At 73.3% G+C, this 57671-nt stretch carries 43 protein-coding genes and 1 pseudogene (1 of these 44 running past the window's edge); 23 read left to right on the top strand and 21 right to left on the bottom strand.

The features are described 5' to 3' along the window. Nucleotides 1–13, bottom strand: partial view of a hypothetical protein gene (locus AB0D01_RS28955; protein ID WP_363060298.1) — the beginning only. The gene continues 542 nt to the left of window position 1, outside the view; 13 of the gene's 555 nt are visible here — the first part of the coding sequence; it begins with the start codon at nucleotides 11–13; its stop codon lies beyond the left edge, outside the window. 274 nt (nucleotides 14–287) lie between these two features. Here AB0D01_RS28955 and AB0D01_RS28950 point away from each other — a divergent pair, with 274 nt between their 5' ends. The 3 genes from AB0D01_RS28950 to AB0D01_RS28940 all read left to right on the top strand — a co-directional run bounded on the left by AB0D01_RS28950 (nucleotide 288) and on the right by AB0D01_RS28940 (nucleotide 2833). Continuing rightward, entirely contained in the window at nucleotides 288–866 is a 579-nt protein-coding gene (locus AB0D01_RS28950; protein ID WP_363060296.1) for an HPP family protein, read from the top strand. A gap of 104 nt (nucleotides 867–970) precedes the next feature. After that, a complete protein-coding gene (locus tag AB0D01_RS28945; protein ID WP_363060392.1) occupies nucleotides 971–1720 on the top strand; it encodes a VOC family protein in 750 nt (249 codons plus the stop codon). A 69-nt stretch (nucleotides 1721–1789) separates the two neighbouring features. Further along, nucleotides 1790–2833, top strand: a complete 1044-nt coding sequence (locus AB0D01_RS28940; RefSeq protein WP_363060294.1) for a PHP domain-containing protein — start codon at nucleotides 1790–1792, stop codon at nucleotides 2831–2833. Between the two features lie 52 nt (nucleotides 2834–2885). Here AB0D01_RS28940 and AB0D01_RS28935 read toward each other — a convergent pair whose 3' ends face one another. Beyond that, on the bottom strand, nucleotides 2886–3776 hold the full coding sequence (locus tag AB0D01_RS28935; protein WP_363060292.1) for a UbiA family prenyltransferase: 891 nt from the start codon (nucleotides 3774–3776) through the stop codon (nucleotides 2886–2888). Between the two features lie 88 nt (nucleotides 3777–3864). Between AB0D01_RS28935 and AB0D01_RS28930 the strand changes: the two genes are divergently transcribed. The 3 genes from AB0D01_RS28930 to AB0D01_RS28920 are packed head-to-tail and all read left to right on the top strand — an operon-like array spanning nucleotide 3865 to nucleotide 6562. Next, nucleotides 3865–4926 (top strand): 3-oxoacyl-[acyl-carrier-protein] synthase III C-terminal domain-containing protein, encoded by a 1062-nt coding sequence (locus AB0D01_RS28930; protein WP_363060290.1) that lies wholly within the window; start codon nucleotides 3865–3867, stop codon nucleotides 4924–4926. Nucleotides 4927–4982: 56 nt separating this feature from the next. Further along, on the top strand, nucleotides 4983–5534 hold the full coding sequence (locus AB0D01_RS28925) for an isoprenylcysteine carboxyl methyltransferase family protein (protein WP_363060390.1): 552 nt from the start codon (nucleotides 4983–4985) through the stop codon (nucleotides 5532–5534). Then, nucleotides 5531–6562, top strand: a complete 1032-nt coding sequence (locus AB0D01_RS28920) for an NAD(P)/FAD-dependent oxidoreductase (protein WP_363060288.1) — start codon at nucleotides 5531–5533, stop codon at nucleotides 6560–6562. Before AB0D01_RS28925 ends, AB0D01_RS28920 begins: the two co-directional genes overlap by 4 nt. Nucleotides 6563–6643: 81 nt before the next feature. Here AB0D01_RS28920 and AB0D01_RS28915 read toward each other — a convergent pair whose 3' ends face one another. Then, entirely contained in the window at nucleotides 6644–8083 is a 1440-nt protein-coding gene (locus tag AB0D01_RS28915; protein WP_363060286.1) for a hypothetical protein, read from the bottom strand. 243 nt (nucleotides 8084–8326) lie between these two features. Between AB0D01_RS28915 and AB0D01_RS28910 the strand changes: the two genes are divergently transcribed. Continuing rightward, nucleotides 8327–10033 carry a carboxylesterase family protein gene (locus AB0D01_RS28910; RefSeq protein ID WP_363060284.1) on the top strand — a complete coding sequence of 569 codons (1707 nt, stop codon included), beginning with the start codon at nucleotides 8327–8329 and terminating at the stop codon, nucleotides 10031–10033. A 37-nt stretch (nucleotides 10034–10070) separates the two neighbouring features. Here the strand turns inward: AB0D01_RS28910 and AB0D01_RS28905 are convergent, their stop codons facing one another. After that, on the bottom strand, nucleotides 10071–11444 hold the full coding sequence (locus AB0D01_RS28905; RefSeq protein WP_363060282.1) for a M64 family metallopeptidase: 1374 nt from the start codon (nucleotides 11442–11444) through the stop codon (nucleotides 10071–10073). 151 nt (nucleotides 11445–11595) lie between these two features. On the opposite strand from AB0D01_RS28905, the gene AB0D01_RS28900 reads away from it, so the two are divergent. Then, nucleotides 11596–12984: a tetratricopeptide repeat protein gene (locus AB0D01_RS28900; protein ID WP_363060280.1), complete on the top strand. Its 1389-nt coding sequence runs from the start codon at nucleotides 11596–11598 to the stop codon at nucleotides 12982–12984. A 244-nt stretch (nucleotides 12985–13228) separates the two neighbouring features. Here AB0D01_RS28900 and AB0D01_RS28895 read toward each other — a convergent pair whose 3' ends face one another. The 4 genes from AB0D01_RS28895 to AB0D01_RS28880 form a co-directional block, all read right to left on the bottom strand. Then, nucleotides 13229–14755, bottom strand: a complete 1527-nt coding sequence (locus AB0D01_RS28895; protein ID WP_363060278.1) for an MFS transporter — start codon at nucleotides 14753–14755, stop codon at nucleotides 13229–13231. Between the two features lie 47 nt (nucleotides 14756–14802). Beyond that, on the bottom strand, nucleotides 14803–15384 hold the full coding sequence (locus tag AB0D01_RS28890) for a TetR family transcriptional regulator (protein ID WP_363060388.1): 582 nt from the start codon (nucleotides 15382–15384) through the stop codon (nucleotides 14803–14805). Nucleotides 15385–15555: 171 nt separating this feature from the next. After that, a complete protein-coding gene (locus AB0D01_RS28885; RefSeq protein ID WP_363060276.1) occupies nucleotides 15556–15801 on the bottom strand; it encodes a DUF6158 family protein in 246 nt (81 codons plus the stop codon). Nucleotides 15802–15928: 127 nt separating this feature from the next. Continuing rightward, nucleotides 15929–17014, bottom strand: a complete 1086-nt coding sequence (locus AB0D01_RS28880) for an AI-2E family transporter (RefSeq protein ID WP_363060274.1) — start codon at nucleotides 17012–17014, stop codon at nucleotides 15929–15931. A 114-nt stretch (nucleotides 17015–17128) separates the two neighbouring features. Here AB0D01_RS28880 and AB0D01_RS28875 point away from each other — a divergent pair, with 114 nt between their 5' ends. After that, a complete protein-coding gene (locus tag AB0D01_RS28875) occupies nucleotides 17129–18433 on the top strand; it encodes an MFS transporter (protein ID WP_363060273.1) in 1305 nt (434 codons plus the stop codon). 90 nt (nucleotides 18434–18523) lie between these two features. Then, the gene (locus tag AB0D01_RS28870) at nucleotides 18524–19261 is read left to right on the top strand and encodes a hypothetical protein (RefSeq protein WP_363060271.1); all 738 of its coding nucleotides are present in this window, start codon (nucleotides 18524–18526) and stop codon (nucleotides 19259–19261) included. Between the two features lie 41 nt (nucleotides 19262–19302). On the opposite strand, the gene AB0D01_RS28865 is transcribed toward AB0D01_RS28870, so the two are convergent. The 4 genes from AB0D01_RS28865 to AB0D01_RS28850 form a co-directional block, all read right to left on the bottom strand. Continuing rightward, on the bottom strand, nucleotides 19303–19650 hold the full coding sequence (locus AB0D01_RS28865) for a hypothetical protein (protein ID WP_363060269.1): 348 nt from the start codon (nucleotides 19648–19650) through the stop codon (nucleotides 19303–19305). A gap of 135 nt (nucleotides 19651–19785) precedes the next feature. Continuing rightward, complete coding sequence (locus tag AB0D01_RS28860; RefSeq protein WP_363060267.1) at nucleotides 19786–20013, bottom strand: hypothetical protein; 228 nt, start codon at nucleotides 20011–20013, stop codon at nucleotides 19786–19788. A 141-nt stretch (nucleotides 20014–20154) separates the two neighbouring features. Then, nucleotides 20155–20826 (bottom strand): response regulator transcription factor, encoded by a 672-nt coding sequence (locus AB0D01_RS28855; protein ID WP_363060265.1) that lies wholly within the window; start codon nucleotides 20824–20826, stop codon nucleotides 20155–20157. Continuing rightward, on the bottom strand, nucleotides 20823–22007 hold the full coding sequence (locus AB0D01_RS28850) for a histidine kinase (RefSeq protein WP_363060263.1): 1185 nt from the start codon (nucleotides 22005–22007) through the stop codon (nucleotides 20823–20825). Before AB0D01_RS28850 ends, AB0D01_RS28855 begins: the two co-directional genes overlap by 4 nt. 248 nt (nucleotides 22008–22255) lie before the next feature. Here AB0D01_RS28850 and AB0D01_RS28845 point away from each other — a divergent pair, with 248 nt between their 5' ends. Further along, nucleotides 22256–24532: an MMPL family transporter gene (locus tag AB0D01_RS28845; RefSeq protein ID WP_363060261.1), complete on the top strand. Its 2277-nt coding sequence runs from the start codon at nucleotides 22256–22258 to the stop codon at nucleotides 24530–24532. 103 nt (nucleotides 24533–24635) lie between these two features. Here the strand turns inward: AB0D01_RS28845 and AB0D01_RS28840 are convergent, their stop codons facing one another. The 3 genes from AB0D01_RS28840 to AB0D01_RS28830 form a co-directional block, all read right to left on the bottom strand. After that, entirely contained in the window at nucleotides 24636–26432 is a 1797-nt protein-coding gene (locus tag AB0D01_RS28840) for an ABC transporter permease/substrate binding protein (RefSeq protein WP_363060259.1), read from the bottom strand. Then, nucleotides 26432–27589, bottom strand: a complete 1158-nt coding sequence (locus AB0D01_RS28835; RefSeq protein WP_363060386.1) for a betaine/proline/choline family ABC transporter ATP-binding protein — start codon at nucleotides 27587–27589, stop codon at nucleotides 26432–26434. The genes AB0D01_RS28840 and AB0D01_RS28835 overlap by 1 nt, the downstream gene beginning before the upstream one ends. Before the next feature lie 176 nt (nucleotides 27590–27765). Beyond that, nucleotides 27766–28725, bottom strand: coding sequence for a SigB/SigF/SigG family RNA polymerase sigma factor (locus AB0D01_RS28830; protein ID WP_363060257.1), 960 nt, complete (start codon nucleotides 28723–28725; stop codon nucleotides 27766–27768). Nucleotides 28726–28870: 145 nt separating this feature from the next. On the opposite strand from AB0D01_RS28830, the gene AB0D01_RS28825 reads away from it, so the two are divergent. Beyond that, nucleotides 28871–29302: a helix-turn-helix domain-containing protein gene (locus AB0D01_RS28825; RefSeq protein ID WP_363060255.1), complete on the top strand. Its 432-nt coding sequence runs from the start codon at nucleotides 28871–28873 to the stop codon at nucleotides 29300–29302. Nucleotides 29303–29320: 18 nt separating this feature from the next. Here AB0D01_RS28825 and AB0D01_RS28820 read toward each other — a convergent pair whose 3' ends face one another. Together AB0D01_RS28820 and AB0D01_RS28815 are read right to left on the bottom strand one after the other, a co-directional pair. Then, the gene (locus AB0D01_RS28820; protein ID WP_363060253.1) at nucleotides 29321–30088 is read right to left on the bottom strand and encodes a GntR family transcriptional regulator; all 768 of its coding nucleotides are present in this window, start codon (nucleotides 30086–30088) and stop codon (nucleotides 29321–29323) included. A gap of 177 nt (nucleotides 30089–30265) precedes the next feature. Continuing rightward, nucleotides 30266–31825: an IucA/IucC family protein gene (locus AB0D01_RS28815; RefSeq protein ID WP_363060251.1), complete on the bottom strand. Its 1560-nt coding sequence runs from the start codon at nucleotides 31823–31825 to the stop codon at nucleotides 30266–30268. A 110-nt stretch (nucleotides 31826–31935) separates the two neighbouring features. On the opposite strand from AB0D01_RS28815, the gene AB0D01_RS28810 reads away from it, so the two are divergent. The 4 genes from AB0D01_RS28810 (at nucleotide 31936) to AB0D01_RS28795 (ending at nucleotide 37542) form a co-directional block, all read left to right on the top strand. Then, complete coding sequence (locus tag AB0D01_RS28810) at nucleotides 31936–33522, top strand: IucA/IucC family protein (RefSeq protein WP_363060384.1); 1587 nt, start codon at nucleotides 31936–31938, stop codon at nucleotides 33520–33522. A gap of 33 nt (nucleotides 33523–33555) precedes the next feature. Beyond that, nucleotides 33556–34209: a class I SAM-dependent methyltransferase gene (locus tag AB0D01_RS28805; RefSeq protein ID WP_363060249.1), complete on the top strand. Its 654-nt coding sequence runs from the start codon at nucleotides 33556–33558 to the stop codon at nucleotides 34207–34209. A 190-nt stretch (nucleotides 34210–34399) separates the two neighbouring features. Next, nucleotides 34400–35959: an FAD-binding oxidoreductase gene (locus tag AB0D01_RS28800; protein WP_363060247.1), complete on the top strand. Its 1560-nt coding sequence runs from the start codon at nucleotides 34400–34402 to the stop codon at nucleotides 35957–35959. Between the two features lie 191 nt (nucleotides 35960–36150). Further along, on the top strand, nucleotides 36151–37542 hold the full coding sequence (locus AB0D01_RS28795) for a hypothetical protein (protein ID WP_363060245.1): 1392 nt from the start codon (nucleotides 36151–36153) through the stop codon (nucleotides 37540–37542). On the opposite strand, the gene AB0D01_RS28790 is transcribed toward AB0D01_RS28795, so the two are convergent. After that, nucleotides 37496–37891 (bottom strand): hypothetical protein, encoded by a 396-nt coding sequence (locus AB0D01_RS28790; protein WP_363060243.1) that lies wholly within the window; start codon nucleotides 37889–37891, stop codon nucleotides 37496–37498. The genes AB0D01_RS28795 and AB0D01_RS28790 overlap by 47 nt on opposite strands. 84 nt (nucleotides 37892–37975) lie before the next feature. Further along, nucleotides 37976–38923 (bottom strand): AEC family transporter, encoded by a 948-nt coding sequence (locus AB0D01_RS28785; RefSeq protein WP_363060241.1) that lies wholly within the window; start codon nucleotides 38921–38923, stop codon nucleotides 37976–37978. 82 nt (nucleotides 38924–39005) lie between these two features. Here AB0D01_RS28785 and AB0D01_RS28780 point away from each other — a divergent pair, with 82 nt between their 5' ends. From AB0D01_RS28780 to AB0D01_RS28770, 3 genes are all read left to right on the top strand, one after another. Continuing rightward, nucleotides 39006–40508 carry a sensor histidine kinase gene (locus AB0D01_RS28780; protein ID WP_363060239.1) on the top strand — a complete coding sequence of 501 codons (1503 nt, stop codon included), beginning with the start codon at nucleotides 39006–39008 and terminating at the stop codon, nucleotides 40506–40508. Beyond that, nucleotides 40505–41185, top strand: a complete 681-nt coding sequence (locus AB0D01_RS28775) for a response regulator transcription factor (protein WP_363060237.1) — start codon at nucleotides 40505–40507, stop codon at nucleotides 41183–41185. The genes AB0D01_RS28780 and AB0D01_RS28775 overlap by 4 nt, the downstream gene beginning before the upstream one ends. Before the next feature lie 103 nt (nucleotides 41186–41288). Continuing rightward, a complete protein-coding gene (locus tag AB0D01_RS28770) occupies nucleotides 41289–42029 on the top strand; it encodes a class I SAM-dependent methyltransferase (protein ID WP_363060235.1) in 741 nt (246 codons plus the stop codon). Nucleotides 42030–42139: 110 nt separating this feature from the next. Here AB0D01_RS28770 and AB0D01_RS28765 read toward each other — a convergent pair whose 3' ends face one another. Further along, nucleotides 42140–45268 (bottom strand): FG-GAP-like repeat-containing protein, encoded by a 3129-nt coding sequence (locus AB0D01_RS28765; RefSeq protein WP_363060233.1) that lies wholly within the window; start codon nucleotides 45266–45268, stop codon nucleotides 42140–42142. Nucleotides 45269–45747: 479 nt separating this feature from the next. On the opposite strand from AB0D01_RS28765, the gene AB0D01_RS28760 reads away from it, so the two are divergent. Beyond that, nucleotides 45748–53199: a polymorphic toxin-type HINT domain-containing protein gene (locus tag AB0D01_RS28760; protein WP_363060231.1), complete on the top strand. Its 7452-nt coding sequence runs from the start codon at nucleotides 45748–45750 to the stop codon at nucleotides 53197–53199. A gap of 8 nt (nucleotides 53200–53207) precedes the next feature. After that, nucleotides 53208–53882, top strand: coding sequence for a hypothetical protein (locus AB0D01_RS28755; protein WP_363060229.1), 675 nt, complete (start codon nucleotides 53208–53210; stop codon nucleotides 53880–53882). A gap of 114 nt (nucleotides 53883–53996) precedes the next feature. Here the strand turns inward: AB0D01_RS28755 and AB0D01_RS28750 are convergent. Continuing rightward, nucleotides 53997–54237, bottom strand: a pseudogene (locus AB0D01_RS28750) (tyrosine-type recombinase/integrase); the annotation flags it as partial. Between the two features lie 1030 nt (nucleotides 54238–55267). Between AB0D01_RS28750 and AB0D01_RS28745 the strand changes: the two are divergent. After that, entirely contained in the window at nucleotides 55268–56320 is a 1053-nt protein-coding gene (locus tag AB0D01_RS28745) for an alpha/beta hydrolase (RefSeq protein WP_363060227.1), read from the top strand. Continuing rightward, complete coding sequence (locus AB0D01_RS28740; RefSeq protein WP_363060225.1) at nucleotides 56317–57537, top strand: acyltransferase; 1221 nt, start codon at nucleotides 56317–56319, stop codon at nucleotides 57535–57537. Before AB0D01_RS28745 ends, AB0D01_RS28740 begins: the two co-directional genes overlap by 4 nt. Nucleotides 57538–57671 lie beyond the last annotated feature (134 nt).

The raw sequence follows: 57671 nt of genomic DNA, 5'->3' as shown, positions 1-57671 counted from the left end.
GGTGCGTCGTCATGCTGGTCCTTCCCTGCCTTCAGCGCGTGCCCTGGCAGTCATACACGATCACCGGGGGTCCTTCGGGGGCGATCCGGTCATCGCGTGGTCTTTCCGTCCCACCCCCATCATGGGCCTCGTACGCGTGACCGATAGGCTCGTGGCCGGATCGCGTCGGCCCACCCCTGCCGCCGACGCGCGGGCCGCCCGGGGGTCGATCACCGTCACGGCGCGGCCACCCTCCTGCCCTGCCCCGCGCGGTCCCGCCCGCCACCCGCACCGAAACCCCTGCCCGCATGAACAGCGCCGCCCCCACGTCCGCCCCCGCCTCCCCCGCCTCCCTCGACGGCGCCACCCCGCCCGCGTCCGACGCACCGACCCCCGCGCCCGGTCGGCGCGGCGCCCCGGCCCGGCCGAGCGCCGTGGCCGCGTTCCACAGCGTCAGCGCCGCGACCACCGTCCTGCTGGGCCTCGTGGCGATCGGCGCGGCGCTCCACGAGCCGGTGCTGATCCCGCCCCTGGCCGCGAGCGCCGCCCTCGTGCACAGCGCGCCGACGCTGCCGCTGGCCCAACCCCGCGGGGTGATCCTCGGTCACCTGATGGGGGCCGCGGTCGGCTTCGGGGTGCTGGCCGCCGCCGGCGGCAGCGCCTGGGCCGCCGCAGTGGGGGCCGGTGTGACCCTGCTCCTGCTGACGCTCACCCGTACCCCGCATTCGCCGGCGGTGGCCACCTCCGTCGTGATCGTGCTCCAGGGCCCGGATCCGGCCCGCTTCGTCCCCCTGCTGTTCGGGGCCACCGTGCTGCTGGTGCTGACCGGCTACGCGGGCTCGCGGATCCGCCGCGGAGCGCCGAGGTACCCCGCCTACTGGTGGTGACCTGCGGCGAGCCTGCCGCGCGGCGGGGGGCGCCGGGGCGTAAGTCTTGTGCCGTGGCAATTTCTACGAAGGACGTCTTCGGGGCGCCGTGCTGGGTGAGTCTGATGGCCCGCGACCTGGAGGCGTCGCAGCGTTTCTACGGCGCCGTGGTGGGGTGGAGCTTCCGTCCGGCGCCGCTCGGGGACGCGTTCTCGATCGCGGTGATGGACGGCGTGCCGGTGGCAGGCATCGGGGCGCTCGCCACGGACCTGGCCATCGCGGTGGCCTGGACCCCGTACTTCGCGGTGGACGACGTCGACGTGGCGGCGAGCCGGATCCGCGAGCGCAGCGGCACCGTGGCGGTGGGCCCGGTCTCCTTCCCCTCCGGCGGTCGGGCGGCCCTCGTCGCCGATCTGGACGGCGCGGTCTTCGGGGTCTGGGACGGCCCCGTCTCCTCCGGCTGGCGGGTCGGGCTGGGCCCCGCCCCGGCCTGGCTGGAACTGCGCACCCGCAACGCCTTCGACGCGGCGCTGTTCTACGGGGAGGTCCTGGAGTGGGCCACGGGCCGCGCCGGCTGCTGCGAGGTCTCCTACGAACAGGAGCGGGTCGTGCTGCGGCAGGGCGGCGAGCCGGTGGCCCGCATCGACAGCGGCCCGGTCGAGCCGGGCGCGTACACCCCGCACACCCGCCCCCGCTGGCACGTGCACTTCCGCGTCGCCGATCTGGAGCCCGCGATCGAGGCGGCGCTCGACCTCGGCGGCCGCGTCGTCTCGGTGGTGACCGAGGACGGCGCCGAACGGTCGGTGGCGCTGCGCGACCCCGACGGCGCCCTGTTCACCCTCACCATGCGGATCCCGAAGGCCGCCGCCGACTGAGGCGGGGCGGGCCGGCGCGGTCGCACGCCGGCGCGGCCGTGGGGACACTGGGTCGGGAGGAGGTGGGCCATGGACCCGGTGGCCGCACTGGACCGGATCGCCTTCCTGCTGGAGCGCGCGCAGGCGCCCACGTACCGGGTACGGGCCTTCCGTACGGCGTCCGCCGCGCTGGAGGCGCTGGGCCCCGAGGACACCGCGCGGCGGGCCCGGTCCGGATCGCTGGAGGCGGTCAGGGGCATCGGGCCCAAGACGGCGCAGGTGGTGCGGGAGGCGCTGGGCGGGGCGATCCCGGCGTACCTGCTGGCCCTGGAGGACGAGGCGGCGGCCCTGCCGACCGACCGGCCCCCGTCGCCGCCCGCCGCCCTCGCCCTGCGCGCGGCCCTGCGCGGGGACTGTCACGTGCACTCGGACTGGTCGGACGGCGGGAGCCCGATCGAGGCCATGGGGCGGGCCGCCGCCGCTCTGGGGCACGCATGGGCGGTGCTCACGGACCATTCGCCGAGCCTGCGGGTGGCGCGGGGGCTGTCGCCGGAGCGGCTGCGCGAACAGCTGGCCGCGGTGGCGGAGCTGAACGCGGGCTGGGCGCCGTTCCGGCTGCTCACCGGGATCGAGTGCGACATCCTGCCGGACGGTTCCCTCGACCAGGAGCCGGAGCTGTTGGACGGACTGGACCTGGTCGTGGGGTCGGTGCACTCGAAGCTGCGGATGGAGTCCCCGGCGATGACGCGGCGGTTGCTGACGGCGGTGGCGAATCCGCTGATGGACGTCCTCGGGCACTGCACGGGGCGGTTGGTGACGGGCCGGACGCGCCCGGAATCCACCTTCGACGCGGAGGCCGTCTTCGCGGCCTGCGCCGAGTCCGGCACCGCGGTGGAGATCAACAGTCGGCCCGAGCGGCTGGACCCGCCCCGCCGGCTGCTGCGCACGGCCGTGGCGGCCGGGGTGTTCTTCGCCGTCGACACCGACGCCCACGCCCCGGGCCAGCTGGACTGGCAGATCGTGGGCTGCGAACGGGCGGTGGAGTGCGGGGTGCCCCCGGAACGGGTGATCAACACCTGGTCGGCGCGGGACCTCCGCGCCTGGACCCGTACCCGCCGCCCGCCCGCTCCCTGACCCCGAGGACACGGCCTGACCGCGAGGGCAGGCCCTGGCCCGCGGACACCTCCTAACCCACCCCCGCTCCCCGCATCAGCAGGAGGGCCACGTCGGCGAGCGCGACGCCGAGGACCGCCAGGAACGGGATCCGGCCGGGTGCACGGACCGTCGCGAGGAGCAGGGCGAAGGTCAGCGCGAGCAGGGACAGGCCGTACGGGGAGACCGGCCCCGGCGGCCCGGCGACCAGGGCCACCGCCGAGGCGAACACCAGCAGCCCGGCGAGGGGGGCCGCCCGGCGGGCGCCCAGCCGCTGCGGCAGGCCCCGTACCCCGGCGGCGAGGTCGTCGTCGATGTCGGGCAGGACGTTCGCGAGGTGCGCGCCCACGCCGAGCAGGGCGGCGGCGCCGGTCAGCCAGGGAGGCGGCCACGGCGCGCCGGGCAGGCCGAGCGTGACGAAGGCCGGGAGCAGCCCGAAGGCGAGGGCGTACGGGATCCAGGAGCCGGGCGTCTTCTTGAGCCACAGGTCGTACGCCCAGGCCGCCGCCACCCCCACCATGTGCGCGAGACCGGCCGCCGTCCCGCAGGCGAGCGACAGCGGCACGCACAGCAGCAGCGCCGTCAGCGCGGCGGCGGTCACGTCGGCGGGCCGGACCGTGCCCGTCACCAGGGGTTTGTCCCGGCGGCCGGCGGCCCGGTCGCGGGCCAGGTCGACCCGGTCGTTGCACCAGCCGACCGAGAGCTGGCCCGCCGCGACCGCGCCGGCCGTGACGGCCGTGCCCGCGACCCCTCGACCGACGGCCGCGGCCAGGACGGCGGAGCACAGGGTCACGGCCGCCGCGGGCGCCGGATGGCAGGCGCGCAGCAGGCCGCCCGCCCGGGTGAGGGCCGAGCGGCGGGTCGGTGGGGTGGGGGGCGGCGGCCGGCGTCCGGCGTGCGGGGCGGGGTGGGTCGCGGCGGGCACGCCGTCACGCTACGCCGTGTCGGCACGTCCTTCGCGGACCCCTCGCGTCCTTCGCGGCGCGGCGGCGCTTCTTCCCTATGTTGGCCCGATGACACGTGTCCTTGCAGTGAGCAGCGTGTTCCCTCCCCACCGCTATCCGCAGGCGCTGATCACGCGGGCGCTCGCCGGGTGTCTGCCCCCAGGGGTCGACCCGGCGCTGCTCAGCCGGGTGCACGCGGCGGCCGGGGTCGAGGCCCGGTACCTGGCCCGCCCGTTGGAGGAGTACGGGCCCGGCGAGGACTTCGGCACGACCAACGCCCGGTTCGTCGAGGTGGCCTCGGACCTCGGGGCCGACGCCGTGGGCGCGGCCCTCGCCGACGCGGGCCTGGAGCCCGGCGCGGTGGACACGGTGGTGTCCACGACGGTGACCGGGCTCGCCACCCCGTCCCTGGAGGCCCGCCTCGCCGAGCGGTGCGGACTGCGTCCCGACGTGCGGCGGCTGCCGCTGTTCGGCCTGGGCTGCGCGGCGGGGGCAGCGGGGCTCGCCCGGGTGCACGACCTGTTGGAGGGCCGTCCGGCGGACGCGGCCCTGCTGCTGTCCACGGAGTTGTGTTCGCTCACGCTCCAGCCGTCGGACGCCTCCATGGCCGGTCTGGTCGCCGGAGCCCTCTTCGGGGACGGCGCGGGGGCGCTGGTCGCGGTGGGGGCGAGGCACCCGCTGCACGACGCCGGCGCCGGGCCGTTCGTGGTGGACGCGCGCAGCCGGCTGTATCCGGGTACGGGGCACCTGCTGGGCTGGGACATCGGCCACTGGGGCTTCCGCATGCTGCTGGGCCGTGAACTGCCCGAGCTGGTGCGGTTGCACGTCGTGGAGGAGGTCGAGTCCTTCCTCGCCGGCCATGACCTCAAGCCGGCCGACGTCGACGTCTGGGTGTGCCATCCGGGCGGTCCGAGGATCCTTGACGTGCTGGCCGGGGGGTTGGGGCTGCCCGGGGAGGCCTTCGCGGCGAGCCGTCGCTCGCTGGCCGAGGTCGGCAACCTGTCCTCGGCGTCCGTGTTGCACATCCTGGGCTCCGCCCGGGCGGCGGGGCCGCCGGCGCCGGGTGCGGTCGGGCTGATGGTGGCCTTCGGACCGGGCTTCGCCTCCGAACTCGTCCTGCTGCGGTGGTGAGCGCGGTGTCGACGACGCTCGCCGCCGCCCCGCCGTCGTTTCCCGAGGTGAACTCCGTGGCCCCCTCCGCCGCCTGGTACCTGCTGTTGCTCGCGCTGGTGGCCGTCGAGCGGCTGGCCGAGCTCGTCACCGCCCGCCGGCACGCCGCCTGGAGCCTCGCGCGGGGCGGACGCGAGTACGGTCGGGGCCACTACCCGACCATGGTGGCCCTGCACACGGCGCTGTTGGTGGGCTGCGCGGTGGAGGCGACGTACCGGCCGTTCCTGCCGGCACCGGGCTGGACGGCGCTGGCCCTGGTGCTCGCGGCGCAGGGGCTGCGGTGGTGGTGCGTCGTGTCGTTGGGGCCGCGGTGGAACACGCGGGTGATCGTCGTCCCGGATCTGCCGCTGGTGGTGGCGGGCCCCTACCGGTGGTTGCGGCATCCCAACTACGTGGCGGTGGTGGTGGAGGGGGTGGCGCTGCCCCTGGTGCACTCGGCGTGGGTGACGGCCCTGGTCTTCACGGCGGCCAACGCCTGGCTGCTGCGGGTGCGGATCCGGTGTGAGGACGCGGCGCTGGACTCGTTGTCGGGGCCGCGGCCGTCGGTGCCGGCGGGGGTCGCCCCGTGATCGACCTGGTCGTGGCGGGCGGCGGTCCGGCCGGTCTGGCCACCGCGATCCACGGCGCCCTCGCCGGGCTGGAGGTGGTGGTGGTCGAGCCCCGGCCGACCCCGATCGACAAGGCCTGCGGCGAGGGGCTGATGCCGGGGGCGGTACGCCGTCTGACCGGGCTGGGCGTGTCGGTGCCGGGCCGTCCGCTGCGCGGGATCGGCTACGTGGACGGGGCGACGGGCCTGCGGGCGGAGGCGCTGTTCCGCTCCGGCCCCGGGCGCGGCACGCGGCGTACGGACCTCCAGGCGGCGCTGGCCGGGCGGGCGGCGGAGCTCGGGGTGCGGGTCGTGCGGGGGCGGGTCGGCGAGGTGGTCCAGGACGAACGGCGGGTGGTGGCGGCCGGGTTGACGGCCCGCTACCTGGTGGCGGCGGACGGCCTCCACTCGCCGCTGCGCCGCTCCCTCGGGGTGGGCCTGCCGGCCGTGCCGGGGCGGCCCGCCCGGTACGGGTTGCGCCGGCACTACGCGGTCGCGCCGTGGAGCGACCTGGTGGAGGTCCACTGGTCGCCGGGGTCCGAGGCCTACGTGACGCCGATCGGCCCGGACCGGATCGGCGTGGCCGTGCTCACCTCGCGGCAGGCGCCCTTCGACGCGCAGTTGGCCCGGTTCCCGCTGCTGGCCGACCGGCTGCCGGCGCCCGGGCCGGACGCGGCGGTGCGCGGCGCCGGGCCGCTGCTCCAGCGGGCGCGGACGCGGGTGGCGGGGCGGGTGCTGTTCGTGGGGGACGCGGCGGGGTACGTGGACGCGCTGACCGGGGAGGGGCTGACGCTGGCGCTCTCGGCGGCCGGGGAGCTCGTACGGTGCGTGCGGGCGGGCCGGCCGCAGGAGTACGAGCGGGCCTGGCGGGAGGTGTCGCGGGGGTACCGGGCCCTGACGTCCTCGCTGTTGTGGGCCCGTCGCCGGCCCGCGCTGGCGCGGCGCGTCGTCCCGCTGGCGGTGCGGTTGCCCCGGGTGTTCGCCGGGGCCGTGGACCTGCTGGCGCGGTGAGGCCCCGCGCGGGCGCGGGGCGGTGGTACGGGGGAACCCCGGCCGCGGGGCGCGCGGCCGGGGTCCGGTCCTGCGGGTGGGTCAGGCCTCGCCGCCCCTCCGGGCGCGGGGCGCCCGGTACCTGAGGGCCACGCCGGCGAGGACGGCCGCGGTCCCCGCGCCGAGGACGACGGTGACGCCGGCCCATCCGTGGGGGCCGCCGAGCGAGCCGTCGAGGGGGTCGAAGAACACGATGCCGCCGACGACGTGCAGGGTGACGACCGCGAGGGCGGTCACCGCCGCGGCCCGCCACACCAGCGGGGTGTCCCGTACCGCCAGCAGGGCCCCGAGGGCGAGGCACAGCAGCGACGCGGCCAGGGGCAGCAGGTCGGCGGGGACGGGCGCCGGGGCCTCGGCCAGGTTCCCGGGGAGGTGGAGCACCCCGCAGAGCAGCAGCGCGGCGGCCGTCGGCCAGCGCAGGAGGTGGCGCAGCGCGGCCTGGAGGCCGACGGGCGTCGGGGGGCGTTCCGGGGTCGACGGGGGGACGCCCCCCGGGGCCGCGGGCGGGGATCCGGTCCGGCCGCGCGCCGCCGGCTGCGGTGCGGGGCGGTCCGGCGCGGGGCGGTGGCGTACCGCGGGCGGGGGTCCTCCGGCCCGGCGGTCGTTCGCCCGGGCGGCGCCGGGCGCGGGGGCTCGGACGGCCGTGGGCGCGGGGGCGGTCTCGGGGGCGGCCTCGGCCTCGGCGGCGAGGATGCCGGCGAGCAGGGCCACGTCCTCGATGGGCCGTCCGACGGCGGCCGCGCGCAGGGTCACGTCGGCCTCGACCTCCTCGTGCGGTGCCGCGCCCAGCAGCGACACCATGTGCCGGACCTCGTGGACGGGCCGGGAGACGGCGGCGGCGCGGAGCGCGTCGTGTCCCGGGTCGGGGTGTTGGCCGCTCTGCTTGAGGAGGCCGACGAGCGCCGTGACCTCCTCGACGGGCCGGCAGGTGGCCGCCGTCTCCAGCAACGTCCGTATGGGCGCGGTGGACTGGTCGGCGTCGGGGACGGGCGGCAGGGCCGGCTCCGACGCCGGGACGGGTGCGGGCCACGGCTCGGCCCGCGAGAGCCGCTCGGGCGCCGGCTCGGGCGCCGGCTCGGGCTCGGGCCGGCGCGCGGTCGGGCCCGCGGGGGTCACGGGAGCCGGGGCGACGGGCGCCGGAGCCGTCGGCGTCGTCGGCGCGGACACGTCCGGGACGGCCGGCACCACGGGTGCGGTGGGGACGACGGGGGTGTGGGGGACGGTGGGTGCGGCGGCCGGGAGGCCGTGGGAGGCGGGGAGGTCGGGGATGGCGGGGGCGTCGGGTGCGGCCGGAAGGCCCTGGGCGACGGGGTGATCGGGGACCGCGACGTGGCCGGCGACGTGGCCGGCGACGATCGGGTGAGGGGGGACGACCGGGACGACATGCGGGTCGGGGAGGTGACCGACGGTCGGGTCCGGGGTGGCGGAAGGTCCTTCACGGTCGTCGTGTTGCGTCGCCGCGAGGGTGCTGGGGTCGTTCATGGAAAGCTCCGTTCGCCGACGCGCGGGTCTACACATCGCGCGCCGGTCATCGTGCGTCATGGGAATCGCACGCTCTGTTACATTCAGCGGCATATGTCGGTACTGCGCCATTCGGGGCGGGCAAACGGGGGTCTCCCCGGTCGTACGGGCGGCCCGCGCGGACACGCCGCGATCAACGGGGGCCGGGGTCGGGCCCGCGCGGCACAGTGGCGGGATCCACCCGCCGATCAGGGGAGTCGCCCCGTGCCGGACCCCCGTCCGCCCCGCCCCCGTACCGTCGGCCTCCGCCCCGGCCCCCTCTCTCCCGGCCCCCTCCCGCCCGGTCGCCGCCGACGGCTCGGGCGCGGACTGTCGGCGGCCCTGGCGCCCGCGCTGTTCCTGCTCTGCGCTGCCGGCTCCGGCCCGCCCTCGACCGTGTCCGGCGGCGGCACCTCGGCCCGCCCCCTGGTGATGACCTCCGAGGGGCCCGTACGGGGCCGCGCGCACGGCGGCCACGACACCTTCGACGGGATCCCCTACGCGGCCCCGCCCACCGGCGCGCTGCGCTGGCGGCCGCCCCGGCCCGCCCCGCGCCGTACGGGCGTCCTCGACGCCGGGACCCCGCGCGCGCACTGCCCGCAGCTGCCGGCCCTGGGGCCGGGCGGGCCGAGCGGGTCGGAGGACTGCCTGTTCCTCAACGTCACCGCCCCGGCGGGGACGGGCGGGGGCCGCCCGGTGATGGTGTGGTTCCACGGGGGCGGCTTCCGGCTGGGCGCGGGGGACCTCTACCGACCGGACCCGCTGAGCCTGCGCGGTGACGCGGTGGTCGTCACGGTCAACTACCGGCTCGGGGTCCTCGGGTTCTTCGGCCACCCCGAGCTGGGCGGCGCGCCCGACTTCGGCCTCGCCGACCAGCAGGCCGCCCTGCGCTGGGTGCGGGCCAACGCGACCCGCTTCGGCGGCGATCCGGGGCGGGTCACGGTGTTCGGGGAGTCGGCGGGCGGGCTGAGCGTCTGCGCCCACCTGGCCGCCCCCGGCTCGGCCGGCCTGTTCGCCCGGGCGATCGTCCAGAGCGGCTCCTGCTCGACCACGATGCCCCCGTACGCGCTGCTGCCGACGGGCGGGAGCTACCGGCCGTTCGTGCCGGCGGCCCGTACGGTCGCCGAAGGGGTGGCGGCGGCGAAGGAACTGGGCTGCGGCGACCGGCCGGCCGGGGCCGTCCTCGACTGCCTTCGCGCCCTGGGCACGGACCGGCTGGTGACGCCCGCGCTGATGGAACGCTTCTCCGCACTGGCGTACGGCGGTTCCGTGCTGCCCGTCGAGCCCGTCCGGGCACTCGCCGAGGGACGCTTCCACCGGGTTCCGGTGATGCAGGGCTCCACGACGGACGAGATGCGGGTGTTCGTCGCCCTGACCCTGGGCGCCCGTCCCGTGAAGGACGCGCGGGCCTACCGCGAACGGCTGCGGGCCTCCTTCGGCGCCGCCGCCCCGGCCGTGGAGGCGTCCTATCCGCCCACCGCGTACCCGACGCCCGCGCTCGCCTGGGCCGCCGTGCTCTCCGACGTCTCCTTCGTCTGCCCGACGCTGCGCGACAGCAGGGCCCTGGCGCGCCACGTCCCCACGTACGGCTACCTCTTCAGCGACGGCGGCGCCCCGAACTTCGCGGGGGTCCCGAAAGTCGCGGGCTTCCCGTTGGGGGCTTCGCACGGCTCCGAGCTGCCCTCCCTGTTCACCGCCGGTGCGCTGACGGACCGCCAGCGCACCCTGTCGGAGCGGATGAGGGACTACTGGACGCGCTTCGCGCGCACCGGCTCTCCGAACGCGCCGGGCGACCCCGTCTGGCCCCGGTTCGCCTCCTCCCCCGCCTCGGTGCTGAACCTGGACCCTCGGGCCGGCGCGATCCGCGCGGTCGACCCGGCGCCCGCGCACCACTGCGCCCTGTGGGACGCACTGCCCCCACCGGCGGGGTGACGGCGCGGCCGGGGCCCGGGAAGGGCCCCGGACCGTGTCACAGCCGGACGTTCCAGGTGAGGGTGGAGGTGAGGGTGCGGGCGATCTCGAGGTCGCGGACGGCCGGCGTCCGGTCCTCGACGGTCACCGACAGGCGGTGGGAGCGCAGGTCGAACAGCCACAGCTCCGCCACGCGCACCTGCTCGCGCCCCGCGAAGCGCCGCAGTTCGCGTCCGTCGAGGTACCAACGGACGACGGGCTGCGCACTGCCGGCCGGGCCGGCCAGGCGCGGTACGGCGATCTTCGCGGTGTGGCGCGCGCGCAGCGTCCGGTCCGTCGGGGTGAGCGCGGTGGCCGGGTTCGCGTGCCGGTGGAAGCCCGCGATCATCGCCTCGACGCCGGGCAGGTTGAAGGGTTTGCCGAGGATCCGCATCAGCGATTCGCCGGTGGGTCGGCGCAGCCCGGTGACGTAGTAGCCGCCGCCCTCGTACGCACCGACGGTGCCGCCGTCGGGGGAGGTCTCGCCCAGCCAGCGGTGCCACTTGACCCGGCGGTCGGCCAGGGCGGCGGCGTCCAGGGTGGTGATGTTGGTGTCGGCGGGCTCGGGGCCGGTGTAGCGCTCGTAGTCGGGGACGCCGGGGTAGTCGTACTCGTCGGCGAGCTTGCCGAGGGAGTGTCCGGTCTCGTGGATGGCGACCTGGCCGGACTTGGGGTGTCCGGCGGAGGCGGTGGAGATGCCCTCGTAGCCGAGGGTCGCGCTGGGCTCGTTGTAGCCGGCGCCGCCGTACTTGGCGCTGTTGGCGAGGACGAGGACGAGGTCGGCCTCGGGGGCCCGGGCGACGTACGCGTCCACCTTGTCCTGGTCGACGCACAGCAGCCGTTCGATCCGCTCGCACCAGAAGTACGTGCCGAGGGCGGTGTCGCGGACCGTGTCGGGGCCGGGGTCGCCGGAGACCCCGGACTGGGCGGAGACGGCGTCGACGGTCCAGACGTTGAAGTATTCGCGGTAGGTGGTGTACGGCTCCACGGCGGTGACCTCGGCCCACTTGGCGCGGGCGTCGGCGTGGAACTTCCCCAGTTCCTCGGCGGTGTAGCCGTCGCCGACGACCACGACGTCCAGGCGGTCGGCGCTGGGGCCGGTCTCGACCAGGGCGGTGACGGCGCCGTCGGCCGCGCGGGCGGCCGCGCCGGACGGTGGCGAGGCGGTCCTCGCCCGACCGGCCGCCGGGACCTCGACGTGGCCGGAGCCGGCCTCCGGCCCGTTCTCAGGTCCGGGTATCTCCACCTCGACACCGGCGCGCCGGTGCGGTTCGGCCACGGCGGCGGGGGTGGTGGCGGCGAGCAGCGCGGCGCCCGCGCAGAGGGCCGCGAGCACCGCCCGCGGACCGGTTCGCGGGCCTCGTCGCGGGCCCGGTCGGACGGCAGGTCCCATCAAGTCCTCCACGGGATAAGGGGAGTTAAGCAAGTGGATAAGCAGATTGAACCGGCTGCTTAAACTAGGCGCCGGCCAGGGCGTGCGCAATGGCCGGTTCCCGCTGAATACTGGGGAGCCGCGACAACAGGGTCCGCCACGGGGGGATTTGATGGACGAACCGGTCGAGATCGGCCGCAGGGTGCAGCGTCTGCGCGGCGAACGCGGTCTCACACAGCGGCAGTTGGCCGAGCCCTCCTACACCCCGGCCTACGTGTCGACCCTGGAGTCGGGCAAGGTCCGCCCGTCCGAGAACGCCCTGCGCTTCCTCGCGGGGCGGCTCGACGTCTCGTACGAGGAGCTGGCGACCGGCCGGCCGCCGCGCCTGGCGACCGAACTGCGGCTGGCCCTGACGGACGCCCAGCGCGCCCTCGCCACCGGGTCGGCGGCCGAGGCGGCACCGCGCTACCGGGAGCTGCTCGCCGAGGCGGAGCGGCTGGAGTTGGTCGACGAGCGGGTCGAGGCGCTGCTCGGTCTGGGTGACTGCGCCCTGGAAGCCGGGGAGCTGGCGGAGGCCGCCGCCCGCTTCGAGGCGGCGGAGTCCCTGTGGGCGGACGAACCGCTGCCGCGCCGGGCCCGCGCGATCCGGGGTCGGGCCGTCGCCCATCTGCTCGCGGGGGAACTGCGCTACGCCTGCTACCTGCTGGAGTCGACGATCGACGCCCTCAACGCGGGCGGTCTGGGTGATCCGGAGGCGCTGGTGCTGCTGTACGCGGCGGTGATCGGGCCGTACATCGACATGGGCGCACACGCCCGCGCGGCCCACGCGGCGGAGTCGGCCCTGGCCCTGGCCCCCGAGGTCGGGGATCCGGCGCTGGTGGCGGGGATGCACCGGCAGGTGGCGCGGACGTTCCTGGCGCAGGGGCGGATCGCGGACGCCGACGCCTCGCTGGCGAAGGCGCAGGAGGCCTACCGGCGGTTGCGGTGGGGCACGGACCTGGCGCACTGCCACTGGATGCGCGGGTACGTCCAGGCCCAGCACGGCGAGCTCGACGCGGCCGAACGGGAGTTGCGGATCGCCCGGGAGATGCTGCGGGCCCGGCGGGCCGTGCTCTTCACGGCGCAGGTGGAGGTGGAGCTCGCGGACGTGCTGCGGCGCCTGGGCCGGCCCGGGGAGGCCGCCGCGCTGGTCACCGACCTGCTGGAGTCGGGCGCGGGCGCGACCGCTCCGGGGGCCGTGCACGCGGGCGGCGCGCACCGGTTGCTGGGGCTGATCGCGCAGGAGCGCGGGGACGTCGAGGCGGCCGAGGAGCACTACGTACGGGCGCTGGCGCTGCTGGAGCGCAGCGGCGCGGGGGGCGACCTGGCGGACGTGTGCCGGCTGCTGGGCGATCTGCTGCGCCGGGAGGGCCGGGTGGAGGCCGCGCTGGACGCCTACCGTACGGGGCTGGGCCACCGGGCGGCCGCGCCGGGTACGACCACCCTGGGGCCGGCTCCGGCGGCCCCGCCGTTCGGGCCCGCGGTGAGCGCGTACACGACGCCGCTCCCGGCACCGCGCTAGGGCCTGTCGTCGAACTCCCGTCGTCGCCCGGAGGGCGGCCCCGCGGCGTCCGGTGCGTGCTCTCGGCGTGCCGGGCGGAAGCACGTGTACTGGACGTACTCGGTCTTTCGCCCGGTGCGGCGAGAGCGCGTGCCGGGCGTCGCGGGGCAGGCGGGAGTTCGACGACAGGCCCTTGGGGCGGGTCCGGGAGCGGGGTCGGGAGCGGGGTCGAGGGCCCGGCCGGGGGTGGCGCGGGCCGGGTGGATCAGTGGTTCTCGGTGGGCTGGAGGTCGCGCGGGATCAGCGCCCAGGTGGTGGCCGCCGCGGCGACCGCCAGGGCTCCGGCCATCAGGAAGGCCGGGGTGATCGCCAGGGTGTAGGCGTGCGAGGCCGTGTCCAGGAGGGCCTGGCCGACCGTGCCGCCGATGCGGTCGGCGACGTGCGCCGCCTCGCCGACGGAGTCCCGTACGGACCGCGCGGCCGGGCCGTCGAGGTCGAGGACGGGCAGGTTGCCGCGGTAGAGGGCGGCGGCGGTGCTGCCGAGGATGGCCACGCCCATGGCGGAGCCCAGTTCGTAGCAGGTCTCCTCGATGGCGGCGGCGCTGGAGACCTCGGCGGCGGGGGCGGCCGAGACCAGGGTCACGGAGGCGACGGTGGTCGCCACGCCCGCGCCGAGCCCCATGACGGTGAGGGCGGCGGCGAAGGCCGGGTAGCCGAGGTCGGTGTACTGCTGGAGGGTCCAGGGCAGGGCCATGCCGACGGCGAGGACGACCAGTCCGGCGCCGAGCACGTGCCGGATCGGGAAGCGGTGCATCAGGGCGGGCGCCACGATCGAGGCGCAGATCAGCGCGAGCGGCGCGGGCAGCAGGCGCAGTCCGACCTCCAGCGGGGTGTAGCCCTGGCCGTACTGGAACCACTGGGTGACGAGGAACAGGATCGCCCCCATGCCCACCATCGGGAGGAAGATCGCGGTCGCGGCCACGCTGAAGGCGGGCTTGGCGAACAGCCGGACCTGGAGCAGCGGGTGCTCCACGCGCAGCTGACGCCGCACGAACACGGTGAGCGCGACGGCGGCGAGGAGGAGCAGCGCCCAGGGCAGCGGGGAGCCGACGCCGCTCTTGCCGAGCTGCTTGATGCCGCCGGCGAGGGCGAGCATGCCGACGATCGACTGGGCGACGCCCCACCAGTCCCAGCGGCCCTTCAGCGCTGCCGGGTTGCGCGATTCGGGCAGGTAGCGCAGGCCGGCGGCGACGATGAGGGCGGCCACGGGCAGGTTGAGGAGGAACGCGGAGTGCCAGCCGTAGTCCTGGACGAGGAGCCCGCCGACGACGGGGCCGAAGGCCATGCCGCCGCCGAAGACGGCGGCCCAGACGGCGAGGGCGAAGGCCCGCTCCTTGGCGTCGGTGAAGACGCTGCGCAGGATGGACAGGGTGGACGGCATGATGGCCGCGCCGCCGATGCCGAGCAGGGCGCGGGCGGCGATCAGCTGCCAGGGCTCGGTGGCGAAGACGGCGAGCAGGGAGGCGGCGGAGAAGATGCCGAAGCCGGCCATGAGCAGGCGCTTGCGGCCCCAGCGGTCGCCGAGGGCGCCCGCGGTGACGAGGAGCCCGGACAGGGCGAGGGCGTAGACGTCGATGATCCACAGCTGCTGCACGGCGCCGGGCTGGAGGTCGGCGACGAGCGAGGGGAAGGCCACGTTGAGGATCGTGGTGTCCATCGAGATGAGCAGGAGGCTGCCGGAGAGGATCGCCAGGACGGTCCAGCGACGCGGGTCCGGCGTGGGGGTGTGCATGGGATTCCGTTCGGTGTCGTGCACGGGTGCCGCTCGGGGGCGGCGGTTCAGGCGGTGGGGGCGGGGGCCGGGGGCGGCCAGGGGGGCCGCGCGCCGCCGAGGAAGGAGGTGAGGACGAGCCGGCCGATGTCGCGGGGGGCCAGGTGGCCGTCGCGGACGCCCTCGGCGGCGGCGTCGAGCAGGCCCCACAGGGAGTACCAGATCCAGTAGGGCGGCAGGTCGGCGCGGACCCGTCCCAGGCTCTGGCCGAGGGCGAGGAAGGCGAGGGCCCGCCGGTCCTGGCGTTCCACGCCGGCGCGGAACGCGGGGTCGGCGAGGACGGTGGCGTCGCGCGTGGTGAACCCGTACAGGTGGGCCGCGGGCAGCAGGGCGACGACCAGCTCCTCCAGCGCGGCGTCGAAGGCGGCACCGTCGGCGCCGGCCGCGTCGAGGTCCACGGGGGCCAGGCAGCCGTCGACCACGTGGATGGCGCGCACGGCGACCGCCTTGAGCAGGGCCTCGCGGGTGGCGTAGCGACGACTCAGGGTGGCCCGACTGGTGCCGATGCCCGCCGCGATCTGCACCATCGAGGCGCTGTGGTCGCCGGCGAGGACACGCGCGGCGCCGTCGAGCAGTTCTTCTTCACGCATCACGATGAGCCTCCTTCGCCTCGAACGATACATTTTTGTCTCACTCGATGCAAAGGTGGCTCATAAGCGGGGGTGGTCGGGCGCAGCAGGAACGCCCCCGCGCCGGAGTGGCACGGGGGCGATACGCAGGGTGCGGCCGGGGCCGGGGCGGGGTCCCGGTCCGTGCGGGCGTCAGTCCTCGCCGGCGGCGCGGGCTCGGGCGCCCGAGCGGGTGCGGGCGGCGGTGCGGGCCCGGTCGGGGTGGCGGCGCACGTACTCCTCCTCCAGCTCCTTGAGCCGGTGCGAGTGCGTGGCCAGGGCTTCGTCGGACCCGTGCAGGAGGGTCTCGTGGCGGGTGCGGTGGATGGTCTCCAGCTCCTTGAGCAGTCGACCGTCCTCCAGGTCGTTCGCCGCCGGTCCGTGCGTGTGCTCCGCCATGGCCACCACCTCCGCGTCCGTGGACCCTCTCGCCCCCATCCCAAGGTAAGCGGCCCCGTCGCGCACGGCCCGCCCGACGGCGGCCGGCATCGGCCGTCCGGAGCGACGCCCGCCCTCGGGATGGGGCTCAGTCGTCGGGATCGGGGGCCGTCGGCGCCGGCGCGGGGGCCCGCTCCGGTCCGGCGTGGGCGCGCAGGGCGGTGCGCACCGACCAGACCACGGAGACCAGCGGGACCGCGACCACCGCCCCGACCACACCCGCCGCGATGGTCCCCGCGATCACGGAGACGGCCACCACCAGCGGGTGGAGCCGCACCGCGCGGCTCATCACGAGCGGGTGCAGCAGGTGCCCCTCGATCTGGCCGATGACCACGATCAGGGCGATCACCACGCCCGCGATCACCGGCCCCTTCGCGGCGAGCGCCACCACCGCGGCGATCGCCAGCGCGACCGGGGACCCCACGAGGGGCACGAACGCGGCGAAGAACTCCAGCAGCGCCAACGGGACGGCCAGCGGCACGCCGAGGAAGTACAGGGCCAGCCCGACCAGGACGGCGTTGGTCGCGGCGACCACCACGATCCCGTGGGTGTATCCGGTGAACGTACGCCAGGCCGCCCGACCGCCGACGTCCACCCGCCCCCGCGCCCCCTCGGGCAGTTCGGAGCAGAACCAGGACCACTGCCGCTCCCCGCCGTGCAGGAAGAGGACGGCGGAGAAGACGGCCAGGGCCAGCACCGTGAGCACCTCGACGACGTGCCCGGCGCCGCTCAGCGCCCTGCCGATCAGCGTCGAGCGGTGGCTCGACAGGTAGGCGCCGATGTGGGACTGGAGGTCGGACAGCGCTCCCGGGCTCACCCGGAACGGCGGCCCGGCCAGCCACGCCTCGATGCCCGCCAGCCCCTCGCGGAACTCCCGGACCAGGGTGGCGCTCTCCCCCGCCACCGCCTCGCCGACCAGGGAGAGCACGCCGAGGACCAGCACCGCGCTGCCGAGCAGGCTCACCGCGACCGCGAGGGGGCGGGGCAGGACGCGGGCGAGGCGCCGGGTGGGGACGGCGAGCAGGGCGGTGACCACGAGCCCCAGGAAGAGCGCCACCCCGATCTCGTGGAAGCGGCCCAGCACCGCGAACACCGCGTAGACGGCGACGCCGACGACCAGCAGGCGCCAGGCGTGGGCGGCGGCCGTGCGCAGGAACGGGGACACCGGCGACATGGTCCATGGCTGCCACGCGGGGCGCGCCCTGCCACGCGCGGGGCCGCGCATTCGTCCGTCCGGGGCGAAAAACGGTTTGCTCCCCCCTCGGGCGAACCCGCACGATGGCCCGTTGTGAGTACCTCCCGTTTCGCCGCCGTTTTGCCTGATCTCGCCCCGTGGCGATCCAGTCGGGACTTCCGCCTGTTGTTCTACCAGGGCACGGTCACCTTCTTCGGTTCGTTCATGGCGATGATCGCGCTGCCGCTCCAGATCAAGCACATGACCGACTCGCCGCTCGCGGTCGGCGCGATGGGCGCGGTCGAGCTGGTGCCGCTGGTGGTCTGCGGGCTCTACGGAGGCGCGCTCGCCGACGCCGTCGACCGGCGGCGGCTGATCCTCCTGACGGAGGCGGGCCTCGGCGTCCTGGCACTGGTCCTGCTGGTGAACGCGCTGCTGCCGGACCCCCTGCTGTGGCCGCTGTACGTGGTGGCGGCCGGAGTGTCGGGGCTGACGGGGCTCCAGAGGCCGGCGCTGGACTCGCTGATGGCCCGCATCGTGCCCCACGACCAGCTGAGCGCCGCCGCCGCGCTCAACGGGCTGCGCTACCAGTTCGGGGCCATCGCCGGTCCGGCGCTGGCCGGCCTGGTGGTCGCGTACGCCGGTTACGCGTCGGCCTACGCGGTGACCGTCGCGGGGTTCCTGGTGTCCGTCGTGCTGTGCACGCGGCTGCGACCGGCGCCGCCGGTCAAGGGCGGTGAACGGCCCTCGCTGCGGGGCATCGCCGAGGGCGCCCGCTACGCCTGGAGCCGTCCGGTCCTGCTCGGTACGTACGCCGTCGACCTGGCGGCGATGTTCTTCGCGTTCCCGAACACGATCCTGCCGTTCCTCGCGGACGAGCTGGACGCGGTGTGGGCCCTGGGCCTGATGTACTCGGCCGGGGCCGTGGGTTCGCTGGTGCTGGGCATGACCAGCGGATGGGTGTCGCGGGTGCGGCGCCACGGCCTGCTGGTGGTGTTCGGCGCGACGGCGTGGGGCCTGGCGATCGCGGCCGCCGGCTGGTTCCACGGGATCTGGTGGGTGCTGCTGTGCCTCGCGATCGCGGGAGCGGGCGACATGCTCAGCGGCCTGGGCCGGGCGACGATCTGGAACCAGACGATCCCGGAGGAGCTGCGCGGTCGGCTCGCCGGCATCGAGGTGCTCTCGTACAGCGTCGGCCCGCAGCTCGGCCAGGTCCGGGCGGGCACCATGGCCGGCTGGACGGGCACCCGGCCCGCGTTCTGGAGCGGCGGTCTCGCCTGCGTGGCGTCGGTGGCGGTCCTGGCCGCGTTGCTGCCGAAGCTGATCTCCTACGACGCGGACACGGACGAGGACGCGCTGCGCCGCCGGGCCGCCCGCGCGGACGAGGAGAACGAGGAGAACGCCGTCACGGCCGGCTGACCCGGGACTGCGGGACCGCGGGACCGCGCACGCCGCCCGAACGGCGGTGTTCGCGGTGCGCGGTCCCGGCCCTCCCGGGAGGGTGACGGCATGGGGTCATGGTGGTACCGCAACATCCTGGAGCCGGGCAAACTGCCGCTGTTGCTGGCGCTGTCCGCGTTCGTCGTGACCTTCGCCGTGACCCGGGTCATCACCCGGATGATCCGGGCCGGCAAGGGCCCCTTCCGCAACGTCACGCCGGGCGGCCTGCACGTGCACCACGCCGTCCCCGGGGTGATCCTCATGACCGTGGGCGGTTTCACCGCCATCGGGGGCGGCCGGACGGGGTGGGGCTCGGCGGTCGCGGCGGTGCTCTTCGGCATGGGGACGGGCCTCGTCCTGGACGAGTTCGCGCTGATCCTGCACCTGAGCGACGTCTACTGGACGAAGGAGGGCACGCTCAGCGTCGAGGTCGTCATCATGACCTCCGCCCTGGCCTCCCTGCTGCTGTGCGGGTTCCTCCCGTTGGGGGTGGACGGTCTGACCCCGGACCAGGAACAGAACCGGCTGACGGCCGTGGGCACCGTGGTGCTCAACCTGCTGCTGGCGATCGTCGCCCTGTTCAAGGGCAAACCGCGGATGGCGGTCCTCGGGGTCGTCGTTCCGCTGATCGCCCTGGTGGCGGCGGTGCGTCTGGCACGGCCGGTGTCCCCGTGGGCGCGCCGGTTCTACCGACGACGCCACCGGGCACGGGCCCGGAGCATGCGGCGGGCCTACCGGCACGACCGGCGCTGGACCGGCCTGCGCCGCCGGGTCGAGTACCTCATCGGCGGGGCGCCCAGCCACTAGGCGACGCTCCCCCGGGGCCGCCGGGGGTCGCGCGGCCGAGGTCAGACTCCGGCGGGGGCGGGGGTCTCGTCGAGCTCCCACGCGTGCCGCTTGAACTCGCGGCGGAAGTCGGCGTGGTCCTCCCACTGGCGGGCGATCCCGCGCAGGACGTCCCAGTGGTGCTCGACGGACTGGTCGATGACGGCGCGGGTGCGCCCCTCGGCCGTCGCCCGCCGCTCGATGAGGCCCTTGACCGCGGAGGCCTCCAGGACGCTGTTGCGCAGGGCGCGCAGCGCGCGGGAGGTGTCGTCCATCGCGAAGCCGCCGTCGTTTCCGCTCTCCGCCGCGAACAGCGGGGTGAGCCGCGCCTCGATGAACGCGGTGATCCGCTCGAAGTGCTGGACGTCCATCAGGGTTCTCCCTTTCCCGCCGCCCCGGCGCGGGGCGCGGAGCGGATCGTCGAAGCGGCCCGGGGGCCGGACCACGTGCAGGATACGAGGTGGTCCGGGGCCCTCGTGCCGGCGGTGCGCGGCGCCGCTCGGCGGTCAGAGCGGGTCGACGACCGCGAGGACGGGCGGGGCGGGCGACGTGTGGCGGTGACCGCAGGGCTCGAAGACCAACACCACCGGCTCACCGGGCCGCTGACGCCACGAGATCCGCTCGGGCGTGCCGGCGCAGCGCGGGCAGGAGGGCAGCGGACTCGGCGGCCCCGGCCGGGTCCGACACTCGGGCAGGGCCGTGAGCGTCGGCGGCGCGGTGTGCGGGTCACGCATGGGGGCTCCCTGGTCCGGAAGTGGCACTCCAGGCACTGTGCCATGACCGGAGCCCTCCGCGCACGGGCGAATCATCCAGTGTTCTGGCTGGTCAGGCCGTGCCCACCAGGGCCGATCCGGTCTTCTGGGGGCACTTGGTGATCAAGTGCTCCTCCGCCCCGCCTCGACCAGGCCCGATTCGTACGCGGCGATGACCGCCTGGGCCCGGTCGCGGACGCCGAGCTTGCCGAAGACACCGGTGAGGTGGTTCTTGACGGTGGAGACGCTGATGTCCAGCTCGCCGGCGATGGCCGCGTTGTCGTGCCCGGTGGCCAGCAGCCGCCAGATCTCCAGTTCGCGCGGGGTGAGTCCGGCCGGTACGTCGGTCGGGGCGGTCGGGGTCTCGCGCCGGCCGGACCGTACGTAGGTGGAGATGAGGCGGGTCAACAGGCGCGGCGCGACGGCGGCCTCGCCGGTGTGGACGGTGTGGACGGCGTCGATCAGCTCCTCCGGGGAGACGTCCTTGGGCAGGAAGCCGTGGGCGCCGGCGCGCAGCGCGGCGACGACGTACTCGTCCATGTCGAAGGTGCTCAGGGCCAGGACCCGGGAGGCGGGCAGGGTGCGGGCCAGTTCGGCGGTGGCGCCCACCCCGTCCAGGACCGGCATGCGGATGTCCATGACGACCACGTCGGGGGTCAGCCGGCCGGCCAGTTCGACCGCCTCGGCGCCGTCGGCGGCCTCCCCGACGACCTCGATGTCCGGGGCGGGCGCCAGGATCAGCGCGAGGCCGCGCCGGACCAGCGGCTGGTCGTCCGCTATGAGCACGCGGATCATCGGCGGGTCTCCTCTGCTTCGGGGGAGCCCGCTCCGAGCGCCACCGGGATGCGGGCCGCGACCAGGAAGCCGCCGTCGCGGTGCGGGGCGGCCTCCAGGGTCCCGCCCTGGAGGGCCACGCGTTCGCGCATGCCGATCAGACCGTATCCCCCGCCGGGCGCGGGGCGCGCGGCCGGTGGCCGCCGGGGCGACGCGGCGGGCGTGCCGTCGTCGCGGACCTCGACGGTGACCCCGTCCGGGCGGTACGTCAACCGGACGCGGGCGCGGGCGCCGACGGCGTGCTTGCGGGCGTTGGTCAGGGCCTCCTGCACGACGCGGAACACCGTCAGTCCGACGGTCGGCGGCAGGGCGCGCACCGGGCCGACGACGCTGAACTCGGTGTCCATGCCGGCCAGGCGGGACTCGGTGACGATCCGGTCGAGGTCGGCGGTGCCGGGCTGCGGGGCGGGCGGGGTCCGCTCGGGTTCCTCCCCGGCCCGCAGTACGTCGAGCAGTTGGCGCATCTCGCCGAGGGCCATGCGGCCGGATCCCTCCAGGGTGACGAGGGCCTCCCGGGCGGCCTCGGGGTCGTGCGCCAGGTTGGCGCGGGCCCCGCCCGCCATCAGCTGCATGGTGGTGATGTGGTGGGCCACGATGTCGTGGAGCTCGCGGGCGATGCGCCGGCGTTCCTCGGCGACGGCGCGGTCGGCGAGGAGCATCCGGTTGGCCTCGACCTCGCGCTGCCGGCGGTTCATGGCGACGGCGCAGATGACGACGAGGGCCGCGGCGACCGCGGCCCCGAGGAGGATCCAGCCGTCGTCCAGTCCCCGTTCGCGCCCCAGCAGGGGCAGCGGCACGGCCGCGAGGGCCCCGAGGGCGACGACGGGCGGCCGGCAGGACCGGGCCAGCGTGAACAGGGACACGGCCATGGTGATGGTGAAGCCCGGGGTCACCGGGGAGACCAGGTCGAGGACCGCGCTCAGACCCACCACGGCCGTGTGCACGAGCGCCGGGTGGTGGCGGCGCACGAGCAACGTCAGCGAGGCGAGCATGACGAGGAGCATCGCCAACGGTGTGATCGGCGGGACGCCGACGCTGCTGCCGGCCGAGAGGCCCAGCAGGTCGACGCCGCCGGCGCCCACGGCCACCAGCCCGTCGTTCCTCGTCCACGTCCACGTCGGTCTGTCGACGCGTATGCCCATCCCTGCCGGTCCTCCCCCGCGGGCCGTCGCCGCCGGGATGTTCCCGGACGGCCGCGCGGCCGGTCTCGTCACTCCATTGTGGCAGGGGGCGAGGCGTCGGGGAGGAGCCCCGGGTCGGGGCCCGGACCAGGACCGGGGTCCTGGTCCGGGGCGGTGTACGGACCGTGGTCCCGGCGGGGAACTCCTCCTGTGCCCGGACGTTTCGCGGCCGGTCCGCTGATGGTCTTGAGAGGTGCCGGGTTGCGCCGGTGGACGACTCACAGACCGGAGGAAAAGTGATCCGCGCCCTGACGGGATGCTCGACGAGGAATCCGTGGAAGGTGATCGCCCTGTGGGCGGTCCTGGGCATCGGGCTGTCCATTCTGGGCCAGGTGTTCGTCTTCCGGGCGACGCAGGCGGGCAACGCCGACTTCCTGCCGAGGAGTTACGACTCCGCCGCCGCGCTGCGGATCGCCGAGCAGAGCTTCGGCACCCGCCCGGACGCCGATCCGCTGACGGTCCTCGTCGCCCGGTCGGACGGGGCGAAGCTGTCCCCGGCCGACGAACGGCGCGTCGAGGAGCTGTCCGGGAAGCTGGGCCGTGACCGGATCACCATGCCGAGGGACCGGGAGGACCCGCCCTTCCTCCAGGACCACTCGCAGGTACCGACGATCGGCGCCGGCATGACCGCGCCGGACCGGTCCTTCCGCCTGCTGTCGGTGGAGTTCGTCGGCAACCCGCAGGATCCGGGGGTCCAGGGCGTCTACCGGGCCTTCCGGGACCACGCCCGGGACGTGTTCCGCGAGGCGGGGCTGCGCACCGGCTTCACCGGCGGGCTCGCGAGCGGCGTGGACACCGCCGATGCCGAGAAGACCCGGACGATGGTGGTCGGCATCGCGATGACGGCCCTGATCGTGCTGCTGCACGTCCTGGTCTTCCGGAGCCTGGCGGCGGCGCTGCTGCCCCTGGTCGCGGTGGCGATCATCGGCGGCGGGGCGGCCGGCGCGGTGATCGGCGCCTCCCTGCTCACCGGGATCGACCTGGCCCCGTCCACCCCGGGGCTGATCAACGTCGTGCTGATCGGCATCGGCGTCGACTACTTCCTCTTCCTGCTGTTCCGCTTCCGCGAACAGCTGCGGCGCCACCCGGAGCAGTCGGGCCGCGAGGCCGCCGCGCTCGTCGCGGGCCGGGTCGGGACGGCCGTCACCTCGGCGGCGCTGACGATCGTCGCCGCGTTCGCCACGCTGGGCATCGCCTCCTTCGGACAGTTCCGGGTGCTCGGTCCGGCCATCGCGGTGGCGGTGCTGGTGATGCTGCTGGGCAGCCTGACGCTGATGCCGGCGCTGCTGGCCGTCACCGGGCGCCGGATGTTCTGGCCCTCGCGCACCCTGCGCACCGCTCCCCGCGAGGGTTCGGCGGGCCGCCTGGGTCGACTGGTGGAGCGGCGTCCGGTGGCGCTGACCCTGGCCTCGGTGGCGGTGCTCGGGGCCCTCGCGGCGGGTCTGGTCGGGATGCGCGTGGACTACGGGCAGGGTGGTGCGGGCGGCGAACGCACCGCGGCCACGGAGACGGCGGCGGAGATCGCCCGCTCCCTGCCCGCCGGTGCCTCCGAACCGGCCGGGGTGTTCGTCCGGGCCACGGACGGGGCGCCGATGACGGAGGGGCGGGTGGCCGCGCTGGCCGGCGCGCTGGCCCGGGTACCGGGCGTGGGTCGGGTCTCCCCCACGGTGATCAGCGAGGATCGCGGGGCCGCCCGCATCGACCTGCTGCTGACGACCGCGCCGGGCACCCAGGAGTCCCGGGACCTGGTCTCCGGACCGGTCCGCGCGGCGGTGCGGGCGAACGGGCCGGCCGGGACCGAGGCCCATGTCGGGGGCACGGCCGCCGTGTTCGCCGACATCGCGGTGGCGGTCGACAAGGACCTCAAGGTGATCTTCCCGGTGGCGGCGGCCCTGATCGGGATCATCCTGCTGGCGCTGTTGCGGAGCCTGCTCGCGCCGGTGGTGCTGATGATCGCGGTCGGGCTCGGATTCGCCGCCACGCTCGGGGCCTCGACCCTGGCGTTCCAGCACGTGCTGGGGCGGCCGGGCGTGGACTTCACCCTGCCGCTGGTGCTGTTCCTCTTCGTGGTGGCGCTGGGCACGGACTACAACATCCTGATCAGCGACCGGATCCGGGAGGAGATGGACCGGCCCGGTTCCGCCCGGGCGGCCGTCGGTCGGGCCGTGCGCCACACCGCCCCGGCGATCGCCACGGCGGGGCTGGTGCTGGCCGCCTCCTTCGGCAGCCTGGCCGTCAGCCCGCAACCCGGTACGCAGCAGGTCGGCTTCGCCACGGCCGTCGGCATCATGCTCTCCGCCTTCGTGCTGTCGATCGTGCTGGTGCCCGCCCTGGCCGCGCTGCTGGGCCGGTCCCTGTGGTGGCCGCTGCGCCCGCGGGCGCGGGACGGTGAGCACCACGCCCACGCCCCGCACCCGGACCCGTACCGGAAGGGGGATCCGGAGCGGAGCCCGGAGTGGAACCCGGAGCGGACGCCGGTCGGCTGAGCCGGGACGACGACGGACCGGTACGACGACGGGCCGGGGCGCGCGGGACCCTCGCGGGGTCCGGCGCGCCCCGGCCCGTCGACCGGTCACGGCTCCTCGCCGGTCACGGCAGGTTCGCGACCTCCGGGTGGTCCTTCAACCAGTCCCGAACGGCCTGCTGCTCCTTGCCCTTGCCGGCCTGCTGGATCTTCGCCTCCAGGCCGGTCAGCCGCTCCTCGTCGAGCTTGAACGAGCGCAGCCAGGAGGCGATCTCGGGCTCGTCGGCGGCGAAGCCCTTGCGGGCCAGGGTGTGGATGCCGTCGCCCTTGCCCCAGACGCCCTTGGGGTCCTCCAGTTTGGTCAGGTCGTAGGAGGAGTACGCCCAGTGCGGGGACCACAGGACGGTCACGACGGGTTCCTTCTTGGCCTGGGCCCGCTGGAGTTCGGCGAGCATGCCGGGGGTGGAGCCGTCGACGACCTGGTACTCGCCCTCCAGGCCGTATTCCTTGAGGACCTTCTCCTTCAGGAGGGACATGGCGCCCGCGCTGGGTTCGATGCCGATGATGCGGCCCTTGAACCGGTCGCCCTTGCCCTTGAGGTCGGCGAGGGAGCGGACGTCCTTCACGTACGAGGGCACGGACAGCTCGATGGAGGTGGGGCCGTACCAGGCGCCGAGGTCGTCCAGCTTGTCGCCGTACTTCTCCCAGTACTGCGCCTGGGTGACGGGCAGCCAGGCGTCGGTCTGGAAGTCGACCTGGCCGCCGGCGAGGCCGGTGAACAGGGCTCCGAGTTCCAGCTGCCGGGCGTCGACCCGAAAGCCCCGCCGCTCCAGCAGTTCCTTCCACAGGAAGGTCGAGGCGATGCCCTCGTCCCAGGGGATGTAGCCGATGCTGACGGTGCGTCCCTTGCCGACGTCCCCCTCCCCGCCCGCGCCGGCGGGCCGGTCGCCGGGGCCGCCGAAGGCGTTCAGGCCGCCGGCGACGAGGGAGAGGACGACGGCGGCGGTGACGGCGTGGGCGGGCTGGGGCCGGTGGTTCCACAGGCGGGCCCGACCGCTCGCGGCGGCCCGCGCGCGGGCCAGGGCGCGGCGGCCGAGGGGGGAGACCTGGCGGCCGAGGGCGCCCGTCATGCGGTCCAGGTACATGGCGAGGACCACGATGGACAGGCCGGCCTCGAAGCCGAGGCCGATGTCGACGCTTCCGATGGCGCGGTAGACGGCTCCGCCGAGGCCTCCGCCGCCGACCATGCCGGCGATGACGACCATGGACAGGCCGAGCATGATGACCTGGTTGACGCCGGCCATGATCGTCGGCAGCGCCAGCGGGAGCTGGACGCGCACGAGGGTCTCGCGGGGGGTCGTGCCGAAGGCGTCGGCCGCCTCGACCAGTTCGGAGTCGACCTGTCGGATGCCGAGTTCGGTCATCCGTACGCCCGGGGGCAGCGAGAAGATGATCGTGGCGATGATGCCGGGGACCACGCCGACGCCGAAGAAGATGATGCCCGGGATGAGGTAGACCATGGCGGGCATGGTCTGCATGAAGTCCAGGACCGGGCGGAGGACGGCGCTGACCCGCTCGGAGCGGGAGGCCCGGATGCCGAGCGGGATCGCGATGGCCAGGGTGACGAGGGTGGAGACCAGGACCAGGGAGAGGGTGGCCATGGCCTCCTCCCACAGGCCCAGGGAGTCCACGAGCGCGAAGCCCGCGAAGGCGAGCAGACCGGCGAGCAGGCCGCGCAGCCACCAGGCGGCGACGGCGAGGATGCCGGCGAAGAGAAGGGGTGCGGGGGCGGACAGGACCGCGTCGACCCCGTCGTAGAGGCCGGCGACGAGGGCGCTGATGGTGTCGAACAGCCAGGACAGGTGTCGCTGGAGGAAGTCGACTCCGCCGTCCACCCAGGCTCCGAGGTGCAGGCGCGGCATCAGTGGGCCACCTCCCGGCGCGACCGGGGACCGGACTCGGGCCGCGGACCGGATTCGAGGGCGGCACCGGAATCGGGGTCGGCACCGGGATCGGGTCGGGGGCCCGGCAGGGAGCAGGCCATCGGGGGCCGTTGTTCGTCGCCGATGAAGGCGACGAGCCGGTCCTGGGGCACGGCGCCGAGGACGGCGCCGTCCTCGGCGGTGACGGCGACCGGGTGCGGGACGCGGGCGCTGACGGCGCACAGTTCGGCGAGCGGGGTGTCCGCGCCGACCGTGGGGCAGCCGCAGGCCGCGACCTCCTCGGGGGCCTCGTCCATGACCGCGTCGGCGGTGAGGACCCGCGAGCGGTCGACGTCCTGGACGAAGGAGGCGACGTAGTCGTCGGCGGGGCGGGTGAGGATCTCCTCGGGGGTGCCCTGCTGGACGACGCGGCCGTCGCGCATGACGGCGACGGTGTCGCCCAGGCGCATGGCCTCGCCGAGGTCGTGGGTGATGAAGACGATGGTCTTGCGCAGGGTCCGCTGGAGTTCGAGGAGCTGGTCCTGCATGTCGCGGCGGATCAGCGGGTCCAGGGCGCTGAAGGACTCGTCCATGAGGAGCAGGTCCGCGTCGGTGGCCAGGGCGCGGGCGAGTCCCACGCGCTGCTGCATGCCGCCGGAGAGTTCGTCGGGCCAGGAGTTCTCCCAGCCGCCGAGCCCGCACAGCGCCAGCGCCTCGGCGGCCCGGCGTTCGCGCTCGGCCCGGGGGACGCCCTGGACCTCCAGACCGTAGGCGGCGTTGGCCAGGACGTCGCGGTGCGGGAACAGCGCGAAGTGCTGGAACACCATGGAGATCCGGGTGGACCGCACGCGGCGCAGTTCGCGCGCGCTCAGGGTGGTGAGGTCCTGCCCGTCGAAGAGGACCCGGCCGGAGGTGGGTTCGAGGAGTCCGTTGAGCATGCGCAGGAGGGTGGACTTGCCGGAGCCCGACAGCCCCATGACGACGAAGATCCGGCCGGGCTCGACGCGGAAGGAGGCGTCGATGACGGCCGCCGTCGTCCCCTCCTCGCGCAGCTCGTCGCGGCTCTTGCCGCCTTCGAGCGCGCGGACCGCGTCCCGCAGCCGGTCGGGTCGTCTTCCGAACACCTTGTAGACGTGTTCGGCCTGGAGCGTGGACACATGCACCTCGCGGGTCGTACCGGGTCCGGGCCGCTGCCGGGGCGGCGGTCCGCGGAGCGGGACGGGATCCGCCCGTCGTGCCGCGTCCGCGGCCTGCCGGCCTGCGGAGTGCGCGGTTCCGCTCCAGCGGCCCGCATGCCCGGCCTTCGCGCGGGCAAACGGCGAGGTGACCCACCTCACGCGGAGAGCGGCGGGCCGTCGTCCAGCATCGAGGCCCGCAGGTGGGCGAGGAGGCGGGTGAGCAGGCGCGAGACCTGCATCTGGGAGATGCCGAGGACGGCGCCGATCTGGGCCTGGGTCAGCTCCTCGCCGAAGCGCATCGAGAGCATGTGCCGCTCGCGGTCGGTGAGGCGTTCCAGCAGCGGGGCGAGGGTCTGGACGTCCTCGACCAGCTCCAGGGCGGGCTCTTCCGCGCCCATGACCTCGGCGAGGGTGTGACCTTCGGCACGGCCGTCGCCCTGTTCGCCGTGCGGGGCGTCGAGGGAGCCGCTGGTGTGCCCGTTGGCGGCGACGAGGCCCTCCACGACCTCCTCGTCGGTGAGGTCGAGGTGCGCGGCGAGGTCGGCGACGGTGGGCGAGCGGTCGAGCCGGACGGTCAGCTCCTCCTTCGCCTTGGCGATGTCGATGCGCAGTTCCTGGAGCCGTCGCGGGACGCGCACGGCCCAGGTGGTGTCACGGAAGTGGCGCTTGATCTCGCCGGTGATGTACGGCATGGCGAGGGTGGAGAACTCGTTCTCGCGGGCCGGGTCGAACCGGTCGATGGCCTTGATCAGGCCGATGGTGCCGACCTGGACGATGTCCTCGATGTCCCCGGCCTCGCCGCGGGCGCGGAAGCGGCGCACGGCGAACTGGACGAGCGAGGCGTTCATCTCGATGAGCGTGTTGCGGACGTACTGGTACTCCGGAGTGCCCTCGTCGAGTGCGCGCAGGCGCAGGAAGAAGACCTTCGACAGCTCGCGGGCATCCGAGGGGGCCACTTCCCGGGGCTCGTCGATCCGCGGCAGGCCGGCCCGGTGGGCCGCGGCCTCGGCGGCGCGACGGGGGGCGGGCAGGGCGGCGACGCGGGGGTCGGCGGTGTCGACGGTGTCACGGGTGTCGGGGTCGACGGTATGGGACAGGGGGGCGGGTACCGGCATGGGGTTCGCTCCTTGGGCTGGTCGGCTTGCGGCGCGGGACCTTGACTCCGGACGACTCTGTACCCCTTCCGCGCATACGTCAAGAAATACAGGAAATGGATTTCACGTCTTGTGTCACAGGAATCACATGACGCAGGATGTCCGCATGGGGAGCACACCGCGCAGACAGAACTGGACATTTCTGACTAACCACGCACGCGTTCTGGTGACGATCGCGCGCGACCCCGCCGTGCGGCTGAGGGACGTCGCGGTGGTGTGCGGACTCACCGAGAGGACGGTCCAGACGATCGTGGCCGACCTGGAGACGGACGGCTACCTGCGGCGCGTGCGCGACGGTCGGCGCAACCGCTACGAGATCTCCCCCGGCGCCGTGTTCCGCCACCCCGCCGAGGCGGGCGTCCAGGTGGCCGGCCTCCTGGCCCTGCTCACCGGCGCGCCCGCCGCCGAACAGCCGGCCGGCTCGACGTCGCGGGCGCCGTACGCGCCGCAGGCGCAGGAGGCGCAGGAGGACGCGCCGGCGCCGCAGGTCCCGACCGGCGCCCCGGCGACCTCGCCCCTCGTCGAGCCGTCGGCGTAGGTCCGCGGGCGCCGCGCCTCAGGTGACGCGGAACCCGATCGTGGCCGGTTCGCGGTGGAAGGTGAGCCGGTCCCAGGTGGGGAAGGCCAGGTCCGTGACGGCGAGCAGCCGGCCGGAGACGTCGTGCAGGGTGCGGCGTACGGACAGCCCGCAGGCGGGGGCCGGCGCGGCGGGGTGGCTCGTGCGGGTCATCGTGATGGTCTCGGCGGTGCGCCCGCGCGCGGTCGCCCGCTCCAGCCAGCGGTGCAGCGGGCGCAGGTCCTCGTCCCGGGCCGCCGCGGCGCGGTCGAGGTAGGGCGCCAGCTCCGGCGCCCCCCGGACCACGCGCGGGCAGAAGTACGTCACCGCGTGCTGGAGCGTCTCGCCGGCCGGGCCGTACGCCCGCTGGTGGTGGACCAGGGTCACCGCCCCGCCGCTCATGCCGAGCAGGGTGGCGAGCGAGGGCGGCACCGTGACGAGGGCGAGCCGGGAGCGGATGGGCACGGCCGGCGCAGCGTACGGGACGGGGCCGTCGGACGCGCTCGGCGAGCGGCGCGGCGCCTCCTCGGCGGCGACCGCGCGGGTGCCGCGGCGGCCGGTGACGATGAGGCCGTCGGCGCGCAGTTGCTGGAGGGCCGCGCGGACGGTCTGCCGGTTGACCCCGTAACGGGCGGCCAGCGTGCGCTCCGAGGGGAGTCGGCCGTCGCAGGCGTGTGCGGCGCGGTCGAGTTCTTCCCGTAGCGCCGCGGCGATCCGCTGGTACTTGGGCATGGCGGCCGGGCCGCCGCCCCGCGAAGGGGAGGGCATGGCTTCTCCTCTGACGGGTGGTCAAGGACTGCGCGGTCTGCCCGACCAACCTAGCATTGGTCTATACCTTTCGGCACGACGTCGGCCCGGACCTGGGGAACCTTGGCCAAATCCCGTTCCCGTCCGCGTCACCCCTCCCCCGCCCGTCCCGACCGTCCCCCACCGGGACGGGCCGGGTCAGAGGGCGTCCGGGCCGCGCAGCGGGTTGGGCAGCGGCAGGTACCGGGCGTCAGCCCCGTCCGCGCGGGTCCACCGCAGCAACAGGTTCGTCTTGGCCGGAAGGGACGGGGCGGACAACAGGGCGGCCACCTCCGGCAGGCCGTGCTCGCGGTCGTAGCGCAGGAACTCCTCGCGCACGGCCGGCCAGACGGAAGCGGCCGTCCGCGGGTGACACTGCGCCAGGGCGCCCGCGACCTCCATCAGGTGGTTGACGACCAGGCAGTACACCAACCGCTGCCAGGCGGCCTCACGCGTACTGTCCCCGGGAAGTTTCACCCCCTCCGCGTCGCGGAAGAGGGCCTGCACCGGCGTCCCCCGGTCGTCGACGGCGACCAGGCAGTTCTGGAGGTGGGCCTCCAGCACCACGCCGTGCCGCGCGAACAGGTCCAGGACCGGAGGGACGACGTGGCCCAGGTACGCCCGCCACCAGGCGGCCGGGTCGGCCGCCTCCGCCAACGGACTGCCGGGGAAGCCCTCGGCGAGCGCCGCGCAGAGCAACGGCCCCGACCCGGGTACGGTCCCCTCGCGCAGGCCGTCGCGGACCAGGACGGCCAGTTCCTCGAAGGCGAAGCCCGCGGTGCGGTAGCCCCGGTCCGAGAGCCACGCCGCCGGCGACCCGGTGCGCCGCCGCAGGTCCGCGAAGCCCGCCACGACGGCGGAGTCGACGCGGCGCAACCGCTCCAGGTCGTGGCGCCACAGCCGGCGGACGTCGTTGGTGATGCGGACGTCGAGGCTGAACTTCGCGAACAGGTCGGCGCCGCCGTCCGCCGCGTACACGGTGCGCACGGAGGCCGTCGGCCACACCGGGAGCCGGGTCGGACCCAGCCGCTTGAGGCGGCCGTCCGCGAAGGCCCCGCGCACTTGCGGCCGGCCGGCGACCAGGTCGAGCTGCCAGGGGTGGGCGGGCAGCAGGACGTACCCGGCGGGCGGGCGGGGGCCGCCGAGGATGCCGGCGAGCGCGTCGACGGCGTCGGCGACGGCCGGGCCGCCCTCCTCCGCGACCTGGTCCTCGCGCAGCGCGAGCAGCTCCAGTGGGAAGCGGGCGTGGGCCTCCGGGGCGTACGGGAGCCAGCTCTTGGCGGGTTCGGCGCCCCGGGCCTTGGGCGCCGGGTGGTGCGGATGCCCCATCACCAGGGCCTGCTCGGACAGGACGTACGGGTCCGCGGGCGGCGTGGCGGCGGCCCGCGCGGCCAGCAGCGCGGCCACGACGTCGCGGCTGTCGGTGATCTCGCCGGGCAGTTCGTCGTTGGGAACGCCGGTGTACCGCAGCAGCTCGTCGTGGACCAGGGCGACCAGCCCGGCGTGGTCGAGCCCGTGCCAGCTCCCGTCCTCCGCCCGCAGCCGCGGGTCCGCCGGACGGCGCCCACCGCTGACCCGCAGCAGACGGCCGCTGCCGCGCAGTCGGTACGTCCGCCCGTCCTCGGGGTCCGCGGCCTCCCTCAACAGGCAGTTCAGCAGGGGGGCGGCGGCGTGGGCATCGGCGTCGGCGAGGGGGTGCACTGGTTCCATTCGGTCCATCCGGAGTGCCGGAGGCGCGTGAGGCGGACCACCGGTCGTGATCTTCAGTATCCGCGATGATGACCTGATCATCAGGTCATCAGGCAAAGCGATCCGAAAGGAATGGGACCCTGGACGGCAGCACGCACGCCCCCGACTCCGGCCCCGCCGGCCACCGCCCCGTCACCGCGGCCGAGGAGGCCGTCGCCGTCGCGCTGGCCGACGTACGGCCCGCGCTCACAGCGGCCTACGAGGCCCGCCTGGACGGCGCGCGGGCCGCCGTGCTGACCCGGCTGTGGCGGGCGCTGGCCTTCGAACCGTTGCCGTGGATCGCGCGCCGGGAGCACGGGCCCGGCAGGCTCACCCTCTCGCTCGCCGACGGCCGCCGCCTGGAGGGACCCGCCGCGGACCCGTACGCGACCGACGCGTACGTGCGCGAGGTGTCGCTCGACGGCCGGACGCACCGGCAGGCGGCCCGTCTCGTGGAGGCGCTCGGCGTACCCCACGGCGCCGCCTTCGCCGCCGAGTTGGACGACAGCACCGCCTCGCTCGCGCTCTCGCGCGCGGACGCGTACGCCCCGGACGCGCGGGGGCCGGGTCGGGAACCGGACACCACTTGGGAGTGGGAGCAGCGGGTGGTGGACGGCCATCCCTACCACCCCAACTGCCGCTCCCGTCCCGGCTTCTCCGTGGCCGAGCAGTTGGCGTACGCGCCGGAGCACCGGCCGGTCGTGACCCTCCCCACGGTGTCCGTCGCCGCCCGCGAGTGCCTGGTCGGCGGGGACTGGCCGGACCGGCTGCGCGAAGGGGACCGGATCCTAATCCCCGTGCACCCCTGGCAGGCCGAGCACGTCCTCAAGGGCGATGCCGTCGGTGGCGACCGGGGTCGGGAGGGGATCGCGGCGCACCCGCTGATGGCGCTGCGCACCCTCGCCCCAGTCTCTGGCGGCCCCCACGTGAAGACGGCGCTCAGCACCCGGCTGACCTCCTCCGTCCGGGACATCTCCGGCTACTCCATCGAAACGGCGGCCGTGGTCTCGGCCTTCGCGCAGTCGCTGGGCGAGCGGCTGGAGGGCCGCCTGCACATCACCCGCACCCTGGGCGCGGTCACCGCGCACAGCCCCGACCTGGCGGCGGTGCTGCGCGAGCCGCCGGAGGCGTACGCGGGCCCGGGCGAGCGGGTGGTGCCGGTGGCGGCGCTGGCCGGTACGGAGGCGGCCCGGTCGGCGTCCTGGCGGGCCGAGTTCGCCCGGCTCGCCCTGTCCGTGTGCCTGCGGGCGCTCGACCTCGGGGTGGCCCTGGAGGCGCACGGGCAGAACCTGCTGGTGGTCCTGGCCCCCGACGGCCGGCCCGTGCGGCTGGTCTACCGGGACCTCGCCGACATCCGGATCAGCCCGGCCCGCCTGGCCCGGCACGGTCTGGCGGTCCCGCCCCTGACGGGCCGGCTGGTCACCGACGACGAGACCGTGCTGCGGCGCAAGCTCTTCGGTTCGCTGGCGGCCGGCGCGCTCGCCTCGACCGCCGGTTCCTCGGCGGCCTTCGCCGAGGACCTGGAGGCGGCGCTGGACGGCCTCGCGCCCACCGCCGACCGCGCGGCGCTGCGCTCCGGCCCCCTCCCGGTGAAGGCGCTGACCCTGATGCGGCTGAGTCCGGGCGTGCCGGGCGACCAGTGGGCCGACCTGCCCCGTCCGTCGACAGGAGACCGAATCGGGGGGTGAGCCGGCCCGTCGGGCGGGCTACTGTTCAGGGGCATGACAGAGACCTCGCGCCTGAGCGCCGTCCGGGCCTCCTACGACGCCGTCGCCCTCGACTACGCCCGCCGGCTGAGCGGGGAACTGGCGGCCAGACCGCTGGAGCGGGCGATGCTGGGCGCGTTCGCCGAGTCCGTACGCGGCGCCGGCGGCGGGGCGGTGGCCGACCTCGGCTGCGGCCCCGGCAGGGTGACCGCGCACCTGGCCGGCCTCGGCGTACGCGCCTTCGGGGTGGACCTGTCGCCCGCCATGGTGGCGGTGGCCCGGCGCGACCATCCGGGACTGCGGTTCGAGGTGGGCCGGATGGCACCGCTGGACATGGCGGACGGGGTGCTCGGCGGGGTCGTGGCCTGGCACTCCACCGCGCACACCCCGCCGGGGGACCTGCCGGACCTCTTCGCCGAGTTCGCCCGCGTCCTGCGGCCCGACGGGCACGCGCTGATCGCCTTCGAGGCCGGGGAGGGCCGGCGCAGGCTGGAGCACGCCTACGGCCGTCCGGTCGACCTCGACGTGTACGCCACCCCGCCCGACCTGGTGGCCGCGCTGCTGGAGCGGACGGGCCTGACGGAGGTGGCCCGCATGGTCCGCCGGCCGCTGGACGACGAACCGCACCCGCGGGGGTTCCTGATGTTCCGCAAACCGCCCGCGCCGTAGGTCGGGCCGGGGCGGACCGGGACCGGACGGGGGTGTGCGCCGTTCCGGGCACGGCCGTTCGGGGCGCGGTCGTTCGAGGCGTGCGCGTTCGAGGCCGTGCCCGTTCGAGGCGTGCGCCGTTCGGGGGGCAGCGGGGCGCGGGCGGGCCCGCCTTCGCCGGGATCGGGCCGGGCGGTGGCAGGAAGGAAGGATGAGCCTTCCCCGCCGCCGGTTCCTCGCCGGAGCCGGAGCGGGCGCCGCCGCCCTGCTCACCACCGGGGCGCGCGCCCGCTCCGCCGCCGACTTCGGCGCGCTCGCCCGCGCGGTCGACGGCCGCGTCGTGCTCCCGGCCGACCGGGACTACCCGGAGGCCCGCAGGCTGTTCCAGCCCCGCTTCGACTCCGTCCGGCCCGGGGCCGTGGCCTATCCCGCGCACGCCGGGGACGTGGCCGTCTGCCTGGAGTTCGCCCGCCGCGCCGCCGTCCCCGTCGTTCCGCGCGGCGGCGGCCACAGCTACCCGGGCTGGTCCACCGTGGAGGCCGGGCTCGTGATCGACACCGGGGCCATGGCCGGGGTGACGGTCGAGGGGGACGGCGTACGGGTCGGCGCGGGGGCCCGGCTGGCCGACGTGCACGGGGTCCTCGCCGGACGCGGCCTGGGACTGCCCGCCGGACTGTGCCCCTCGGTCGGCATCGCCGGGCTGGCCCTCGGCGGCGGCCTCGGCATCGCCTCCCGGGCCCACGGGACCACCTCCGACCGGCTCACCGGCGCCCGCGTGGTCACCGCCGACGCGCTGGTGCGCGAGGTCGACGCGGACCACGACCCCGCCCTCTACTGGGCGCTGCGCGGCGGCGGGGGCGGCAACTTCGGGGTGGTGACGGAGTTCCGCTTCCGTACCCACCCGGTGTCCGAGGCCGCGTTCGCGGAGCTGCACTGGTCCGACGGCGACTCCCCGGCGGTGCTGCGCGGCTGGCAGCGGTGGCTGGCCGGGCTGCCGGACCCGTTCTGGAGCCAGGTGGAGTTCACCTCCGAGTCCGGCTCCGGGCCCGGGCCCGGGCAGGGGCGGGGGCGGGGGCGGGGCGGGGGCGCGGTCCCGGCCGTCCGCGTCCTGTCCCTGGACGGGCGCGGGGAGCTGGAGCGGGAACTGGCCCGGCTGACCGGGCTCGTGGCCCGCGAGCCCCGGGACGCGTGGGTCGTCGTACGCGGCTACGGGGACACCGTCCGGGCCATGGCGGGCTGCTCCGGCTCGGACGACGCCGCCTGTCGGCTGCCGGGGCGCCTGCCCGGTCGTGACCCGCGGGGCACTCTGACCCGTGACTCCTACGCCGCGCGCAGCGACTTCTGGGGCGGGGCCGGGTTGCCGGACGCGGCGATCGAGGTCGTGCTGGACGCCGTCGCGCGGCACGCCCGGGCCGTACCGCGCGGCGGGCGCGGGGTGGTGCAGTTCGACGGGGTGTGCGGGGGCGCCGTGAACCGGGTGCCCGCGACGGCCACCGCGTTCGCGCACCGCGACAGCGCCTTCCTGGCCCAGTACCTCGTCTACTGGCCGGAGTCGGCGCCGGCCCCGGACGTGGCCCGGCACCGGGCCTGGTTGGACGGCCTCTGGCGGGATCTGCGGCCCTGGGCGGGCGGCAGCGCCTACCAGAACTACGCCGACCCGCTGCTCACCGGCTGGCGCGAGGCCTACTACGGGCCGAACCTCGCCCGGCTGGAGGAGGTCCGCCGGACCCACGACCCCGACCGGCTCTTCCGCTTCCCCCAGGCCGTCTAGGCCGTGGCCGTCGAACGGGGCCGCACGGGCCTCGGGGCGCACCGGCGGGCCGAAGAAGCCGCCGCGGAGGCCGCCGCCGAGGAGCGCGGGCGACCGACGAGGACGCCGCGCGGCGCTGCGCAGGGCCTCGTGGGCCCGATCTGATCCGGAAGAGACACGACCCAGTCCCCCGACCCGAACTGGAGCCAGACATGCGACCCACGTCGATGGTGGCGGCCGCCGTGGCCGCCACCGCGCTGCTGCTGCCGGGCGGCTCCCTGCCCGTCGCGCGGGCGAGCGGTGCGGAGGCGGCCGTCGAGCACTGGACCGCGCGGGATGCCGCCGCGTTCTGGACGCCGGAGCGGATGGCCGCCGCGATCCCGCTCCCCGACCCGCCGCCCCCCGCGTCGGTGCCCGTACCGGCGGCGGACCCGCAAGCGGGGCCCCTCCCGGAGGCCGCACCGGACGCGGGACCCGACGCCGTCCCCGCCGCGGATCCCGCCGCTGCCACGGACCCGGCCGCGGGGGCCCTCCCGGAGGCCGCCCCGTCGCCCGCCACGGACGCGGCGGCAGCCCCTGCGGCGGAACCGGCGCCGGACCCGGCGGCCGGACCGCGGTCGTCGCCGACCCCGGCCGCCGCCCCGACCCCCGGCACGGGCCCCGGCACCGGGCCGGCCGCCGTGCCCCCGCTCACGACGCCGCCCACCGACGCCGCCCCCCTCGCGCCCCTCCCCGCGAGCCCCGCGCCCCACGCCGGGCCCACGGTCCCCGGCGTCCCGGCTCCCCCGACGGCCCCGCCGGCGCCCGGCACGGCTCCCACCCCTCCCGGCATCCCGTCGCCCGCCCCCCGACCGGTACGCCCGCCGGCGCTCCCCGCGTCCGCGGGCACCGGTCGCGACTTCGGCGGGGTCCCGGCCGTCGGCCGGATGTTCGTGATGAAGGGATCCGGCGCCTACTTCTGCACCGCGAGCGTGGTGTCCTCCGCCGGCCGCGACCTGGTGATCAGCGCCGCGCACTGCCTCCTGGGCTCGAACACCCGTCAGATCGCCTTCGTACCGCGCTACACGCGGGCCAAACCCCAGCCCTACGGCCTCTTCCCGGTGCTGCGCGACGCCGCCGGCCGCTCCAGGGTGTGGATCCACCAGCGGTACCGCACCCAGGGGGCCGAGAAGGCGGCCACCCTGGACGTGGCGTTCGCGCGGGTCGGCCCGAACTCCGCCGGCAAGGCCGTCGAGAAGGTCGTCGGCGGCAACCGGCTCGTCACCGGGGCGACGTTCGCGCACCCGCAAGTCACCCTGATCGGATACCCGTCCTCCGCGGCCCGTCCCCGGATCTGCGTGAACCGGACGACCAAGTTCACCAGCAAGGACGTGAAGAGCCCCGGATCGTTCCTGCGCATCAACTGCACCGGCTACCCGGGCGGCACCAGCGGCGGGCCCTTCCTGGTCCGCTACGACGCGAAGCGCGGGACGGGGGACGTCGTCGGCGTCATCGGGGGCTGGAAGACCGGCGGGCCGACGCCGGACACCTCGTACAGCTCCTACTTCGGGGCCGAGGTCAGGAAGCTGTATCAGGCTGCGGTCGCCGGGGCGCGGGTGGGGTGAGCACGCGCACCCAGCGGGTGCGGCGCGGGTTGCCCACCGTGCGCGGGGTCGTGGGGAGTTCGTCGACGGTCAGCGGGTCGGGCGGCGACAGCTCCAGCTGGCGGCGCAGGTCGGCCAGCGCCGCGTGGACGGGGGCGAGGATGACCTCGGCGCGGGGGTGGATGTGGGCGAGGGCGTGCGCGGTGGTCTCGATCGACTCGGCGGCGTCCTCGGCGGCGGTACGGCTCCACCCGCCGGGGCGACCGCCGCCCCAGGGGACGACGGCGTCGTAGAGGTGGCAGGCGGCGTCGGCCGAGGCGTCGGCCCGTTCGGCGACGCCCGGCGCCGCGATGGTCGGCAGCAGCTCCATGACCCGGTCAACGAGCGGAGCCCGCCGGAGGAACGAGCCGGGGCCGTGAATCGGCACGCCGTCCGCGGGCGTGCGCGCGCGGGCTCACGCCGCCACGGTCTGCAACCACAGCGGGAGCAGCAGGAGGGACACCAGCGAACTCTTGATCACGATCGACGCGGAGAGGTCGACGCCGACGTCGTAGCGCTGGGCGAAGACGAACAGGTTCTGCGGGGTCGGCATGGCCGCGATCAGGACGAGGTAGGCGAGCCAGTGGCCCCGGACGCCGAGCAGGGGCCCGCACACGGCCCAGGCCAACAGCGGGAAGGCCACGCACTTGAAGGCGATCAGGGCCATCTCCTCGCGGCTGGTTCCCCGCAGGCGCAGACCCACGGCGCCGAGGTGCAGCCCGAGGGCGAACAGGGCGACGGGCGAGGCGCTGTCGCCGACGAAGGCGGCGGCGTCGAGCGCCACCGACGGGACGGGCACCGTCAGGAGGTTGAGCAGGATGCCCGCGTTGCAGGCGAGGACGAGCGGGGTGGCGAGGGAGGAGCGCAGGGCCCGGCCGAGGCGGGCGGCGGGCCTGCCCGGGGCGGGGTCGGCACGGCCCAGTTCCATCACGGCGATGACGACGAGGGACAGGACGCAGACCTGGAACAGCAGGATCGGGAAGATCGGGGCGGCCGTGCCGAAGACGGTGATGAAGACGGGAACGGCGAAGTAGGCGGTGTTCACCTGGACGCCCGCCATCACCCGCAGGGCGACGGCCCGGGGGTCGCGCACCCCGTGGGCGGCGGCGCCGAGGGCCACCAGGAGCACGGCGAGGCCGGCGGCGACCGCGTAGCCGCCGACGGCGCGCCAGTCGAAGAGGGCGCCGAGGTCGGCGGTGTAGATGTTGCCGAAGAGGTAGCAGGGGACGGCGAAGAGGAAGGCGTAGTCGGCGAAGGCCTTGGAGGCCTCGGCCGGGACGGCCTTGCGGCGGGCGAGCAGGACGCCGCCGCCGAACGCCAACAGGACCGGCACCAGCTTTTCGAGTGCCGCCGCCCCGCCCATGCGTACCCGCTCCCCCTGATCGACCGCGTGCAGCCTATCCGTCCGCCGCGAACGGGCGTCCGGCGCATAGGCTGGACCGATCATGAGCCTGAAAGCGCGTGCCTCCCGGACCCGTACCTCCCTGCGGGCGCGTCTGTCCCGCGCGGCGCCCGCCTCCGACGGGCCCGACGAGCCCGGCGAGGCCCGGGCGGCGGACCGGACCGGGCGGCTGAAGCGACCGAAGGGGCCGAAGGGGCGGACCGGGCCGGAGCGCTCGAAGGCCTCGGAGCGCCCCGGGACCCTCGCCCAGCTCGCCATCGCGCTGCGCTCGCCCGGCCGGCCCGGGGAGCCGCTGTTGGCCCGGGCTCCGAAGCGGTGGCAGCGGCTGCTGCCGTTCGCGGTGGTCGCCCTCTTCGTCGTGACGCTGCTGCCGGTCACGATCGCGGTGCTGACCGACGACTACGGCCTGGGCGGCGGCTGGGCCGGCGCCCTGGGCGTGGCCCAGACGGTGCCGCTGCTGCTGGCCGTCACCCGGCCCGTGCCGGCCTGGGCGATGGTGCTCGGCGCCGACGTGCTCGGGGCGGTGCTGCTGACCGGCGCGGACCGGACGGCCGACCACGCCTGGCCGTGGACCCCGATGGTGGTCGTCGGCTACCAGGTGCTGATGATCTGTCTGGGGCTGCGCGAGTCCATCGGCACCCTCGTGCGGGTGTGGCTCGCCACCGGCGCCGTCGGCGTGGTCCTCGGCTTCTTCCAGCCCGCCGGGGTGACCAACACCGTGGCGCTGCTGTTCGTGCTGAGCGGCGCGCTCCTGGCGGTGACGGGGGCGCTGCGGGGCCTGGGCGACGCCCGCCAGCGCGTCGTCGAGCAGCGCGGCATCAGCGAGGCGGAACGGGCGCGGCGCACCCTGCTGGAGGAACGGGCGCGCATCGCCCGGGAGTTGCACGACGTCGTGGCGCACCACATGTCCGTGATCACGGTGCAGGCCGACTCCGCGCCGTACCGGCTGCCGGGCATGGAGGAGCCGGTGCGAGAGGAGTTCGCGGCCATCGCGGCGAGCGCGCGCGAGTCCCTGGCGGAGATGAGGCGGCTGCTGACGGTGCTGCGCGGCGACGGGTCCGACGGCGCGGACGGCGGATCGGGCGAACGGGCCCCGCAGCCGGGCATCGACCGGATCCAGCAACTGGTGGAGGCGACCGTACGGGCGGGGCTGCCGGTGGAGTCGTCCCTGGCGGCGGGGGTCGCGGACGGGGTGCCCCCGGCCGTGGACCTGTCGGCGTACCGGATCGTGCAGGAGGCGCTGGCGAACGTGGTGCGCCACGCGCCGGGGGCGCGGACGCGGGTGTCGGTGACGCGTTCCGTCGAGGAGGCGGAGGTCCTCGTGCTGGTGGTCAACGGACCCGCGCGGGACGAGGTGGTGGCGTTGGAGGCCTCGGGGACCGGGCACGGTCTGGTGGGCATGCGCGAACGCGTACGGTTGACCGGCGGGACGCTGGACACCGGCCCGCTGCCCGACGGCGGCTTCCGGGTGGCGGCCCGACTGCCCCTGGACGCGGCCGCCGGGGCCCCTGGCCCGCACACCGACCCGAGCGAGGAACCGAGTTGACCATCCGCGTGATCATCGTCGACGACCAGGCCATGGTGCGGGCGGGGTTCGCCGCCCTGCTGTCGGCGCAGCCGGACATCGACGTGGTGGGCGAGGCCCCCGACGGCCGCGAGGGGGTGCGGGTCTCGCGGACCGCGCACCCGGACGTGGTGTTGATGGACGTACGGATGCCCGAGCTCGACGGCCTCTCGGCGGCGCGCGAGCTGCTCGACCCGCCGCCGGGGGTGGTGCACCGGCCGAAGGTGCTGATGCTGACCACCTTCGACATCGACGACTACGTCTACGAGGCGCTGCGCGCCGGCGCCTCGGGCTTCCTCCTCAAGGACGCCCCGCCGGCCGACCTGATCGCCGCCGTGCGGATCGTCGCGTCCGGCGAGGCGCTGCTGGCCCCGTCGGTGACCCGCCGGCTGATCGCGGACTTCGTACGGCAGCGTCCGGCGCCGCGCAAGGACCCCTCGCTGCGCCTGAACGGGCTGACGCCCCGCGAGACCGAGGTCCTCGAACTGATCGCGCGCGGCCTGTCGAACCAGGAGATCGCCGCCCACCTGGTGCTGGCGGAGCAGACGGTGAAGACGCACATCGGCCGGGTGCTGGGCAAGCTGGACCTGCGCGACCGGGCACAGGCGGTGATCTTCGCGTACGAGGCGGGCCTGGTCCGCCCGGGCGACACCCCCTGACGCACCGCCACCGCCACCGCCACCGCCCGGTTCGCCGGCCGGAGGTCGGGGAGCACCCGAATTGCGTCGACAGCGGGCTCGGGACCGGGCACAGTGTCCACCCGTGACGAGCAGTGAACTGTGGACCCGCGCGACCGCCGACCGCTACGACGCCGAGGAGGCCGAGGCCTCCTCGGCCGCCGTTCTCGGACCGACCCTCGACTTCCTCACCGCGCTCGCCGGAGACGGCCGGGCGCTGGAGTTCGCCATCGGAACGGGACGGGTGGGAATCCCGCTCCGGAAACGCGGCGTGCCGGTGGTGGGCATCGAACTGTCCGAGCACATGGCGGCGGTGCTGCGGCGCAAGGTCGACGAAGGCGTCCTCCCGGTGGTCATCGGGGACATGGCCACCACCGCGGTTCCCGGCGCCTTCAGCCTGGTCTACCTCGTCTACAACACGATCACGAACCTGCTCACGCAGGACGAGCAGGTCGAGTGTTTCCGCAACGCCGCACGGCATCTGGAGCCCGGCGGCCGGTTCGTCGTCGAGCTGGGCGTGCCGCCGCTGCGGCTCCTGCCGCCCGGCCAGGTCGCGGTGCCGTTCGACGTCTCCGAGCGGCATCTCGGCTTCGACACCTTCGACCTCGTCGAGCAGGTGCTCGTCTCGCACCACTTCACGCGCGACGGCGACGACGGCCGCTACCGCCGCGAGAACTCCCGGCACCGCTACGCCTGGCCGGCCGAACTCGACCTGATGGCGCGGCTCGCCGGACTCGAACCGGAACGTCGCGTCGCGGACTGGGACGGCTCCCCGTTCACCCAGGACAGCGCCAAGCACATCTCCGTGTGGCGCAAGCCGGCCTGAGCGGGTTCCGGTTCGCGTACGTCACCACCACGGTCCGCGGACCGTGCCCGACAAACGACGTTGCCCGGCCCCGCTGGTTCGGGGCCGGGCAACGCCTTGTGGAGTGGTGGTCATCCGATGGTGCGGAAGGTCTTCCAGTCGTCTTCCTCGACGCGCCAGCCGTTGGCGATGGTGCTGCGGCCTCCGTGGTAGAGGTGCAGGGTGCCGTCGTTGCGGGTCAGGTACAGGTCGGGGATGCCGTCGTTGTTGACGTCGGGGGTGCCGCGCAGGAGGGGCCAGGTGGCGCTGTCCCAGCCGGTGGTGGCGTAGGTGAGGTCCTTGCCATCGGCGGAGTTGACGGCGAGGGCGATGGAGTTGAGGTCGACGCCGCCGTTGGCGCCGGGCTTGCCGCGGCGCAGGGCCAGGCCGCGTTCGGGGCTGGAGTCGTCGCGGAAGAGGAGGTCGGGTACTCCGTCGCCGCTGATGTCACGGACGTTGACGATGTCGCGCGAGGTCCAGCTGGTGGCGGAGAGCTGTCGGGCTTCGGTGATGGTGGCACCGCTGTAGCCGGTGAGGACCCACAGGGCGTCGCCGGCGGTGGCGAAGAGCTCCTCGGAGTTGTCGCCGTTGACGTCCTGGACGACGACGATCTGGGTGAACGTCGCCGGATCCGGGGCGCCGGCGGGCAGGAGGACCTCGGTGCGGCGGCTGATGTCGAAGCGGCCGTTGCCGTCGCCCTGGTAGACGTACAGCTTGCCGTCGGGCATGCGGGCGATCAGGTCGGTGATGCCGTCACCGGGGTACCAGTCGGTGGAGTGCGAGATGAGGGCGCTGCGACCGTTGGCGTCCTTGAAGTAGCCGGCCGGGGCGGGCTTGCCGTTGTCGGTGGCGGCGGGCATCCAGGCGTCGACGTCGCCGACGGCGTCGGCGGGGTAGACGCGCAGGTCGCCGGCGCCGTCGACGGCGAGGATGTCGGCCTTGCCGTCTCCGGTGACGTCGCCGGCGCCGTCGAGGCCGGGGCGGGGGCGGACGTAGAAGGTGTAGGTGAAGGGGACCGAGACATTGCCGGCCTTGTTGACGATGCGGACGTAGAAGATGTTCGGGCCCGCGTTGTCGGGGTTCACGTCGACGGTGACGGTGTCCTGGCCTGCGGCGGGGACGGCCTTCTGGTCGTAGACGGGGTGGTTCAGCGACCACTGGAACTCGCGGATGTCGGCCGGGTTGGTGCCGCCCGCGATGACGGTGATCTTGCCGGGGCCGAGGGTGTTCTTGCTCCACTCGGCGCCGTCCGGGCCGGGCGCCGGGAAGTCCTCGGAGCGGATGGTCGGCGCGGTGGGCTGGGTGTGGTCGACGGTGAAGGTGCAGGGCTTGTCGGTGCCGGCAGGGCCCTCGGGTGAGCGGGCGCCGTCGTGGTCGATGCTGACGGCCGCCCACGAGTAGGCGTCGTTCGCCGTGAACAGCTCCCACTTCAGGGTGGTGCGGGCGACGCCGTAGCTGTCGGGGGTGACCTCCTGGTCGAAGAGGACCTTGCCGTCCCGTACGCGCCACATGCGCATCTGGACGGCGCGCAGGTTGCCGTCGCCGTCGCGGCCCTGGACCTCGAACATGACGTCGGACTTGCCGACCTTGTTGAACGGGGCGTCGGTCACGCACAGGCCACCGGGGACGGTGTCCATGCCGGCCAGGGTGGGCTCGTCGGGGGCCTTGTTGTACTCGACCTCGATGTACGGGGCGCTCTCGCCGTTGGCCTGGAACTTCTTCCAGTAGCTGGGGTCGCTCTCGTTGGGGGAGCGAAAGCCCAGGGTCAGGTTCTGCCAGGCGCCGCGGGCGCCCTCCTCGACGGTGGACTTGATGTCGATGCCGACCCAGGCGTCGGGGCAGGCGCTCTTGGAGCCGTGATTGGTGGTGGCGCCGGCGATCCGCTTGCCCCAGAAGCCGCCGGTGTTGTTCCACGTGCTGGAACTGGTGATCAACGGAGTGTGGTAGACGTCGAACGGCCGCGCCTCACAGCCCCAGTTGTACGTCTGCAGGGCACGCAGGTGCGCCGAGCGGATCTGGGTGCCGTGGATCTGGCTGCCGAAGTCGAAGATGAACGCCGACCGCGAGGTGCCGTACGTGGTGGTCTCGTAGCCGACGCGGGCCTCGGGGGTGCCGGAGCCGCTGTTGTAGTTCTGCCCGTTCCAGAAGCTGGAGCCGGCCTCCGTCTTGTAGAGGGTGGTCCAGTTCTGCTTGTGTCCCTTGAAGGAGGGGTCGATGAAGACGGGGTAGACGGTGTCCGCGTCCTCCAGCAGCTGCGTGTTCGGCTTGACGGTCAGGACGTTCTCGGCAGACAACTCGGCCCCGGCGGCCTTCGCGTGGTTGCCCTCGGCCCCGTTGAGACCGGGCAGCGCCAGCGTGGGGTGGTCCTTCGCCTCGGGCGCCGGCTTAGCTTGTGCCTCGCCCTCCGTGACGGCGACCTTGCCCGCCGAGTCCCACATGTACGGAGTCGGGGAACCGGCGACCTCCTCGCCCTTCGCGTCGCGGGCACTGACGGAACGGGACTCCCCGTCGAGGTGGAAGGTCAGGTCCGGAGAGGAGAGCCGGTAGTCCAACCGGCCGAGCAGCGGATCGGAGGCCGCCTGCTTGTCCTTGACCACCAGGACGTGCGTGTAGCCGCCGTCCTGAGCGGTCATCACCAGGTCGATGCCGGGGCGGACGTTCTCGTACAGGGCCCGCGGGCCGGAAATCACCGGCGCGGGCAGCGGCCCGGGCCAACCCACCACAAGCTCGTGACCGTCCAGATTCAGCCGCACGAGGTCACTCCACTGCGGTACCGGACCATCCGCCTTCACCGCGGCTGGTTGCACCAGCGAGACGCGGGAGACACCACGCGAGGCCCGCTCCCCGCCCCCACCGGCGGCGGCAGACTGCGCCTGGGTGCCCGCGCTGAACACCACGCGCCCGTTCACGGCCTTCGGAGCGAAACCACCCTCCACCCGCTCCAGGGTGGTGTCGATCGGCTTCCACTGATCGCCGACCTTCGCCCGGGTCGCCACGCTCGACACCCGCAACTTGAACACACCGTTCGGCTGCGCCCAAGTGGTGGTGTGCGCGCTCGCCTCCGAGGTCACCTCGACCTCCCGCCCGGTTTCCTTCGCCTGCCTGCGTGCCTCGGTGGCGTCCACCGGGCCCTGGGCCGCATCGGCCTTGGGTACGGGACGCTCCCCGGCCGACGTACGACGGTCGTCGTGAGTGAGGGCCACCGGCACGGCGACCGCCACCGCGAGCAGTGCCGCAACGCCCCCCAGGGCGCGGCGCCGCCGGTACCACCGACGCGGAACGCTTTTCCCGCCAACTGGCTCTTTTTCGAAGGATGGTTGTGAATGCTCTTCCGAGGATTCATTTTCGGACACGATGATTTCTCCCCCCTCGGGTGCGGTTTTTCGCCACCCCTGGGTGTTCGCAGGCAAATGAGCCCGATAGGCGGGCAGCACGAAGGACCGGCTCCCCGACCGGTGTTCGCGCATGGAATGTGCGAGCAGATCATGACGCATCACGTGGTAAGCGTCACCTGCGGCAACACACAACATCAGCCCGTTTTGAGCCCTTTGTCATAGCCTATGCAGACGGTAAGTGATAAATTCCACAGCGGATAGCGGACTCTGGATTTCGCCCGCCGTAGGCCGCAGAATCAGCGCACTATTTGTCAGTTCCCTGCCACACGTGTGTCATCACCGTGGGCAGAGCGTGGGGGGTCCACATGTCGCCGTTCTCGGCGCATCATTTCCGCCTGCCCGGAAACAGAAGGTCGCGCGAGAAACGCGCGCGCCTCGCCGGGCGTACCGGTGTCACCATCTCGGTGGCGCTGATCGCATCACTCCTGCCCATCCAGGCCTGGGCGGCGCCGCCCGGCTCCCGGGACGGCGTACAACTGCCCGGTCTCCAGCAGGACATGAAGGCCAAGCTCGACAAGGTCGAGGCGGCCAAGCTCGAAGGCTGGGCCGGCGCTCCCGTCCAGTCGCCGCCGGAGTACGAACCGACGAAGGTCACCCCGCCGGCCGCCGGCAGCGTCCCCGTACCGCTGGCCGGTGACCAGCTCAAGCAGGCAGGCACCCTGCCCGTCAGCATCGGCAAGGCCTCGCCGACCCCGGAGAACCCGACCCCGCCGGAACCCTCGGGCACGTGGACGGTCGGGGTCGAGAACCGTGCGGTGACCGAGGCCGCGAACGTCGACGGCGCCCTGATCAAGGTCACCCCGCCCGCCGACGCCGCCGCGACACCGGTCGACGTCCAGCTGGACTACAAGCAGTTCAAGGACCTCTACGGCACCGAGTGGGCCACCCGCCTGGAACTCAAGCAACTCCCCGCCTGTTTCCTGGAGACGCCCAACCTTCCCGAGTGCACCGTCTCCAAGGACGTCCCCAGCACCAACGACCCCGCCACCGGCACCGTCCGCGCCACCGTCGACCCGGCCACCGCACCCGGCCAGGGCCTGCGCACCATGGCCGTCGGAGGAGGCGGCCCGATGGTCCTGGCCGCCTCGGACGGCGCGTCGGGCGCGGGCGGTACGTACAAGGCGACGCCCCTGTCCCCGTCCGGTTCCTGGACCGCGGGCGGAAGCGGCGGCGGCTTCTCCTGGTCGTACCCCCTGACTATCCCTGGGCCGCCGGCCGGGCCATCGCCAAAGATCGAGTTCTCGTATTCCTCTCAGGCCGTCGACGGCAAGATGTCGGTGGCCAACGGGCAGGCCTCCTGGATCGGTGACGGTTGGGACTACGAGCCCGGATTCATCGAACGCCGATACCGATCCTGCTCTGAGGATCTGAAGGCGAACCCGAGCAAACCGAACAACGACAACGCCACAGACAAGAAGAAGGACGACCTCTGCTGGGCAGGCGACAACGTCGTCATGTCCATGGGAGGCTCCACGACCGCACTGGTTCACGACGTGACGACCGGCCAGTGGATCTCCGCCTCCGACGACGGCTCGCGCATCGAGCGCAAGACGGATGCGAGCGTGCCCAACGGCGCCAAGGACGGCGAGTACTGGATTGTCACCACTCGTGATGGGACACGCTACTTCTTCGGCCGCCACGACCTCGACGGTGCTGGCTCCCGACCCGTTACCAACTCGGTCCTCACCGTCCCGGTCTTCGGAAACCATGCCGGTGAGCCTTGCCACCAGTCGTCCTACGCGGCCTCGTCCTGCGACCAGGGGTGGCGCTGGAACCTGGACTACGTCGAGGACATCCATGGCAACGCCATGATCATCGACTGGGCCAAGGAGACCAACCGCTACGCCAAGAACTCCAAGTTCAAGGAAGCGGTCACCTATGCCCGTGCCGGGTACCCCACCCAGATCACCTACGGACTGCGCAACGACAACCTCTCCGGTCCCCCGGCCGGGCGAGTCGATTTCACCGTCGCCGAACGCTGCGTCAAGGAAGGCACCACGCAGTGCTCAGACGCGGAATTCGAAGGAAACAACTACGGTGACAAACAGCCTTGGTGGGACACCCCCTCGACCCTGCACTGCAAGGTGGGTGCGAAGGACTGCTACAGCGCGTCACCGACCTTCTGGACGCGTAAGCGCCTGACCTCCGTTACCACCCACGGCCAGCGCACAGAGGGCTCCACCGCCCTGTCTCGGGTGGACCGCTGGGATCTGACGCAGTCATTCCCCCGGCAGCGCACCGACACCCACCCGCCGCTGTGGCTGGAGTCCATCACCCGCACAGGCTACGGAGCCCCCAAGGGAAGTCCCGGAAACCAGGAAGCCACCGCGCTGCCCCCCGTGTCCTTCATAGCGAACGTCAAGGACATGCCCAACCGTGTGGCGGCCGGTGCCACCGATGCCACGCCCGACTTCGATCGCCTTCGCGTGGAGACCATCCGTACCGAGACGGGTGGTGAGACACACGTCGACTACTCTGCGCCATGTCCCGTCGGCAACACTCATCCCAAACCTGAAGAGAACACAACCCGCTGTTACCCCGTCCACTGGTCCCCGGACAAGGAGGTGGAAAAGCCGAACCTGGAGTGGTTCAACAAGTACGTCGTCGAGAAGGTCACGGAGAAGGACCGAGTCGCCCGACAGCCGGACGTCAGCACGACCTACAGCTACGAGGGAGACGCCGCTTGGGCCAAGGACACCGACGAGTTCACCAAGCCCGAGCTGCGCACCTACAGCCAGTGGCGTGGCTACGCCACTGTGGTGACCGGCACGGGCGTGACCGCCAACACGGGCAAATCCGATGCCACTGAGCAGGCTCAGACACGCACCCGCTACTTCCGCGGCATGTCCGGTGACGCCGGCAGGCCCAAGGTCACGGTCAAGGACTCCACCAACAGCGAGGACCTAGGAGAGGACCTTGCCCAGTACCAAGGGGTCACAGCCGAGTCGATCACGTACAGCAAGGCGGGTGGCAGTGTCGTCTCCCGGACTTTGAACTGGCCCTGGAGCCAGAAGACCGCCACTCGACCTCGAGACGGCACCACCCCCCTCGAAGCCTTCAGACGCGGCACCGACCGCTCGGAGCAGATCCAGAGCATCAGCGGTGGCAAGTCCCGCATGCTCCGCACCCGCAGTACCTACGACAGTTCCAACGGTCTGCCCCTCACAGAGCAGGCTGAAGTGCTGACCGGCAGCGGCTCGCAGTGGAGCACCGTCGAGCAGAACTGCACGACCACCAGCTACGTCCACAACCCCGCCAAGAACCTGATCGGCCTCCCCAACCGGGTTCGCAAGACCCGCGGAGACTGCGGGCAGTCCTCGACCGGCATCGCGCTGGCCGACTCTCGCACCTCATACGACGCCTTGAACGCCTTCGGCGCGGCTCCGACGAAGGGGTTGCCCTACCAAGCCGATTCCCTCGACAGCGCGGGCACAGGCTGGGTGACCAGCGCCCGCACCGAATACGATGCGCTCGGCCGCGCCGTGAAGGTGACCAACGCAGCAGGCAACGCGTCCACCACCGTCTTCGCACCCACAACCGGCCCCGCGTTCTCCACGACGAAAACCAACGCTCTGGGACACGCCTCGACGGTCAAGGTCGACCCTTCCCGCGGTCTCGCAATCGAAGCAACAGACGCCAACGGCCGCAAAGCCACAACGGCGTACGACAACCTCGGTCGCACCACCGCCGTCTGGAGCCCCGCCCAAAAGCCGGCGACGGACAAGGCAGCCGCGACCTTCAGCTACCAGATCTCCGAGCACGAGCCACCGGCCGTCACCAGTAAAACCCTCCAGGACGACGGCACCTACGACACCAGCATCACGATTTACGACGGACTGCTGCGCCCCCGTCAGACCCAGGGCGAAGCGGTCGGTGGCGGCCGCTTGATCACCGACACGATCCACAGCGCGAACGGCACGGTGCGCCGCAGCACCGGCAGCTACTACGCGGAAAGCGCACCCGAGAAGAAGATCTTCGTCCCGGAAAGCGTCTTCCACGTTCCGAACTCCACTGAAACGGCCTACGACGGACTGGGACGGGTAGTCCGCGCCACCACCCTGCACGCGGATGTCGCGCAGAGCTCGGTCTCCACCGAGTACGGCGGCGACTGGACCCGCACACGCACCGGCATGTCCCCTGACGGAACCACTCCGCTCAAGGGCAGCAGAGCCGTCGAGAGCTGGACGGACGCCTTCAACCGCCCGACCGAGGTCCGCCACTACACCGCAACCGACCTCACCACGTCCAACAAGACCACCTACTCCTACGACATGCGCGGCAACCTGGCCAAGGTCACCGACCCCGCAGGGAACCAGTGGACATACGGGTACGACGCCCGCGGCCACAAGACCAGCTCCAGCGACCCGGACATGGGCAACGCCTCGTTCGGATTCAACGACCTCGACCAGCAGATCTGGGCTCAGGACGCCAGCGGTCGCACCCAGCACACGACCTACGACTCCCTCGGACGCATCACGGAACTCCGAGACGACGCGGCCGACGGCCCCCTGGTGGCCTCCTGGACCTTCGACTCCCTACCGGGCGCGAAGGGCCAGCCCGTCGCCTCGAACCGATACGAGGCAGGAGCTGCCTACAAGAGCGAGATCACCGGCTACGACGCCGAGTACAGACCCACAGGGTCCAAGATCACCATCCCGGACGCACCCGCGACCAAGGGCCTCGCCGGCACCTACACCTCCGGCGTCACCTACACACCCACGGGCAAGGTGCAGTCCAGTACCGTCCCGGCCACCCCCGGCGGCCTGGCCGCCGAAAAACTGATCACCCGATACAACGCGGACGGCATGCCCCAGAGCCTGTCCGGACTCGCCTGGTACACCGCCGACGTCAAGTACAGCCCCTTCGGCGAAGTCCTGCGCACAGCCTCGGGAAACGCTCCGAACCGAGTGTGGACCACCACCCAGTACAACCCGAACACCGGACAGGTCGTCAACCGGATCAATGACCGCGAGACCGGCCCTAACCGGATCAGCGACATCTCCTACACCTACGACCCCTCCGGCAACATCACCGCCATCACGGACAGCCAGCCCGGAGGGCGGGAAGATCGTCAGTGCTTCGCGTACGACCCGATGGGGCAACTGACCAAAGCCTGGACCGGCAAAACCTCTGCCTGCGCAGGTCCCAGCCTCGCGGATGTCACGGCTGGCCCTGACGGCGACGGGTTCTGGCAGGAATACCAGTTCGACGCTGTCGGTAACCGCACCAAACTCGTCAACAAGGACCTGACCAACAGTTCCTTCGACGACGACACCGTCTACACGTACGGCGTCACCATCAGCGGCAACGGAACCCAACCACCCGTCACCATCAAGCCTCACGCCTTGGCGAAGACCGAGAAGACCACCCGCAACCCGGGGATGAGTGGAACCTGGGTCGCCGACTACACCTACGACGCCGCAGGCAACACCAAGACTCGGCGCATCGACGGGGACACCCAGACCCTGAACTGGGACCGCCGGAACAAACTCACCTCCGCCACCAGCCCCGGCATCGGCGCCGTGTCACTCACCGGAGCCTCCGGTAAGTGCGTCGATGTCGAAGGCGGTGGCACCACAGACGGCACCCCCGTCCAGATCTACCCCTGCAACGAGTCCCGAGCCCAGCAGTGGCGTCTCACCGGCAACACAGTCCGAGCCTTGGACAAGTGCCTCACCACCAGCGGGTCCAAGCTTGTGCTGGCCACCTGCGACGGCAGCGACAAGCAGAAGTTCGTCTACCGCATCGGCGACAAGTCCCTGAACAACCCCGCCACCAATCAGTGTGTGGATGTACCCAACAACGCCGCCGACGGCAGTGACCTCCAGCTCTGGTCCTGCAACTCGACCGGTCCCCAACAGTTCGGCTTCGACAACAACAGCACGTACGTCTACGACGCCGGCGGCAACCGCCTCATCGAGGAGACAGGAAGCAGCCGCACCCTCCACCTCGGTGACACCGAGATCACGGTGAACAAGGCGGGCCTGGCATTGGACGCCGTCCGCTACTACAGCGGACCCGGCGGCACCACCGTACGCCGCACTGGAGGCAAGCCGGACAATCACCAGCTCAGCTACCAGCTCTCCGACCACCACGGCACCGCCACCACCACCATCGACCTCGCCGGCGGTCAAACCGTCACCCGCCGCAAAACCGACCCCTACGGAAATCCCCGCGGAGCTCAACCCGGAAACTGGCCCGGCAACCGCGGCTTCCTCGGAAGTGGAATCGACGACACCAACACCGGCCTCACCCACATTGGCGCACGCGAATACGAAGCCACCACAGGCCGGTTCATCTCCGCCGACCCGATCATCGACATGACCGACCCGCTCCAGATGAACGGGTACACCTACTCCGCAGGCAACCCCATCATGGGTTCCGACCCCAGCGGTCTACGCAGCGAGGAATGCGGAACGCTCTACAACTGCGGCTCAAAGGGGACCATAACCTTCGGCAACACCAAGGAAATCGAATACCGGCACGACAGCGGGGCGCAGCTTGCCAGAACCCAGCACATCAGCGGCAACCGTGGGCCTGGAGTTCGTCCGACCGACCGCTGGCTGACGGAGAAGGGCCGAAATAACGGGTCAGGCGTCACACTCAAAAACCGGACCACGTACAAAGCCCCACCGCCCCCGGCTCCCCCCAAACCCGACTACTCGACCTCCACTGCAGTTGATCAGGTGTTCTACGGCGCCATCAGTAGCGTCGTCCATGCGTCATCACTCTTCGGAGCGGCGGTCGGAGACGAAGACTGCTGGGGAGACGGCGGTCCGGGCATGCCCGGATGCGATTACGGCGGCGACTACGACCGATGGATGGACGAACAAGGCGTCAATACCCAAGGAGACGTCTATCAGTTCACCGGATTCGCCGCTGAACTATGGGGACACGGAAAAACCGGAGGAGTCCAGAGGCCCGGCCTCGCCGGAAGGGGTGGAAACTGCTTCCTCGCCGGCACGCTCGTAAAAATGGCAGATGGCTCCACCAAGAAAATCGAGGATATCGAGACAGGCGACCAGGTACTTTCTACCGACCCTCAAACCGGAGAAACTCGCGCCTCCACAGTGACAGCCCTGTTCCAACAGGACGGAGAAAAACAACTCAACGAGCTCACTCTGGAGACAGGCGAGGGGATCGAACACCTGACCGCCACCAGCGGGCACCCGTTCTGGTCTCCTTCCGCCGGCGAATGGGTTGATGCCAGCGAGCTAGCGGCTGGAAACACCCTTGTCACCGAGCAGGGGCAAGTCGTCAGGATCTCGAACAATCGGCCGTTTACGCAGTCCGCGACAACGTACAACCTCACCGTCGCCGACCTCCACACGTACTATGTGCTGGCGGGGGCCACGCCGGTCCTCGTTCACAACTCCTCGTGCCTCACAACGGCTGGAAATAGCTTCCCCGGGGTGGCTCACACTCTTGACGAACACGTCGGGATATCGGACGCCAGAGCAATCTCCCTGGCTGCGAGCAAGCCGGGTGGAAAGAACAGTGTGTTCATCGATCACCAGGCCGCGCAACAGGTTGCGGACTACGCCGTAGCTTTCAATCAGACCCGCATCAATAAATGGTTGCGGGGATCACAGCAGCAGTTGACCTTCTCTGGTAGATTTGGTGCCAATAATTCTCTGGGCACTACGTTCTATGCGGATGGGTCCAGTGCTGCTACAGGAAACGGCTACTTCATACAGTTGACACGCGCCAAAGGGCATCCAGGTGGTTTCTATGTCTCGACGCTTTATCCGAAGTGAGGAATGCGATGGAAAGGTTCACTAGTTTCGACTTCGGCTTGTCGGGATTGGCTGCCCTATTTCATGAGGACTGGATTCATACGGGAGGAGTCGAGGAAGTTGTCTACTCCTACCTCTCCGTAGGGGAAGCGCTGGTCGCCGATGAGGCGCAGCAGAAGGAGGCGGCTGCGCTTGAGCGTGACGTCGCCGAACTGACTGGTTCTTCCTTGAGTGATGGCAGGATCGAGATGCTTTTCTCGATGTCGACTTCATGGAATTATCGCTTCCAAGGTGACGAGACGGGCCGCATCCTTCTGGGTCGCATCGGCAGGGCTTGTCGGCGATGGAAAGCGATATATGGCTGCGCGCCTCTGGAAGTTGACACTGCGTGGTCTTCCCAGGCCGTAGCGAATGAGGTGTGCGAGGTCATCACAAAAACCCCTCTGCAGGTCCCTGGTGAATTTCACAGATACTTCGGGTCCGAGGTATCCGAACTACGCGATGCGCTCGATACTTGCGCGCGATCCGCCTCCGCCGACCTTGCTTTTCGACTCCTCTTGAGGATTCATGTCGCCAATTTTATTCCAGTGGATCATTCCGCTTGGGTGAGGTATGAGGAGATCGCCTGCCGATTGGCGCTTGGAGAAGATCTACTGTCTTCCCTTGAATTCCTGTCTCCTGATACAGATCCCGGGTCGAATTAGGGGGTTCCATCTGAGTCTTCTTTTGTGGCGGCCTAACTTCAACGGATGACACCAACACGTATGAGGCCCTGCCAGACGCTTTCTGGCAGGGCTTCGGTGTACTCGACGGCAACGTCAGCGGACGGACGCTTTGGTGGGCGAAACGTCTGGGTGGCCGTTGGTCTGGCCGAGGGCAGCACCCGAGGCGTCGATGGCGTGGCGTTGGGGGCGGAGTCAGACGTGGGCGTAGACGCTGGCGGTGACTCCGATGTGAGCGTGTCCGAGGAATTTTTTTGATGACGACGAGATCGACGCCTTGTTCCAGGAGCAGGGTGGCGGTCGAGTGCCGAAGGTCGTGGACGCGGATCATCCGGAGTTCCGCGCCCGCGTCTACGGCACCACCCGCGACACCTTGGCCGTCCTTGCGTTGGTAGACGTCCCGTCTCCGTTCGCACAGGTGCGGGAGCGGCGGGACGAAGCGGGGCGGGAAGCAGACGGCGACGGCTCGGGAGTCGGCGATCTCGACGGCACAGGGGTTCGGTCTGACCGCCGAGCAGACCGAACCTGGCCGACGAGGCGGGGCTGGTCCCCGAGAAGGTGTCCCATCCTTGTTCAGACGGCGGGCATGGATGCGTGGGTGGCGGAGCTGCTTGCGGTACAGCAGGCGCTGAAGGCGACGCCTGACAAGAGTCGGGCGCGATCTCCACGCTGTCGAACGAGGCGCGTGGCGAGCTGGAGGAGCTGGGTCGGACTTGGATGCGCTGATCGCGAAGATCAGCGCGACTCCGGGTCCCCTTGCAGTCGTCCGCGGCCCTGTCCCCGTGGGCGGTCGCGGGAGACGACTGGGCCGCACAGTTCGCAATCGGGCTCCAGCTCGGCGACGTGTGGTGGACCTGGCACGACAACCCCGACGTGGAAGGCGTCACCTCCCGGCTGTGGCTCGCGACCACCGACGCAGCCGCGTGGGCGGCCATCGACTGGGACGGCCGCAGCAAGGATCGGTTCATGGTGTGGGAGTACGGGCCCCGAGGCCTGTGGAGCGAGGTGGAAGCCGCGTACCGGTGGTGGAACCTCGCCGGCAAGCCAGGCCCCGGCCGGTTCGGCCTGACCATCACCGCCGACGGCGAACACCGCACCTGGCTCGATGCCCCCCACCGGCTCATCCCACAGACCGGTCAAGGGCAGAGACACCGCAAAGAGCACCCGCCACCCGGCGGAGGGCTTCAGGGGTGGCGGGGGACGGACGGGGGACGGTCCATGGACACCCCGGAGAAAGGGCGCCGTCTCCTCCACCCCCTACCGGGGTATGACATGCGGGTTGGCTCCCCGGTGCGACGTGCCGGCGGGTGCCTTCTTCCTACCTTCCTCCTCGTCACGGGACGGGTCACGAGGAGAGGGGAAGGGGCATGCGCCGCTTCGGGAGGACGATGGTCACGGCCGCGCTGGCGGTGGCCGTCGTGGCGGGGACGGCGGGCTGGGCCTCGGGGAACGCGCAGCAACCGGTCACGGGGCCGCCGCCGGGGGCCGCCGCCTGGCGGGCGGCGACGCAGGCCGGGCGGGCGCTGCCCGATCCGGAGCGGGCGGACCCGCACGAGGTGGCCCGGTTCTTCGCCGGTCTGGACGCGGCGGCCCGGCGGGAGCTGCTCCTGGCGCACCCCTCGGTGGTGGGCAATCTGGACGGTGCTCCCCTCGCCCTGCGGTACGAGGCCAACCGGATCGCCGTCCTCGCCACGGGGGAGGCGCGCTACGCCTCGCTCGCCGCTCCGGGACGGCGGATCCTCGCCTTCGACCCGCGCGGGCGCGGTCAGGTGGCGGAGGTCTTCGGCGACCTGGAGCGCGCCGCGCACGTGTCGGTGATCGTGCCGGGTTCGGACAACGACGCGGGGACGCACGACGCCGCGCGGGCGCCGCACACCGGTCCGGCCGGGATGGCCCGCTCGTTGCTGGCCGCGGCCGGCGAGGGGACGGCCGTCGTGGCGTGGACGGGGTACACCACCCCGGTGGGGGTCGGGGTGGACGCGGCGACCGGCCGGCTGGCCGAGGCGGGCGCGGTGCGACTGGCCCGGTTCACGGCCGGGCTCGACGCGGTCGGCGCCCCCGATCCGGTCCTGTTCTGCCACAGCTACGGCTCGGTGGTCTGCGGGCTCGCGGCCCGGCACCTCGACGCCACCGACCTCGTCGTGTTCGGCTCCCCCGGGATGCGGGCACGCAGCGCGGCCGGGCTGGACACCCGCGCCCGGGTCTGGGCGGCCCGCGGCCCCTCCGACTGGATCGCGGACGTCCCGAACGTACGGTTCGCCGGGCTCGGCCACGGCGCCGACCCGACCTCCGCCGCCTTCGGCGCGCGCCGGGTGCCCGCCTCCGACGTCGCGGGCCACACCGGCTACTTCACGCCCGGCACCCGGTCCCTCGGGGCGTTCGCCGCGATCGCGAAGGGTGAGGGGGGCGAGGTCCGATGAGCACCCTGACCCGACTGCGCGCGGGCGCCGAGCGCATCGACCGCAAGACCCCCGCGCACCGCGACCGGGCCCTCGACGGGCTGCGCGCGCTCGCGCTGGTCGCCGTACCGCTCGGGCACTGGATGCTGGGCGGTTTCACGCTCGACGCCGAGGGCAGGCTGCACAACGCCAGTCCGTTGTCGACCTTCGGCGGGCTCGCCCCGGCGAGCTGGCTGTTGCAGATGCTCGGCGTCTTCTTCCTGGTCGGCGGCCACGCGTCGGTGTTGTCCTACCGGCGGCGTTCCGGATCGACGGGGGCCTGGCTGAAGGGGCGCGTGGTCCGGCTGGGGCGTCCGGTGCTCGGGGTGACGGCGGTGTGGGCGCTGGCGGCTCCCGTGCTGTACGCGGCGGGGGTGCCCGAGGCGACGTTGCGGACCGGGGCGAAGCTGGTGGTCCAGCCGTTGTGGTTCGTCGGGGTGTACGTGGTGGTGACGGCGCTGACCCCGTACTGCGTGCGGGCCTCGCGCCGGTTGGGCGGTTGGGCGGCGGCTCCGCTGCTCGCCTCGGTCGCGGTGGTGGACTTCCTGCGCTACGGCCCCCTGGCCGGCGGGGTCCCGTCGTGGCTGTCCCTGCTGAACGTCCTGCCGGGGTGGCTGTTCGCGTACCAGCTGGGCGTGGACTGGGGCGAGCGGCGGATCGGGCGGCGCGGGGCGTGGCTGCTGCTGGTGGGCGGGTCGGTGCTCTTCGCGGCGCTGCTGCTGGTGTTCCACTACCCGGCGTCGATGGTCGGCGTGCCGGGCGAGGCGCGGACCAACTCGCACCCGCCGTCGCTGCTGGTGTTGGCGCTGGCCGCGGCCCAGTCGGGGGCGGCGATCCTGCTGCGGGACCGTCTGGGCGCGCTGCTGGCCCGACCGGCGCTGTGGGCTCCGGTGGTGGTGGTGAACCTGTCGGCGATGACGATCCTGTGCTGGCACCAGAGCGCGATGCTCGCCGCGGCCGTACCGGCCTCGTTCGCGGGCGAGGTGGCGGGCCTGACGACGGCGCCCGAGACGTTCCTGTGGCTGGGGGCGCGGTTGGCGTGGCTGCCGGTGTTCGCGGGGCTGCTGGTGCTCCTGGCCCGCCACACCCGGCGGTTCGAGCATCCGGCGCGGCCGGGGCGGCGTCCTTCGGCGGTCCGGCGGGCCGCGGCGGGTCTGCTGGCGGTCGGCTTCACGGTCTTCGCGCTGGGTCTGGCCTGAGCACGGGCGGGCACGACGACCGGCCCGGCCCGGGAACGACGCGCCGGGATCTACGCCGCCGACCCCGAGACGGCCGTCGGCCGGCTGACCGACCACCGGCTCCGCGTCCTGCACGAGCAACTCCAACAGGTCAC

Origin of the sequence: Streptomyces sp. NPDC048606 (assembly GCF_040650855.1) — a bacterium.
Classification (GTDB): domain Bacteria; phylum Actinomycetota; class Actinomycetes; order Streptomycetales; family Streptomycetaceae; genus Streptomyces.
This window is presented reverse-complemented; position numbering and strand designations above follow the sequence as displayed.

Coding starts and splice junctions, on each gene's coding strand:
- AB0D01_RS28950 (WP_363060296.1), top strand. CDS start 288: ATGAACAGCGCCGCCCCCACGTCCGCCCCCGCCTCCCCCGCCTCCCTC.
- AB0D01_RS28945 (WP_363060392.1), top strand. CDS start 971: ATGGCCCGCGACCTGGAGGCGTCGCAGCGTTTCTACGGCGCCGTGGTG.
- AB0D01_RS28940 (WP_363060294.1), top strand. CDS start 1,790: ATGGACCCGGTGGCCGCACTGGACCGGATCGCCTTCCTGCTGGAGCGC.
- AB0D01_RS28930 (WP_363060290.1), top strand. CDS start 3,865: ATGACACGTGTCCTTGCAGTGAGCAGCGTGTTCCCTCCCCACCGCTAT.
- AB0D01_RS28915 (WP_363060286.1), bottom strand. CDS start 8,083: ATGAACGACCCCAGCACCCTCGCGGCGACGCAACACGACGACCGTGAA.
- AB0D01_RS28905 (WP_363060282.1), bottom strand. CDS start 11,444: ATGGGACCTGCCGTCCGACCGGGCCCGCGACGAGGCCCGCGAACCGGT.
- AB0D01_RS28900 (WP_363060280.1), top strand. CDS start 11,596: ATGGACGAACCGGTCGAGATCGGCCGCAGGGTGCAGCGTCTGCGCGGC.
- AB0D01_RS28895 (WP_363060278.1), bottom strand. CDS start 14,755: ATGCACACCCCCACGCCGGACCCGCGTCGCTGGACCGTCCTGGCGATC.
- AB0D01_RS28890 (WP_363060388.1), bottom strand. CDS start 15,384: ATGCGTGAAGAAGAACTGCTCGACGGCGCCGCGCGTGTCCTCGCCGGC.
- AB0D01_RS28885 (WP_363060276.1), bottom strand. CDS start 15,801: ATGGCGGAGCACACGCACGGACCGGCGGCGAACGACCTGGAGGACGGT.
- AB0D01_RS28880 (WP_363060274.1), bottom strand. CDS start 17,014: ATGTCGCCGGTGTCCCCGTTCCTGCGCACGGCCGCCGCCCACGCCTGG.
- AB0D01_RS28870 (WP_363060271.1), top strand. CDS start 18,524: ATGGGGTCATGGTGGTACCGCAACATCCTGGAGCCGGGCAAACTGCCG.
- AB0D01_RS28865 (WP_363060269.1), bottom strand. CDS start 19,650: ATGGACGTCCAGCACTTCGAGCGGATCACCGCGTTCATCGAGGCGCGG.
- AB0D01_RS28860 (WP_363060267.1), bottom strand. CDS start 20,013: ATGCGTGACCCGCACACCGCGCCGCCGACGCTCACGGCCCTGCCCGAG.
- AB0D01_RS28855 (WP_363060265.1), bottom strand. CDS start 20,826: ATGATCCGCGTGCTCATAGCGGACGACCAGCCGCTGGTCCGGCGCGGC.
- AB0D01_RS28850 (WP_363060263.1), bottom strand. CDS start 22,007: ATGGGCATACGCGTCGACAGACCGACGTGGACGTGGACGAGGAACGAC.
- AB0D01_RS28840 (WP_363060259.1), bottom strand. CDS start 26,432: ATGCCGCGCCTGCACCTCGGAGCCTGGGTGGACGGCGGAGTCGACTTC.
- AB0D01_RS28830 (WP_363060257.1), bottom strand. CDS start 28,725: ATGCCGGTACCCGCCCCCCTGTCCCATACCGTCGACCCCGACACCCGT.
- AB0D01_RS28825 (WP_363060255.1), top strand. CDS start 28,871: ATGGGGAGCACACCGCGCAGACAGAACTGGACATTTCTGACTAACCAC.
- AB0D01_RS28820 (WP_363060253.1), bottom strand. CDS start 30,088: ATGCCCTCCCCTTCGCGGGGCGGCGGCCCGGCCGCCATGCCCAAGTAC.
- AB0D01_RS28815 (WP_363060251.1), bottom strand. CDS start 31,825: ATGGACCGAATGGAACCAGTGCACCCCCTCGCCGACGCCGATGCCCAC.
- AB0D01_RS28805 (WP_363060249.1), top strand. CDS start 33,556: ATGACAGAGACCTCGCGCCTGAGCGCCGTCCGGGCCTCCTACGACGCC.
- AB0D01_RS28800 (WP_363060247.1), top strand. CDS start 34,400: ATGAGCCTTCCCCGCCGCCGGTTCCTCGCCGGAGCCGGAGCGGGCGCC.
- AB0D01_RS28795 (WP_363060245.1), top strand. CDS start 36,151: ATGCGACCCACGTCGATGGTGGCGGCCGCCGTGGCCGCCACCGCGCTG.
- AB0D01_RS28790 (WP_363060243.1), bottom strand. CDS start 37,891: ATGGAGCTGCTGCCGACCATCGCGGCGCCGGGCGTCGCCGAACGGGCC.
- AB0D01_RS28785 (WP_363060241.1), bottom strand. CDS start 38,923: ATGGGCGGGGCGGCGGCACTCGAAAAGCTGGTGCCGGTCCTGTTGGCG.
- AB0D01_RS28780 (WP_363060239.1), top strand. CDS start 39,006: ATGAGCCTGAAAGCGCGTGCCTCCCGGACCCGTACCTCCCTGCGGGCG.
- AB0D01_RS28760 (WP_363060231.1), top strand. CDS start 45,748: ATGTCGCCGTTCTCGGCGCATCATTTCCGCCTGCCCGGAAACAGAAGG.
- AB0D01_RS28755 (WP_363060229.1), top strand. CDS start 53,208: ATGGAAAGGTTCACTAGTTTCGACTTCGGCTTGTCGGGATTGGCTGCC.
- AB0D01_RS28745 (WP_363060227.1), top strand. CDS start 55,268: ATGCGCCGCTTCGGGAGGACGATGGTCACGGCCGCGCTGGCGGTGGCC.
- AB0D01_RS28740 (WP_363060225.1), top strand. CDS start 56,317: ATGAGCACCCTGACCCGACTGCGCGCGGGCGCCGAGCGCATCGACCGC.